60 protein-coding genes and 1 pseudogene (2 of these 61 cut by a window edge) are annotated in these 52,440 nt (G+C 71.4%); 38 read left to right on the top strand and 23 right to left on the bottom strand.

The features are described 5' to 3' along the window. Together ACE3Q8_RS04715 and ACE3Q8_RS04710 are read right to left on the bottom strand one after the other, a co-directional pair. Positions 1-1,049, bottom strand: partial view of an MFS transporter gene (locus ACE3Q8_RS04715; protein WP_374469082.1) — the 5' portion only. The gene continues 319 nt to the left of window position 1, outside the view; 1,049 of the gene's 1,368 nt are visible here — the first part of the coding sequence; its start codon is at positions 1,047-1,049; its stop codon lies off the left edge, out of view. A gap of 128 nt (positions 1,050-1,177) precedes the next feature. Then, positions 1,178-2,056 (bottom strand): transglutaminase N-terminal domain-containing protein, encoded by an 879-nt coding sequence (locus ACE3Q8_RS04710; protein ID WP_374469081.1) that lies wholly within the window; start codon positions 2,054-2,056, stop codon positions 1,178-1,180. A gap of 117 nt (positions 2,057-2,173) precedes the next feature. Between ACE3Q8_RS04710 and ACE3Q8_RS04705 the strand changes: the two genes are divergently transcribed. The 4 genes from ACE3Q8_RS04705 to ACE3Q8_RS04690 all read left to right on the top strand — a co-directional run bounded on the left by ACE3Q8_RS04705 (position 2,174) and on the right by ACE3Q8_RS04690 (position 5,391). Beyond that, positions 2,174-2,353 carry a hypothetical protein gene (locus ACE3Q8_RS04705; RefSeq protein WP_374469080.1) on the top strand — a complete coding sequence of 60 codons (180 nt, stop codon included), beginning with the start codon at positions 2,174-2,176 and terminating at the stop codon, positions 2,351-2,353. A gap of 76 nt (positions 2,354-2,429) precedes the next feature. After that, positions 2,430-3,656, top strand: coding sequence for a putative DNA modification/repair radical SAM protein (locus ACE3Q8_RS04700; RefSeq protein WP_374469079.1), 1,227 nt, complete (start codon positions 2,430-2,432; stop codon positions 3,654-3,656). After that, entirely contained in the window at positions 3,656-5,089 is a 1,434-nt protein-coding gene (locus ACE3Q8_RS04695) for a UdgX family uracil-DNA binding protein (RefSeq protein ID WP_374469078.1), read from the top strand. Before ACE3Q8_RS04700 ends, ACE3Q8_RS04695 begins: the two co-directional genes overlap by 1 nt. Positions 5,090-5,124: 35 nt before the next feature. Further along, on the top strand, positions 5,125-5,391 hold the full coding sequence (locus ACE3Q8_RS04690; RefSeq protein WP_374469077.1) for a hypothetical protein: 267 nt from the start codon (positions 5,125-5,127) through the stop codon (positions 5,389-5,391). Here the strand turns inward: ACE3Q8_RS04690 and ACE3Q8_RS04685 are convergent. The 5 genes from ACE3Q8_RS04685 to ACE3Q8_RS04665 all read right to left on the bottom strand — a co-directional run bounded on the left by ACE3Q8_RS04685 (position 5,388) and on the right by ACE3Q8_RS04665 (position 9,848). Next, positions 5,388-5,702, bottom strand: coding sequence for a cupin (locus ACE3Q8_RS04685; protein ID WP_374469076.1), 315 nt, complete (start codon positions 5,700-5,702; stop codon positions 5,388-5,390). The two genes, ACE3Q8_RS04690 and ACE3Q8_RS04685, sit on opposite strands and share 4 nt — an antisense overlap. 15 nt (positions 5,703-5,717) lie before the next feature. Beyond that, positions 5,718-6,875 (bottom strand): MFS transporter, encoded by a 1,158-nt coding sequence (locus ACE3Q8_RS04680; protein WP_374469075.1) that lies wholly within the window; start codon positions 6,873-6,875, stop codon positions 5,718-5,720. After that, complete coding sequence (locus ACE3Q8_RS04675; protein ID WP_374469074.1) at positions 6,876-7,535, bottom strand: TetR/AcrR family transcriptional regulator; 660 nt, start codon at positions 7,533-7,535, stop codon at positions 6,876-6,878. It abuts the gene before it with no gap. Positions 7,536-7,599: 64 nt separating this feature from the next. Next, positions 7,600-8,775, bottom strand: a complete 1,176-nt coding sequence (locus ACE3Q8_RS04670) for a VWA domain-containing protein (RefSeq protein ID WP_374469073.1) — start codon at positions 8,773-8,775, stop codon at positions 7,600-7,602. Between the two features lie 83 nt (positions 8,776-8,858). Further along, entirely contained in the window at positions 8,859-9,848 is a 990-nt protein-coding gene (locus ACE3Q8_RS04665) for an aldo/keto reductase (protein WP_374469072.1), read from the bottom strand. Positions 9,849-9,941: 93 nt separating this feature from the next. Between ACE3Q8_RS04665 and ACE3Q8_RS04660 the strand changes: the two genes are divergently transcribed. Next, on the top strand, positions 9,942-10,844 hold the full coding sequence (locus ACE3Q8_RS04660) for a LysR substrate-binding domain-containing protein (protein ID WP_374469071.1): 903 nt from the start codon (positions 9,942-9,944) through the stop codon (positions 10,842-10,844). On the opposite strand, the gene ACE3Q8_RS04655 is transcribed toward ACE3Q8_RS04660, so the two are convergent. From ACE3Q8_RS04655 to ACE3Q8_RS04645, 3 genes are all read right to left on the bottom strand, one after another. After that, entirely contained in the window at positions 10,841-11,269 is a 429-nt protein-coding gene (locus ACE3Q8_RS04655) for a hypothetical protein (RefSeq protein ID WP_374469070.1), read from the bottom strand. The two genes, ACE3Q8_RS04660 and ACE3Q8_RS04655, sit on opposite strands and share 4 nt — an antisense overlap. 47 nt (positions 11,270-11,316) lie before the next feature. Beyond that, complete coding sequence (locus ACE3Q8_RS04650) at positions 11,317-11,811, bottom strand: recombinase family protein (RefSeq protein ID WP_374469069.1); 495 nt, start codon at positions 11,809-11,811, stop codon at positions 11,317-11,319. 113 nt (positions 11,812-11,924) lie between these two features. Continuing rightward, complete coding sequence (locus ACE3Q8_RS04645; RefSeq protein ID WP_374469068.1) at positions 11,925-12,497, bottom strand: N-acetyltransferase family protein; 573 nt, start codon at positions 12,495-12,497, stop codon at positions 11,925-11,927. A gap of 32 nt (positions 12,498-12,529) precedes the next feature. On the opposite strand from ACE3Q8_RS04645, the gene ACE3Q8_RS04640 reads away from it, so the two are divergent. Genes ACE3Q8_RS04640 through ACE3Q8_RS04625 form a run of 4 tightly spaced genes read left to right on the top strand, consistent with a single transcriptional unit; the run spans position 12,530 to position 16,103 of the window. Beyond that, complete coding sequence (locus ACE3Q8_RS04640) at positions 12,530-13,456, top strand: histone deacetylase family protein (protein WP_374469067.1); 927 nt, start codon at positions 12,530-12,532, stop codon at positions 13,454-13,456. 45 nt (positions 13,457-13,501) lie between these two features. Then, positions 13,502-14,125: a histidine phosphatase family protein gene (locus tag ACE3Q8_RS04635; RefSeq protein WP_374469066.1), complete on the top strand. Its 624-nt coding sequence runs from the start codon at positions 13,502-13,504 to the stop codon at positions 14,123-14,125. Between the two features lie 3 nt (positions 14,126-14,128). Further along, positions 14,129-15,388 (top strand): hypothetical protein, encoded by a 1,260-nt coding sequence (locus ACE3Q8_RS04630; protein ID WP_374469065.1) that lies wholly within the window; start codon positions 14,129-14,131, stop codon positions 15,386-15,388. Positions 15,389-15,407: 19 nt separating this feature from the next. Then, complete coding sequence (locus ACE3Q8_RS04625) at positions 15,408-16,103, top strand: hypothetical protein (protein ID WP_374469064.1); 696 nt, start codon at positions 15,408-15,410, stop codon at positions 16,101-16,103. Here the strand turns inward: ACE3Q8_RS04625 and ACE3Q8_RS04620 are convergent. After that, entirely contained in the window at positions 16,100-17,512 is a 1,413-nt protein-coding gene (locus ACE3Q8_RS04620) for an alkaline phosphatase PhoX (protein ID WP_374469063.1), read from the bottom strand. The two genes, ACE3Q8_RS04625 and ACE3Q8_RS04620, sit on opposite strands and share 4 nt — an antisense overlap. Before the next feature lie 156 nt (positions 17,513-17,668). Here ACE3Q8_RS04620 and ACE3Q8_RS04615 point away from each other — a divergent pair, with 156 nt between their 5' ends. From ACE3Q8_RS04615 to dxs, 3 genes are read left to right on the top strand one after another with little or no spacing between them, the layout of a single operon-like run. After that, positions 17,669-17,923 (top strand): exodeoxyribonuclease VII small subunit, encoded by a 255-nt coding sequence (locus tag ACE3Q8_RS04615; RefSeq protein ID WP_374469062.1) that lies wholly within the window; start codon positions 17,669-17,671, stop codon positions 17,921-17,923. After that, positions 17,923-18,804, top strand: a complete 882-nt coding sequence (locus tag ACE3Q8_RS04610) for a polyprenyl synthetase family protein (protein WP_374469061.1) — start codon at positions 17,923-17,925, stop codon at positions 18,802-18,804. The genes ACE3Q8_RS04615 and ACE3Q8_RS04610 overlap by 1 nt, the downstream gene beginning before the upstream one ends. 22 nt (positions 18,805-18,826) lie before the next feature. Further along, positions 18,827-20,743, top strand: a complete 1,917-nt coding sequence (dxs, locus tag ACE3Q8_RS04605) for a 1-deoxy-D-xylulose-5-phosphate synthase (protein WP_374469060.1) — start codon at positions 18,827-18,829, stop codon at positions 20,741-20,743. Positions 20,744-20,777: 34 nt separating this feature from the next. On the opposite strand, the gene ACE3Q8_RS04600 is transcribed toward dxs, so the two are convergent. The 5 genes from ACE3Q8_RS04600 to flgF form a co-directional block, all read right to left on the bottom strand. After that, positions 20,778-21,239, bottom strand: coding sequence for a hypothetical protein (locus ACE3Q8_RS04600; protein WP_374469059.1), 462 nt, complete (start codon positions 21,237-21,239; stop codon positions 20,778-20,780). A gap of 86 nt (positions 21,240-21,325) precedes the next feature. Further along, complete coding sequence (flgH, locus tag ACE3Q8_RS04595; protein ID WP_374469058.1) at positions 21,326-22,060, bottom strand: flagellar basal body L-ring protein FlgH; 735 nt, start codon at positions 22,058-22,060, stop codon at positions 21,326-21,328. Positions 22,061-22,074: 14 nt separating this feature from the next. After that, a complete protein-coding gene (gene flgA / locus ACE3Q8_RS04590; RefSeq protein WP_374469057.1) occupies positions 22,075-22,833 on the bottom strand; it encodes a flagellar basal body P-ring formation chaperone FlgA in 759 nt (252 codons plus the stop codon). A 4-nt stretch (positions 22,834-22,837) separates the two neighbouring features. Further along, positions 22,838-23,626 carry a flagellar basal-body rod protein FlgG gene (flgG, locus tag ACE3Q8_RS04585; protein ID WP_374469056.1) on the bottom strand — a complete coding sequence of 263 codons (789 nt, stop codon included), beginning with the start codon at positions 23,624-23,626 and terminating at the stop codon, positions 22,838-22,840. A gap of 14 nt (positions 23,627-23,640) precedes the next feature. After that, positions 23,641-24,378, bottom strand: coding sequence for a flagellar basal-body rod protein FlgF (flgF, locus tag ACE3Q8_RS04580; protein ID WP_374469055.1), 738 nt, complete (start codon positions 24,376-24,378; stop codon positions 23,641-23,643). Positions 24,379-24,595: 217 nt separating this feature from the next. Here flgF and ACE3Q8_RS04575 point away from each other — a divergent pair, with 217 nt between their 5' ends. From ACE3Q8_RS04575 to ACE3Q8_RS04555, 5 genes are read left to right on the top strand one after another with little or no spacing between them, the layout of a single operon-like run. Continuing rightward, on the top strand, positions 24,596-25,183 hold the full coding sequence (locus tag ACE3Q8_RS04575) for a flagellar basal body-associated FliL family protein (RefSeq protein ID WP_374469054.1): 588 nt from the start codon (positions 24,596-24,598) through the stop codon (positions 25,181-25,183). A 33-nt stretch (positions 25,184-25,216) separates the two neighbouring features. Next, positions 25,217-26,269: a flagellar motor switch protein FliM gene (gene fliM, locus ACE3Q8_RS04570; RefSeq protein WP_374469053.1), complete on the top strand. Its 1,053-nt coding sequence runs from the start codon at positions 25,217-25,219 to the stop codon at positions 26,267-26,269. Further along, a complete protein-coding gene (locus tag ACE3Q8_RS04565; RefSeq protein ID WP_374469052.1) occupies positions 26,266-26,775 on the top strand; it encodes a DUF6468 domain-containing protein in 510 nt (169 codons plus the stop codon). Before fliM ends, ACE3Q8_RS04565 begins: the two co-directional genes overlap by 4 nt. Then, a complete protein-coding gene (locus ACE3Q8_RS04560) occupies positions 26,772-27,599 on the top strand; it encodes a MotE family protein (RefSeq protein ID WP_374469051.1) in 828 nt (275 codons plus the stop codon). Before ACE3Q8_RS04565 ends, ACE3Q8_RS04560 begins: the two co-directional genes overlap by 4 nt. 4 nt (positions 27,600-27,603) lie before the next feature. Further along, positions 27,604-30,537, top strand: coding sequence for an endoglucanase (locus tag ACE3Q8_RS04555; protein ID WP_374469050.1), 2,934 nt, complete (start codon positions 27,604-27,606; stop codon positions 30,535-30,537). 6 nt (positions 30,538-30,543) lie between these two features. On the opposite strand, the gene fliP is transcribed toward ACE3Q8_RS04555, so the two are convergent. Then, positions 30,544-31,341, bottom strand: a complete 798-nt coding sequence (fliP, locus tag ACE3Q8_RS04550; RefSeq protein WP_374469049.1) for a flagellar type III secretion system pore protein FliP — start codon at positions 31,339-31,341, stop codon at positions 30,544-30,546. Then, entirely contained in the window at positions 31,341-31,619 is a 279-nt protein-coding gene (locus ACE3Q8_RS04545; RefSeq protein ID WP_374469048.1) for a flagellar biosynthetic protein FliO, read from the bottom strand. Before ACE3Q8_RS04545 ends, fliP begins: the two co-directional genes overlap by 1 nt. A 90-nt stretch (positions 31,620-31,709) precedes the next feature. Here ACE3Q8_RS04545 and flgB point away from each other — a divergent pair, with 90 nt between their 5' ends. The 3 genes from flgB to fliE all read left to right on the top strand — a co-directional run bounded on the left by flgB (position 31,710) and on the right by fliE (position 32,903). After that, the gene (gene flgB / locus ACE3Q8_RS04540; RefSeq protein WP_374469047.1) at positions 31,710-32,138 is read left to right on the top strand and encodes a flagellar basal body rod protein FlgB; all 429 of its coding nucleotides are present in this window, start codon (positions 31,710-31,712) and stop codon (positions 32,136-32,138) included. Positions 32,139-32,164: 26 nt separating this feature from the next. Then, the gene (gene flgC / locus ACE3Q8_RS04535) at positions 32,165-32,581 is read left to right on the top strand and encodes a flagellar basal body rod protein FlgC (RefSeq protein WP_374469046.1); all 417 of its coding nucleotides are present in this window, start codon (positions 32,165-32,167) and stop codon (positions 32,579-32,581) included. A 61-nt stretch (positions 32,582-32,642) separates the two neighbouring features. Then, positions 32,643-32,903 carry a flagellar hook-basal body complex protein FliE gene (gene fliE / locus ACE3Q8_RS04530; RefSeq protein WP_374469107.1) on the top strand — a complete coding sequence of 87 codons (261 nt, stop codon included), beginning with the start codon at positions 32,643-32,645 and terminating at the stop codon, positions 32,901-32,903. A gap of 38 nt (positions 32,904-32,941) precedes the next feature. On the opposite strand, the gene ACE3Q8_RS04525 is transcribed toward fliE, so the two are convergent. Next, positions 32,942-33,466 carry a superoxide dismutase family protein gene (locus ACE3Q8_RS04525; protein ID WP_374469106.1) on the bottom strand — a complete coding sequence of 175 codons (525 nt, stop codon included), beginning with the start codon at positions 33,464-33,466 and terminating at the stop codon, positions 32,942-32,944. A gap of 74 nt (positions 33,467-33,540) precedes the next feature. Here ACE3Q8_RS04525 and ACE3Q8_RS04520 point away from each other — a divergent pair, with 74 nt between their 5' ends. The 15 genes and pseudogenes from ACE3Q8_RS04520 (at position 33,541) to ACE3Q8_RS04450 (ending at position 43,711) form a co-directional block, all read left to right on the top strand. Beyond that, a complete protein-coding gene (locus ACE3Q8_RS04520) occupies positions 33,541-34,308 on the top strand; it encodes an ATP-binding cassette domain-containing protein (RefSeq protein ID WP_374469105.1) in 768 nt (255 codons plus the stop codon). Further along, positions 34,305-35,879: a glycine betaine ABC transporter substrate-binding protein gene (locus ACE3Q8_RS04515; RefSeq protein ID WP_374469045.1), complete on the top strand. Its 1,575-nt coding sequence runs from the start codon at positions 34,305-34,307 to the stop codon at positions 35,877-35,879. Before ACE3Q8_RS04520 ends, ACE3Q8_RS04515 begins: the two co-directional genes overlap by 4 nt. Before the next feature lie 86 nt (positions 35,880-35,965). Beyond that, positions 35,966-36,229 carry a flagellar biosynthesis protein FliQ gene (gene fliQ, locus ACE3Q8_RS04510; protein ID WP_374469044.1) on the top strand — a complete coding sequence of 88 codons (264 nt, stop codon included), beginning with the start codon at positions 35,966-35,968 and terminating at the stop codon, positions 36,227-36,229. Positions 36,230-36,248: 19 nt separating this feature from the next. Beyond that, positions 36,249-37,004, top strand: a complete 756-nt coding sequence (fliR, locus tag ACE3Q8_RS04505; protein WP_374469043.1) for a flagellar biosynthetic protein FliR — start codon at positions 36,249-36,251, stop codon at positions 37,002-37,004. A gap of 3 nt (positions 37,005-37,007) precedes the next feature. Continuing rightward, positions 37,008-38,096, top strand: coding sequence for a flagellar biosynthesis protein FlhB (gene flhB / locus ACE3Q8_RS04500; RefSeq protein WP_374469042.1), 1,089 nt, complete (start codon positions 37,008-37,010; stop codon positions 38,094-38,096). Between the two features lie 94 nt (positions 38,097-38,190). Then, positions 38,191-40,254, top strand: coding sequence for a cell cycle histidine kinase CckA (gene cckA, locus ACE3Q8_RS04495; protein ID WP_374469104.1), 2,064 nt, complete (start codon positions 38,191-38,193; stop codon positions 40,252-40,254). A 57-nt stretch (positions 40,255-40,311) separates the two neighbouring features. Beyond that, positions 40,312-41,382 carry a tetratricopeptide repeat protein gene (locus ACE3Q8_RS04490; RefSeq protein WP_374469041.1) on the top strand — a complete coding sequence of 357 codons (1,071 nt, stop codon included), beginning with the start codon at positions 40,312-40,314 and terminating at the stop codon, positions 41,380-41,382. A 21-nt stretch (positions 41,383-41,403) separates the two neighbouring features. Then, entirely contained in the window at positions 41,404-41,631 is a 228-nt protein-coding gene (locus ACE3Q8_RS04485) for a hypothetical protein (RefSeq protein ID WP_374469040.1), read from the top strand. A gap of 241 nt (positions 41,632-41,872) precedes the next feature. Further along, entirely contained in the window at positions 41,873-42,082 is a 210-nt protein-coding gene (locus tag ACE3Q8_RS04480; protein WP_374469039.1) for a cold-shock protein, read from the top strand. Between the two features lie 57 nt (positions 42,083-42,139). Next, positions 42,140-42,319 (top strand): hypothetical protein, encoded by a 180-nt coding sequence (locus tag ACE3Q8_RS04475; protein ID WP_374469038.1) that lies wholly within the window; start codon positions 42,140-42,142, stop codon positions 42,317-42,319. Next, positions 42,319-42,531, top strand: coding sequence for a hypothetical protein (locus tag ACE3Q8_RS04470; protein ID WP_374469037.1), 213 nt, complete (start codon positions 42,319-42,321; stop codon positions 42,529-42,531). Before ACE3Q8_RS04475 ends, ACE3Q8_RS04470 begins: the two co-directional genes overlap by 1 nt. A gap of 39 nt (positions 42,532-42,570) precedes the next feature. Beyond that, complete coding sequence (locus ACE3Q8_RS04465) at positions 42,571-42,789, top strand: hypothetical protein (RefSeq protein ID WP_374469036.1); 219 nt, start codon at positions 42,571-42,573, stop codon at positions 42,787-42,789. A gap of 8 nt (positions 42,790-42,797) precedes the next feature. Beyond that, entirely contained in the window at positions 42,798-43,157 is a 360-nt protein-coding gene (locus ACE3Q8_RS04460) for a DUF6481 family protein (RefSeq protein WP_374469035.1), read from the top strand. Between the two features lie 39 nt (positions 43,158-43,196). Further along, positions 43,197-43,412 (top strand): annotated as a pseudogene (gene infA / locus ACE3Q8_RS04455) (translation initiation factor IF-1); the annotation flags it as partial. A gap of 74 nt (positions 43,413-43,486) precedes the next feature. After that, positions 43,487-43,711 carry a hypothetical protein gene (locus tag ACE3Q8_RS04450; RefSeq protein ID WP_374469034.1) on the top strand — a complete coding sequence of 75 codons (225 nt, stop codon included), beginning with the start codon at positions 43,487-43,489 and terminating at the stop codon, positions 43,709-43,711. Between the two features lie 6 nt (positions 43,712-43,717). Here the strand turns inward: ACE3Q8_RS04450 and ACE3Q8_RS04445 are convergent, their stop codons facing one another. Beyond that, the gene (locus ACE3Q8_RS04445) at positions 43,718-44,554 is read right to left on the bottom strand and encodes a phytanoyl-CoA dioxygenase family protein (RefSeq protein ID WP_374469033.1); all 837 of its coding nucleotides are present in this window, start codon (positions 44,552-44,554) and stop codon (positions 43,718-43,720) included. Between the two features lie 137 nt (positions 44,555-44,691). On the opposite strand from ACE3Q8_RS04445, the gene ACE3Q8_RS04440 reads away from it, so the two are divergent. Further along, positions 44,692-45,573, top strand: a complete 882-nt coding sequence (locus ACE3Q8_RS04440; RefSeq protein ID WP_374469032.1) for a TauD/TfdA dioxygenase family protein — start codon at positions 44,692-44,694, stop codon at positions 45,571-45,573. 5 nt (positions 45,574-45,578) lie between these two features. On the opposite strand, the gene ACE3Q8_RS04435 is transcribed toward ACE3Q8_RS04440, so the two are convergent. From ACE3Q8_RS04435 to ACE3Q8_RS04425, 3 genes are all read right to left on the bottom strand, one after another. Continuing rightward, positions 45,579-46,169: a M10 family metallopeptidase C-terminal domain-containing protein gene (locus ACE3Q8_RS04435; RefSeq protein ID WP_374469031.1), complete on the bottom strand. Its 591-nt coding sequence runs from the start codon at positions 46,167-46,169 to the stop codon at positions 45,579-45,581. Between the two features lie 111 nt (positions 46,170-46,280). After that, positions 46,281-47,465, bottom strand: coding sequence for an NAD(P)/FAD-dependent oxidoreductase (locus ACE3Q8_RS04430; RefSeq protein WP_374469030.1), 1,185 nt, complete (start codon positions 47,463-47,465; stop codon positions 46,281-46,283). Next, entirely contained in the window at positions 47,462-48,757 is a 1,296-nt protein-coding gene (locus tag ACE3Q8_RS04425) for a M20/M25/M40 family metallo-hydrolase (RefSeq protein ID WP_374469029.1), read from the bottom strand. Before ACE3Q8_RS04425 ends, ACE3Q8_RS04430 begins: the two co-directional genes overlap by 4 nt. A 185-nt stretch (positions 48,758-48,942) precedes the next feature. On the opposite strand from ACE3Q8_RS04425, the gene ACE3Q8_RS04420 reads away from it, so the two are divergent. Together ACE3Q8_RS04420 and ACE3Q8_RS04415 are read left to right on the top strand one after the other, a co-directional pair. Beyond that, the gene (locus ACE3Q8_RS04420) at positions 48,943-50,796 is read left to right on the top strand and encodes a DUF885 family protein (RefSeq protein WP_374469028.1); all 1,854 of its coding nucleotides are present in this window, start codon (positions 48,943-48,945) and stop codon (positions 50,794-50,796) included. 36 nt (positions 50,797-50,832) lie between these two features. Beyond that, positions 50,833-52,440 carry the 5' portion of a DUF885 family protein gene (locus ACE3Q8_RS04415; protein WP_374469027.1) on the top strand. The gene runs 201 nt beyond the window's last position, so the window shows 1,608 of its 1,809 coding nt (coding positions 1-1,608); it begins with the start codon at positions 50,833-50,835; its stop codon lies off the right edge, out of view.

Here is a 52,440-nt window from a genome sequence, read left to right as displayed (position 1 = left end):
AGCACCGTGGCCCCGATCCAGCCGAGCAGCGAGACCAGCAGGACGAGCCGGAAGCCGGTCTTGTCGCCGAGGTAGCCCCAGACGAGGTTCGAGACCGTGTCCGCGCCGAGGTAGGCCAGCGACAGCAGGCCCAGCGTCTTGCCGTCGAGGCCGATCTTCGAGCCCACGAAGATGATGTAGAACGGCGTGGCGATCCGGGCGGAGGTGGCCAGCATCTGGGTCAGCACGAAGGCGCCGTAGCTCTTGTCCTGCCGGATGAGGCGCGGGAAGTCGTGGATCCGGTCGCGGAACCGGCCCTGCTCGCGGGTGGTCGGCGGCTCGGGCTCCTTCAGCAGGAACTGCAGCGCCCAGAGCCCGGCGCTGGTCAGGAAGAAGGCGAAGACGAAGGTCGTCGAATAGCCGTTGCCGAACAGGTTGGCGTCGATGAACCAGCGGCCCGCGAAGTAGGCGAGCGCGGCGGCGATCAGGCCGCCGGTGGCGTTGCGCCAGGCCTGCAGCCGGCCGCGCCGGCTGATCGGGATCACCTTGGCCATCAGCAGGGAGAAGACCACCCGCTGGGCCCCCATGAAGATGCCGAACATCAGCATGAAGCCGAGGATGGCGGCCACGCGCGGCCGGGCGATCCAGTCGCCGAGCACGCCCAGGCTGAAGCGGATCGGGTCGTTGGGCAGGAACCAGCCGGCGAGCGCGATGCCAAGGATGGCCATCCGGGCCAGGCCGCCCATCCAGATCGCCGCCGGCATGACCTTCTTGCGGTGCTCGATCTTGGTGGCGCCGAAGATCGGCGAGATCACCCCGCCCACCTGCTGCAGCGCGAGACCGAGGCCCACGATGGCGTTGGAGCCGGAGATGGCGAACAGGTAGGCCGGCAGGAAGGTGGGGGCGTTGACCAGCCGGAAGCCGGTCATGCCCAGCATCCCGTGCAGGTAGTTGCCGAGGTAGTTGCGCCTCAGGTTGTCCCAGACGAACTTCTCGTAGGCCGCCTCCCGGGCGGCGAGGTCGTCGTCGCCCGCAGGCGCGACGTCCGGCGCGTCAACCTTGGCGTCCAAACCCAAAACCGCCGCGCGCCGGGAAGAAAGCCCGCTCCGCGGCTCCCCTTTTACGAATACGTCAAAATCAATAGGACGGGTCTAACAGAGTCCGCGGGGGTGCGGGAAGCTTCGAAAACCAGGTTTGGCTAAGCGGCGGCCGGCAGCGGCTGGGCCGGCAGCACGTCCACGCGCACGGTGAGATTGGACTGGCCGCCGTCGCCGTAGATGGCGCCGGAGATGGGCGCGGCGTCGGCCGGCGTGCGGGCGACCGCCACGGGGATCAGGTCGGCGCTCTCGGCGAGCGCGTTGGTGGGGTCGAACTCGGTCCAGCCGATGTCCGGCAGGAAGACCTCGCACCAGGCATGGGTCGCGCCCGCGCCGCGGACATCCGTGTGGCCCGGCGAGTAGAGGTAGCCGGTGACGAACCGGGCGGCGTAGCCCAGCCGCCGCAGGGCCTCCACCATCAGCCAGGCGAAGTCGCGGCAGGTGCCCGAGCCCACCTGCACGGTGTGGCCCGGCTCCTGCGCCTGGCCGAGGTCCCGGGCCTGGTACTCGAACTCGGCCTGGATGGACCGGTTGAGCCGCAGCAGGAAGTCGATGGCGGGCTCGTAGACGCCGCCGGCGCGGTCGCGGACCCAGCGCAGCAGGTGCCCGTCGGCGTCTTCCGTCACCGGCTCGATGAAGGGGGCCAGGACCGCCCGGTCGGCGGGCGAATAGACGATGGGGTTCGCCGTCTGCGGGTCGGCCACGGCCAGCTCGCCGATCGGGGCGGGATAGCGCTCGATGACCAGCTCGCTGACGATGGACAGCGAGGCGCTCTCGCCCGCCGGCGTGAACCAGCACACCGAGTTGCCCAGCGCATCGTAGGCCCAGCGCATCTCTCCCGGCGGGGAGACGGTCAGGAGGGCGTCGACGACGCGGATGGCATGGCTGTCGCGCGGCCGCACCAGCAGCCGGTGCGGCGCGAAGCTGACCGGGCGCTCATAGGTGTAGAGCGTCTCGTGGCGGATCGAGAGGCGGGGCATGCCTGCCGGAACCGTCTCGCGGAAAGAGAGTTCCCGCGCGTCCGCTGGACTCACCCATGACGCACATCTAACGTTGCTTACAACCACCGGACGAGGTGGGTTGAATGGAGGAACGCGATGATCGCTGCGCTGATGTCCGTGCTGATGTTCCTGTCCGCGATGACCGGGGGCGCCCTGTCTGTCGAGCGCGCTTCGGCGACGCCGGGAGCGGGGGCCTATCTCACCGACGACACCGGCCCCGAGCCGCACCAGGACTGCGACATGCCCAACGACTTCAACTACTTCTGCGTGCCCTAGCCACCGGGCGGGGGCGCGCCGATCTGGCGCGCCCTTTCCGCTTGAAGGAACAAAGAGGGAACCGTAGAACCGCCGCATGGCGGTCCTCGATCTCAAGCGGAAGCTGGCGATCCTCTCCGACGCGGCGAAGTACGACGCCTCCTGCGCCTCGTCCGGCAGCAGCAAGCGCAATTCCCTGGACGGCAAGGGCGTGGGCTCCACCGAGGGCATGGGCATCTGCCACGCCTACGCCCCGGACGGACGCTGCATCAGCCTGCTGAAGATCCTGCTGACCAACTTCTGCGTCTACGACTGCGCCTACTGCGTGAACCGGGTGAGCTCGAACACGCCCCGGGCGCGGTTCGCGGTGGACGAGGTCGTCGACCTGACGCTGGGCTTCTACAAGCGCAACTACATCGAGGGCCTGTTCCTCTCGTCCGGCATCATCCGCAGCCCGGACTACACGATGGAGCAGCTCGTGCTCGTGGCGAAGACGCTGCGCGAGGTCCACGACTTCCGCGGCTACATCCACCTGAAGGTGATCCCGGAAGCCTCGCCGGCGCTGGTGAACGAGGCCGGCCTCTACGCCGACCGGGTGTCGATCAACATCGAGCTGCCGAAGGACGAGAGCCTGGAGCGGTTCGCGCCGGAGAAGGACGCCACCGGCATCAAGAAGGCCATGGGCGCGGTGCGGCTCGGCGTCGAGGCCGCCAAGGACAAGGCCATCAAGGCCAGGCCGCCGAAGTTCGCGCCGGCGGGCCAATCCACCCAGATGATCGTCGGCGCCGACGCGGCCACCGACGGCGAGATCCTGAAGCGCAGCGAGACGCTCTACGGCGCCTACCGGCTGCGGAGGGTCTACTACTCGGCCTTCTCGCCGATCCCGGACTCCACGGCGAAGCTGCCGGTCATGCGCCCGCCGCTGGTGCGCGAGCACCGGCTCTACCAGGCCGACTGGCTGATGCGCTTCTACGGCTTCGAGCGGGCCGAGATCATCGGGGAAGGGGAGGATCTCGACCTCGCCATCGACCCGAAGCTCGCCTGGGCGCTGAAGAACCGGGGCGAGTTCCCGGTGGACGTCAACGTCGCCGACCGCGAGCGGCTGCTGCGGGTCCCGGGCCTGGGGGTGAAGGCGGTGGACCGGCTGATCGACGTGCGGCGGTTCAAGCAGCTCACCCTCGAGGACGTGCGCCGCCTGTCCCGCGGGCTGGAGAAGCTGAAACCGTTCATCGTCACCGCCGACTGGCGGCCGGGCGCGCTCACCGACCGGGCGGACCTGCGCGAACGGATCGCCCCGCCGCCCGAGCAATTGAGCCTCTTCTGATGCAGGTCGTCCGCCTCGCCTCCGAGACCGACTTCACCGGCTGGCGGGAGGCCGCGCGCAGCCTGCGGGCGCATGGGGTGAAGCCGGAGGACGCCTTCTGGACCGTGGACGGCGCCGGCGACCTGTTCGGCGAGGCGGCGCCTGCGCCGCAGCCGGACGCGGCGCCGTTCACCGTCCCGCGCGAGTTCATGGAACTGGCCGACACGGTGATCCTGCACCGCTCGGACGAGCGGTTCGCGCTGCTCTACCGGCTGCTCTGGCGGCTGCAGCGGGAGCCCAACCTGCTGCGCATCGCCTCCGACGCCGACGTGGCCCTGGCCCGCTCCTTCGCCAAGCAGGTCAGCCAGGCGGCGCACAAGATGAAGGCCTTCGTCCGCTTCCGGCAGGTGCACGATGAGGACGGCGAGATCTACGTGGCCTGGTTCGAGCCGGCGCACCGGGTCACCGAGATGACGGCGCCGTTCTTCGCCCGGCGGTTCGCCAACATGCGCTTCTCGATCCTGACGCCGGACCTCTGCGCGCATTGGGACACCAAGCAGTTGGCCTTCACGCCCGGCGCCGACCCGGCCGATGCGCCGAGGGAGGACGCGCTCGAGGACTACTGGAAGACCTACTACGCCTCGATCTTCAACCCGGCCCGGCTGAAGACCGCCCAGATGCAGAAGGAGATGCCCAAGCGCTACTGGCGGAACCTGCCGGAAGCACGGCTCATTCCCGAGCTGATCGCCCGCGCCGAGGCGCAGACGGAAGCCATGGTTACCCAAGCGCCCTCCGAACCCAGCCGCCGCATCGTCCGCGCCGCCCAGCGCGCCAGCCGGGACGCGCCCTATGACGGCGCCGCCCCCACCACGCTCGAGGAGGTCTGGGCCGGGGTCCAGGCCTGCCGCCGCTGCGACCTCTGGCGGTGCGGCACCCAGGGCGTGGCGGGCGAGGGCCCGGCCAAGGCGCGGCTGATGTTCGTCGGCGAGCAGCCGGGGGACCAGGAGGATCTGGCCGGCAAGCCGTTCGTAGGCCCGGCGGGTCAGGTCCTGGACAAGGCGCTGGCCGAGGCCGGCGTCCCGCGCGGCGAGACCTTCGTCACCAACGCGGTGAAGCACTTCAAGCACGAGCTGCGCGGCAAGCGGCGGATCCACAAGAATCCGGACGCCGGCGAGATCTCGGCCTGCCGGTGGTGGCTGGACAACGAGCGGCGGATCGTCCGGCCGCGGGTGATCGTGGCGCTGGGCGGCTCGGCCAGCCTCTCGGTCTTCGGCAAGACCATGGCGGTGTCCAAGTTCCGCCAGCAGGCCATCCAGTTGCCGGACCAGGCCCAGGGCGTGGTCACCTACCATCCGTCCTACCTGCTGCGGGTGCCGGACGCCGAGGCCAAGGCCAAGGGCTACGCCATGTTCGTCGAGGACCTGAGGTTCGCCTGGGGACTGGCGTCCGGCTAGGCGGAACCAGGACCCGGTGCGCGAGTTCGACCCGCATGGACCAGCCCCATCCCAGCCACCTGGACCAGACCGATCCGGCCAAGGCCGACGTCCGCGACATCCGCGAGGAAGCCGACCGGGAGATCGACGCCTACGGGCGCGACCTGCACGACCTCGTGCTGCTGATGCCGGAGGACCGCTGGGACGAGTTCCTGCGCCTCGCCCAGGGCGAGACCAGCGAGGAGGAGGGTGGCGTCCGCTACCGCGGCGTGCTGTTCCGCCGGGCGCCGGTGACGGCGGTGGTCGCTCAGGAAGGCTTCTAGACCGAGCCCTTGCGCTCCACGACGAGGACGCGCGCCTCGCCCAGCGGATGGGCCACGTGCGCATCGCCGACGTCGGCCACGAAGATGTCCGCCGGCCCGAGCCGCACGGACTTCTCCTCGCCGGCCTCCCGGTAGCGCATCTCCACCTGCCCCTCGAGCACGACGAAGACCTCGGCGCCGTCGTTGACGTGCCACTGGTAGGGCTGGTCGGTCCAGTGCAGGCGCACCGTGGCGCCCTCCACCTCGGCGAGGTCGCGGGCGCCCCAGGCGCGGTCGGCGCGGAAGGTCCGCGCGTCGGTGACGATGTTCATGGCGGCGCTTCTAGCTCAGCGCTCGCCGCGCGCCCAGGCGACGCCGCCGAACCCTGCGCCGACCAGGATCATCATCCCGCCCGCGGCCAGAAAGGCCGCCTGGTAGGAGGCCGCGCCGGCCAGGACCCCGAAGGCCAGCATGAACAGGCTCGTCCCGGCCTGCATGACGAAACCCTTCATCGAGGCCACGGTGGCGCGGGTCTCGGGCCGCAGCCGGTGCTGGAAGCGGGCGTCGGCATTGACGTCGACCAGCCAGTACAGGCCGACGAAGGCCAGCAGCAGGCTGACCGACCAGGGCCGGAAGCTGGCAGCCGCCAGGATCAGGCAGGCGCCCGCGGCGATCAGGATCAGGTAGAGCGCCGCTCCGGGCAGGTGGCGGATGCGATGCGCGAGGATCGCCGAGACCGCGCCCGCCGCGCCCAGGGCGGCCATCAGCAGGGCGATCTGCGGCTTCGAGAGACCGACCTCGCGGCCGAACAAGGACCAGTAGTCCGCCGTGGCCAGCACCACCGCCTGGGCCGCCGCCAGGAACAGCAGCCGGTGCGGCACGCCGGGCAGGCTGGCCGCCTCCACCGCGCCCTGCCTCAGATGGCCGACATAGCTCCAGCGGGCGGTGGAGACGGCGCGCTCGGCTCGCGGCAGGCTCATGGCCGCGGCCACCGCCAGGCCGCTGGCGGCGCAGCTCGCCAGGATCAGCAGGGTGTAGCCGTGGTCCGCCACCGGCGCGGCGATCAGCGAGGCGCCCAGCATGCCGGCGGCCCGGCCGGCCTGGGTGCGGCCCATCACCCGGGCGTACTCGACCTCGCGGCCCATCGCCTTCAGCTCGTCGTAGACCACGGCCTCGAAGCAGCCGTTGAAGGTGGCGCTCTTGAAGCCCCACAGCATCAGACCGACCAGGAAGCCCCAGAAGCCGGGGAACGCCAGCCAGACCAGGAACCCCAGCGCGCGCACCAACTGGGCCGCCGCCAGCAGGCCGCGGCGCGAGGTGCGGTCGGCGAGCACGCCGCAGGGCGCCTCCAGCACCAGGCCCACCACCGACCAGGAGGCCAGCACGACCCCGATCTGCGGCGGCGTCAGCCCCTTCTCGGCGAACATCACCGTGTAGAAGGGGACGATCAGCAGGAAGGTGTCGAAGAAGCGGAGGGCGCTCGCGCTGAGGACGAGCCGCCGCACCTAGCGCAGGAAGCCGGCTTCGGCGAAGTCCAGCATCCGGCGCAGCAGGGCGCTGACATCGCCCTCGCGGGTCAGGCCGCCGGACAGGTGGTGCAGCCGGTCGAACTCCACGAACCGGTTGTTGTGGACCATGCCCAGGCAGAAGTGCAGCCGCCAGTAGACCTCCTCGCGCGGCAGGTCCGGCCGGGCGGCGAGCAGGGCGCCCGCGAACCGCTCCAGGTGGCTGACGTCGTTGCGGATCGCCTCGCGCATCTCCTCCGTGCCCTCGGAGCGGGCGCGGATGATGAACTGAACGGAGATCCGCCGGTCGTTGTCCGGCGCGCCCCAGCGCAGCGGCGGGGCGAAATAGGCCTCGAGGATTTCGCGCACCGGCGGCTTGCCCTGGTGCCGGTCGTTCGCCTCGTGAAGCATCCGGGCGCGCTCGCGGTTCAGCTCGCTCGTGCGGCGGCGGAAGATCTCGAACAGCAGCGCGTCCTTGGATCCGAAGTGGTAGTTCACGCTGGCCAGGTTGACGCCCGCCTCGGCGGTGATGTCGCGCACCGAGACGTTCTGGAAGCCGTGCAGGGCGAACAGCCGCTCGGCCGCGTTGAACACGGCCTGCTTGGTCGCAGCCTGAGCTTCGTCGCTCTCGGACGGGTCGTGGAGGAGGGGATCGGTCATGCGAATCCCTTAAGTCTTTCCACGAGTTTAGGCGCTTTGGGAACGGTCACAAATCGCCGCAACCTCAGCGCGCGAGCTCCTTCATGGCCTTCTCCAGGCCCTGCAGGGTCAGCGGGAACATCCGATCGTTCATCAGTTGCTTGATGACGCCGATGGACGGCGTGTAGTCCCAGTGCCGCTCGGCGGTCGGGTTGAGCCAGATGGCGTGCTCGTAGATCTGGGTCACGCGGTCGAGCCAGATGGCGCCCGCCTCCTCGTTCCAGTGCTCCACCGAGCCGCCCGGATAGGTGATCTCGTAGGGGCTCATGGTGGCGTCGCCCACGAAGATCACCTTGTAGTCGTGCGGGAACTTGTGGAGCACGTCCCACGTGGGGATCTTCTCGGCGTGACGGCGGCGGTTGTCCTTCCACACGGCCTCGTAGAGGCAGTTGTGGAAGTAATAGAACTCCATGTTCTTGAACTCGGCGCGCGCGGCGCTGAACAGCTCCTCACACACCTTGATGTGCGAATCCATCGAGCCGCCGATGTCGAAGAAGATCAGGACGCTGATCTTATTGCGGCGCTCGGGCCGCATGTGGATGTCCAGGTAGCCCTTCTCCGCGGTGCCGCGGATGGTGCCGTCCATATCCAGCTCTTCGGCGGCGCCGTCGCGCACCCACTTGCGCAGCCGGCGCAGCGCCACCTTGATGTTGCGGGTGCCGAGCTCGACCTGGTCGTCGAGGTTCTTGTACTCGCGCTTGTCCCAGACCTTGATGGCCTTGCCGTGCCGGCCCTTGTCCTGGCCGATCCGGATGCCCTCCGGATTGTAGCCGTTGGCGCCGAACGGCGAGGTGCCGCCGGTGCCGATCATCTTGTTGCCGCCCTCGTGGCGCTCCTTCTGCTCCTTCAGGCGCTCGGCCAGCGCCTCCATGAGCTTGTCGAAGCCGCCCATGGCCTCGATCTGCGCCTTCTCCTCCTCCGTGAGGAACTTCTCGGAGATCTTCTTCAGCCACTCGGCCGGAATGTCGGCGGTGACGCCGTCCTCGACCCGGTCCAGGCCCTTGAAGACGTGGCCGAACACCTGGTCGAACTTGTCGAGGTTCTTCTCGTCCTTCACCAGCGCCGAGCGCGACAGGTAATAGAAGTCCTCGACCGAGCGCTCGATGACGCCCTTGTCGAGGCCCTCCATGAGCATCAGGTACTCCTTGAGGGTCACCGGCACGCGGGCCTGCCGAAGCTCGGTGAAGAAGCGCATGAACATGCCGGGTCTCGCGCGTCGAACGTCTGTTTGAACGCGGCAGGATGGGGCCGCGCCGCCGGGATGTCCAGCGGCGCGGCTCCCGGTCAGCGCTCGCTGTCGAGCATGGCCATCTGAGGGGCGGGGTAGCGGTCGCCCGCCACCGCCTCGGCAGGCGCCGCCTGCTCGAGGGCGGCGAGGTCCTCCGGCGTCAGCGGGGCGTCGAGCGCGCCCAGGGCCTCGGCCAGCCGCTCGCGGCGGCGGGCCCCCACCAGCGGGACGATGTCCCGGCCCTGGGCGGCCACCCAGGCGATCGCCGCCTGGGCCGGGGTCAGGCCGCGGGCCGCGGCCACGGCCCGCAGCGCCTCGGTGATCGCCAGGTTCTTGGCCAGGTTCTCGCCCTGGAAGCGCGGGGCGTGGGCGCGGAAGTCGGTGGCCCCGCTCACGGCCCGCATGTGGCCCCCGAGCAGCCCGCGGGAGAGCACCCCGTAGGCGGTGATCGCGATGCCGAGCTCGCGGCAGGTGTCCAGGATCTCCCGCTCGATGCCCCTCGAGATCAGCGAGTATTCGATCTGCAGGTCGACGATCGGGTGGACGGCGGCGGCCCGGCGGATCGTTTCCGCCCCGACTTCCGACAGCCCGATGTGGCGGACGTAACCCGCCTTCACCAGCTCTGCGATCGCGCCGATGGTGTCCTCGATGGGCACGGCCGGGTCGAGTCGGGACGGGCGGTAGATGTCGATGTGGTCGGTGCGCAGGCGCCGGAGGCTGTAGGCCGCCGCCGTCTTCACCGCCTGCGGGCGAGCGTCGTAGCCTAGCCAGCCGCCGTCCGGGCCGCGCAGGGCGCCGAACTTGACGCTGAGCCGGTAGCGATTGCGCGACACGCCCTCCAGCGCCTCGCCGATCAGCATCTCGTTGTGGCCCATGCCGTAGAAGTCGCCGGTGTCGAGCAGGTCGACGCCCGCTTCGAGCGCGGCGTGGATGGTCGCCTGGCTCTCCGCCCGGTCCGCGGGGCCATACATGTCGCTCATGCCCATGCAGCCGAGGCCGATGGCCGAGACCGTGGGGCCGGTGTTTCCGAGTTTGCGCTGGTCCATGACCCGTCTCCTTGTCTGGTGAGGCAAGGTAGGCCGTGGGCTTTCGCGCGATAATCCGTATAGTCCAGCACGAGCTGTGCGGAAAAATGAACAATGGCCCGACTGCCCCTCGACGCCCTGGACGCCTTCGCCGCGGTGGCGCGGCGCCGAAGTTTCCGCGCCGCGGCGGTGGAGCGGGGCGTCTCGGCCTCCACGCTGAGCCAGGCGGTGCGCGACCTTGAGGCGGCGGCCGGCGTGCGCCTGCTGAACCGCACCACGCGCAGCGTCGCGCCCACCGCCGCCGGCGAGCGGCTGCTGGCGCGGCTGTCCCCGGCGTTGCAGGAGATCGGCGGCGCCCTGGACGCGGTGCGGGCCGAGCAGGCGCGGCCCTCGGGCGCGCTGCGCATCAATGCGCCGGAGCCGGCGGTGGAACTGGTGCTGGCCCCGCTCGTGGCCGAATTCCTGGCCGCCTACCCGGACGTGCGGCTGGAGATCACGTCGGAGAGCAACCTCGTGGACATCGTCGCCGGCGGCTTCGACGCCGGCGTCCGCTGGGGCGAGCACCTGGCGCAGGACATGGTGGCAACGCCACTCGGCCCGCCCCAGCGCTATGTGCTGGCCGCCGCGCCGGAGGTGATCGCCCGCTACGGGCGGCCGGAGCACCCCCGCGACCTGCTGCAGGCGCCGTGCCTCAGGGTGCGCTTCCTGAGCGGCGCGGAACCGCCCTGGGAGTTCGAGCGGCGGGGGGAGGTGATCCGCATCTCGCCGCAGGGGCCTCTGATCGCCAACAGCGCCGCGCTGCTGCTCCGCGCGGCGCTCGACGGCGCCGGGTTCCTCCAGACCTTCGACGGCTACGCCGAGCCGCACCTGCAGTCAGGACGGCTCGTCAGTGTGCTCGAGGACTGGTGCGAGAGCTTCCCCGGCCCCTTCCTCTACTACCCGAGCCGCCGGCAGCCGCCCTCGGCGCTGCGGGCCTTCATCGACTTCGTGCAGGCGAGGCGCAGGCGCGCGGCCTAGCGGCGGCAGGCGATCACGAAGGCAGCCACCGTCTTGGCGTCCGGCGCGGGGTAGGGCCCGAGCCGGCGGCGGCCCTGGCTGAGGGTGATCTCACCGCCCCCCATCATCGCCGCCGGCAGCCGGTCGGGCAGGGGGGCCACCGCCGACAGGCCCTGGGGTTCGGCCGCGGGGGCCAGGGTGAAGGGCTCGGCGCCCACCTGCAGCCGCACCGGCCCTTCGCCGTGGAGTCGGCCGGTGGAGACCCACAGGTCGGGCGGATCGCGTCGGCAGGCGATGCGCAGCGCTTCCCCGCCGCTGTCCGACCGGACGATCGCCGAGCCGGCCGTGGCCGAGGCCTGCAGCGCCCAGGTCCCCGGCGGAGGGGCCTCGGGCGCGCTGGCGCAGCCCGCCAGGGCGAGGATCAGGAGGAGGAGCGGCCACCGCATGACGTCCATGCGTGGCCGTAGACTCCGGCGGAATTCGGGCGGCGGCCTCAGGCCTCCACGGCGCGCAGCTTGCGCCAGACGGTCATGCGTGAGACGCCGAGGCGACGCGCGATCTCCACCGGACCGATCCCGGCCCGCTGCAGGTCGCGGATCTCCTGCGCGGCCGCCGGGCGGCGGCGGCGGCCAAGCGAGGGCGGCTCCAGCGCGGCCACCGCCTCCAGCGCAGCCCTCAGCGCCCGCCCGCCGGAGCCTTCGGTGCTGAGCTCCGGATCGACCACGAAAAGGGTGGCGGCGCGCTGCTCCAGGCGCTCCAGCACCTCGATCACCGCCCGGGCGCCGCGGCCCAGGTGATCGAGCCGGGTGACCACGAGCTGGTCGCCGGGACCCACGAAGTCGAGGATAGAATCGAGGACGGCGAACTCGTCGCCGCCGGCGGCGGAGGGCTCCTCCGCCCGCACCACGTGGCAGCCCTTGGCCTTCAGGGTGGCCGTCTCGCCGGCGGACCCGGCGTCCGTCAGCCGCACATAGCCGATCCTGAGCATTCGACACCCCCAGCAGCATTGCCGATTGCCGCCAAGGTTTCCAAAAGCGCGGGCGTCCGCCAAGAGCGCTGTTCGTTAAATCGCGGCAATATTGGTCGGGCGCCCCGGCTCAGTCAGGCAAGATCGTGTGCGCGCGCCTCTCCGGCACCCGCTGGAGTAGCAAAATCCACCCCGCGCTTCCGCAGGATGAACTCGCGGTCGATGGTCTTGCCGACTTCGAAGCCGTACTCACCGACCTTCTCGAAGCCTTCGCGGCCGTAGAACCGCTGCGCGCCGTAGTTCTCCGACCAGACGCCGATCCAGACATCCCGTGGCCCCTCGGCCTGCAGCCAGCCGATCACCTCCGTGAAAAGGCGCCGGCCCAGCCCGCCGTTCTGCCAGTCCTTGAGCAGGTAGAAGCGCTTCAGCTCCCCGCAGGCGGCGGTGACCTCGGGGTGGGGCAGGGCGCAGGGTCCCGCTTCAGCGTAGCCAACCACCTGGCCGTCGGCCTCCACCAGCCAGGCCGCCTTGGCCGTGTCGGTGAGGTTGCGCCGGGTCTGGTCCAGGCCGTAGGCCTCGGCCAGGAAGGTTTCCAGGTCCTCGGGCGGATAAAGGTGGGCGAAGGTGTCGCTGAACGTCCGGGCGCCGATCGCGGCGAGGGCCTGGGCGTCCTCGGGGCGGGCGCGGCGGATGATCGGGTCGGGCATCGCGGGGCGGAGTCTTGGGTTAGGATGAGGCTATGACCATCGCCCTCTACACCCACACCGACATGTTGGACCACCGTCCTGGCGACTGGCACCCGGAACGGCCGGAGCGCCTGCGCGCGGTGACGGACGCCCTGCAGGACGCTACGGACCTGGAACTGGACCCGCGGGAGGCGCCGCTGGTCGAGGAGGCCGACCTCGCCCTCGTCCATCCCCAAACCTACATCGACCGGATCCTCGGGCTACAGCCGGGCGCGGGCGTGCTGGAACTGGACGAGGACACGCTGGTCTCGGCCGGGAGCCTGGTGGCCGCCCGCCGCGCGGCGGGGGCGGTGGTGACCGCGGTGCGCGACGTGGCCGCGGGCCGGGCGGAGCGGGCGTTTTGCGCCGTGCGGCCGCCCGGACATCACGCCGAGCCCTCAACGCCCATGGGCTTCTGCATCTTCTCCAACGTCGCCGTGGCGGCGAAGGCGGCGCAGGCTGCGGGCTTGAAGCGGGTGGCGGTCGTCGACTTCGACATCCACCACGGCAACGGCACCCAGGCGGCGTTCGCCGGCCGCGAGGGCCTGTTCCTGGCTTCCATCCAGCAGTGGCCCATGTGGCCCGGCACCGGCCATCCGTCCGAGGCCACGCCGCCGAACATCGCCAACGCCGTGGCCCCGCCGGGGGCGCCGGTGGAGGTGTGGCGCAAGGCCTTCGAATCGCTGATGCCCAAGGTAGACGCCTTCGCCCCGGACCTGATCATCGTCTCGGCCGGCTTCGACGCGCATCGCCGCGACCCGGTCGGCGAGTCGGGCCAGAACCTGGAGGAGGCCGATTTCGCCTGGGCGACGCGGGCCATCGTCTCGGTGGCCAATCGCCACGCCAAGGGCCGGGTTGTGTCCTCGCTCGAGGGCGGCTACGACCTTGAGGCTCTGGGCCAGTCGTCGCTTGCGCACGTCCGGGCCCTGTCAGAGGGGTGAGGGAACGCGGCGCGTGGGTGTGAATTCCGGCGCCGACCGGAGCGAATGGCCAGCGTCTTGACCGCCGAGGTTCCCGCCGTGACCGCGAGCGCCCGACCGGGCGCCATCATCCTGGCCCGCCATGGCGAGCCGGCGCTGTCGCGCAAGGTCAGGCTCAACGCCGACGAGTACCGCACTTTCTGGGCCAGCTACGAGGTCCTGGGCCTGCTGCCGGGCCAGACCCCGCCGCAAAGCCTGCTGCGCTTCGTCGAAACCTGCGGGACACTCGTCGCCTCCACCCGGCTGCGCTCCATTGAGAGCGCCCAGGCCCTGGCCGGCGAGCGCGAGTTCAGCCGCCACGACATGCTGATCGAGGCGCCGCTGCCGCCGCCCAACTGGCCGAAGTGGTTCCGGATGTCGCCGAAGATGTGGGGCTTCTGGGCGCGGGTGTGGTGGTGGTTCTTCGACCATCACGAGGGCCAGGAGACCCGGCGCGAGGCCGAGCAGCGCGCGGACCAGGCCGCCGCCATGCTGGTGGAGCTGGCGCAGGGCGGCGAGGACGTGGTCGTGCTGGCCCACGGCTTCTTCAACTTCATGATCGGCCGGGCGCTGAAGCGCCGGGGTTGGCGCCTCGCCTGGAGCGAGGGCTACAAGTACTGGTCGATGCGCCGGTTCGAACGGGCCGGCTGAGCGGTGAACGGCGCCGCCCAGGCCGCGATCCAGGAGGCGGCGCGGCTGCGCGCCCGCGGACAGAAGCGCGAGGCGGCCGAGCTGCTGATCGCCCGCGGGGCCGCGCTCTCGCGGGAGCAGCGCTACGAGGAGGCGCTGGCGGTCTATCGCGCCGCGGCCGTCGATCCCGGCATCCGCTACGACGCCCTCGCGCTGATGGGCACGGCCTGCGCGCAGCTCGGACGTCACGAGGAGGCCATCGCGCTCATCGACCAGGCCGTGGCGCTGCGCCCGGCGCTGGCCCGAGCGCCCTACCAGCGGGCGTTCAGCCGCCTGGCGCTCTGCGACTTCGCCGGCGGCTGGGAGGACTACGAGCGGCGGCTGGAGATCCAGGAGTTCCTGGCCGGCGCGGGCGTGCTGACGCCAGGCATCGCCGCGCGCCTCACGCCTCGCCCGACCCGCGAGGCGGTGCGCGGACGGCGGGTGTTGCTGGTGGGCGAGCAGGGGGTCGGCGACGTGGTCATGTTCGCTAGCTGTCTGCCCGACCTGCTGGCCGAGGCCGCGGCGGTGACGCTCGTCTGCGAGCACAAGCTGGTGGCCCTGCTCGCCGGCTCCTTCCCCGGCCTGACGGTCATGGGTTCGCCCGGGGCGCAGGTCTCGGGCTCCGCCTACGACGTGATCCTGGCCATGGGCAGCCTCGGCCGGCTCTACCGCAATGCTCCGGCCGACTTCCCGGGCGGCGCCTACCTCTGCGCCGCTCCGGAGGCGACGGCGCGCTGGGCCGGGCGGCTCGGCCCGCGGACCGGGGCCCTGCGCGTGGGGCTCTCCTGGCGCGGCGGTACGGCCAAGACCAACGCCCTTGGCCGTTCGCTCGACCTGGCGCAGCTCGCGCCGGTCCTGGCGACGCCCGGCTGCGAGTTCGTCAGCCTGCAGTACGGCCAGGTGGCGCCGGAGCTGGCGGCGGCCGCGGGCGCGCTGCCGGCCCCGATCCGCGCCTTCGCGCCGGCCGAGATCGACGACTTCGCCGAGCTGGCCGGGCTGGTCGCGAACCTGGACGTGGTGGTGTCCGTCCAGACGGCGATCGTGCACCTGACCGGGGCGCTCGGCCGCACCGGCTTCATCCTGGCGCCCCACGTCACCGAATGGCGCTATACCGCGCGCCAGGAGACCATTCCCTGGTACCCGTCGATTCGACTGTTCCGGCAGCCCGAGCCGGGCGACTGGGGCACGGTGATCGACCGCGCCGCCGAGGCGCTGCGGCGCGCTGCGCCTGTCGGCGCATGAACCCGCTACGGAGCCTGCCTTGTCCCCCGTCCTCGACGTCTACATCGGCTACGACCGGCAGGAGATCCTCGCCTATCACGTGCTCTGCCAGAGCATCCTCGACCGCTGCTCGCGGCCGGTGCGGTTCACCGCGCTGAACCTCGACTCGCTGAAGCCGGCCTTCGACCGGCCGATGCTGCCGGAGCAGTCGACGGAATTTTCCTTCTCGCGGTTCATGACGCCCTGGCTGTCGGGCTATCAGGGCTGGTCGCTGTTCATGGACTGCGACATGCTCGCCCGGGCCGACTTCGCCGAGCTCTTCGCGCTCGCCGACGACCGCTACGCAGTAATGGTCTGCCAGCACGACTACACGCCCCGCGATCAGGTGAAGTTCCTGAACCACACGCAGTCGCGCTACGCGAAGAAGAACTGGTCCAGCGTCATGCTGCTCAACAACGCCCGCTGTCGCGCGCTGACGCCGGAGTACGTCTCCACCGCGTCGGGGGCGGACCTCCACCAGTTCCGCTGGCTCGAACGCGAGGATGAGATCGGCGCCCTCCCGCTGGAGTGGAACTGGCTCGTGGGCGAGTACGACCACAACCCCGACGCCAAGATCGCCCACTACACCCGTGGCGGCCCGTACTTCTCCGGCTACGAGGACTGCGACTACGCCGACGAGTGGCGCGAGGCCCTGGCCCGCGTCCGCCACGTGGAAGGCGGGGCCTCGGGCCTCTAGGCCTTCAGCGACGCCCAGGGGCCGGTGATCGCGAGGGTCGTGCCCGGGTAGTAGATGTTCACGAAGCAGGTGGAGCCGTCCGGCGAGAAGCAGACGCCGGCGAGCTCCGTGTTGGGGGCGGCCGGGATCGCCGGCGCCGTGGCGTTGCGGCCGACCGTGTAGACCTGGCCCTTCGGCGTCACAGCCTTCAGCATGTTGTGGCCGCGGTACTTGTCCTCGCAGACGAACAGATGGCCGTTCGGCGCGATGGCGATGTTGTCCGGCATGGACATCAGCTCGCCGTCGTCCGGCTCGAGGAACAGCTCGATCTCGCCTGGGTGGTCCTTCTCGCCGGGCTTGCCCTCCTGCGGACTCGGCCGGTAGCGCATCACCTGGCCGTCCTTCTGCGCCCCGCCGGTGGTGCAGGTGAAGTAGAGCTCGCCGTCGCCGAAGAAGATGCCCTCGCCGCGCGCGAAGTAGGCCGCCCCCTTGCCATGGCCGCGGTGGCGCAGGTCGTTGTGCGGGTTGTCCACGCCGTCCAGGTCGATCCACACCACCTTGCGGCGGTCGCCCACCTTCCAGAAGCGGCTGTCCCAGTTTCGCGGGTCGGCCTCCTTGCCCTCGCGGAAGCCCAGGGCCTGCAGCCGGCCGCCGGCATGCAGCTTGGCCGGGTCGACGGGTAGGTAGCGGTAGAACAGGCAGAAGCCGTCGGCGAAGTCCTCGGTCAGGTAGACGATGCCGGTGCGCGGGTCGGTGGCGGTCGCCTCGTGCTTGAAGCGGCCCATGCCGGTGATCGGCGCCGGGTCGGCCAGGCCGCGCAGGTCGGCGGGCACCTCGAACACCCAGCCGTGGTCCTTGGAGCCGCCTTCGCCGGCCTTGATCTCGGTCTCTTCGCAGGAGAGCCACGACCGGCGCGGCGTGCGGCCGCCGGCGCAGTTCACCGTCGTGCCGGTGAGGCTGAGGTGGTGGGTCACCAGCCGCTGCTGCTTGAGGTCCCAGACCAGCGTCGTGGTTCCGCCGTCCATGGGCACGCCCTTGGGCGTCAGGTCGTAGGCCTTGGCGAGGTCGATCCGGGCCGCCAGCGCGCCGTCCTTGCCGAACGCCGAGCGGTCGGGCTCGGAGGGGCGCTGCTCATGGTTGCGCACCAGGATCACCCGGTCCGGGCTGGCCGGGTCGGGGAAGCAGGCCATGCCGTCGTGCTTGCCGGGCGTCAGCAGGCCGTCGTCCATCGGCTGGCCGGCGCGCGAGACGATCTTGTAAGAGAAGCCCTGCGGCAGGTCGAAGACGCCGGCGGGGTCCGGGACCAGCGGGCCGTAGCCGGTGATCTGGTTCCGGTAGCCGGCGATCGGCTGGGCCATCGCCCGCGAGAGGCCCCCGAAGGCGGCGGACGTGGCGGCGAGCGCCAGGAAACTGCGGCGGCTGACGGACATGGATAGGTACTCCCCGACGGCCGGACCTATCGCGCCTGCGGATCACAGTCCAATGACGGTTGTGCGGCCCATTGGCTGTTGTGCCCGGTTGCCGCCCGCCTTAACGGTGGTCGGACGCAGGCGCCGCCTTCGGGTGCGCGCGCCCGGGAAGGTGACATGTCCGAAGCCGCTGACATCCAGTCCTTGTCGTTCGAGCAGGCCCTGGCCGAGCTCGAGCAGATCGTCGCGCGCCTGGAATCGGGCCAGGCGCCGCTCGAGGATTCGATCCGGATGTACGAGCGCGGCGCGGCCCTGAAGGCCCACTGCGAGACCCGGCTCGAGGCCGCCCGCCTGCGGGTCGAGAAGATCGTCATGGGCGCCGGCGGCGCCGCGGGAGGCCCCCAGGGGGTCGAGCCGGCCGAGTTCACCTGATGACCGACCTCGCCAGGCGTGTCGCCGAGGCCGCGGACCTCGTCACGGTGGCGCTCGACGAGCTGCTGCCCCGGGCGGACGGCCCCGAATCCCGCCTGACGGAGGCCATGCGCTACGCCGCGCTCGGACCGGGCAAGCGGCTGCGCACCTACTTCGCGCTCGAGACGGGGCGGATGTTCGGCCTGCCGGAGCGCTCGGTCCTGCGCTCCGCCTGCGCGCTGGAGTGCATCCAGGCCTACAGCCTGATCCACGACGACCTGCCCTGCATGGACGACGACGACATGCGCCGCGGCCGGCCCACCGTGCACCGGGCCTACGACGAGGCCACGGCCGTGCTTGCGGGAGACGCCCTGCAGACCGCCGCCTTCGAGATCCTGGCGCACCCGGACACCCATCCCGATGGCGCCACCCGCGCCGAGCTGGTCTCGCGCTTGGCCCGCGCCTCGGGCGCCCAGGGCATGTGCGGCGGCCAGATGATCGACATCCTGGGCGTTCGGGACGACCTCGGCGGCGTCGCCCGCATGCAGCGGCTGAAGACCGGCGCCCTGATCGCCTGCGCCTTCGAACTGCCGCTGGTCATGGCCCGCGCCAAGGAGGCCGAGCGCCACGCCCTGCTGGCGTTCGCCCACGACCTCGGCCTCGCCTACCAGATCGTCGACGACCTGCTGGACGCCGAGGGCGACCCGGAGGCCATGGGCAAGGCGGCCGGCAAGGACGCCGCCAAGGGCAAGGCCAACTTCGTCACCCTGCTCGGGGTCGAGGCCGCGCGCGAGCGCCTGGGCCTCCTTCGAAAGCAGACGAAAGATCACCTGGATCCCTTCGGCGCCCAGGCCGAATTCCTGCGGGCGAGCGTCGATTTCGTGCTAGAGCGCCGGCACTAGTTCAGAGGCATCCCGCGTCCCCATGCCCCCCGTCACGCCCCTGCTCGACACCGTCTCCTCGCCCGCCGACACGCGGGCCATGAGCATCCCGCAACTGCGCCAGCTCGCCGACGAGCTGCGCGCGGAGACCATCGACGCCGTCTCCCAGACGGGCGGCCATCTGGGCGCGGGCCTGGGCGTGGTCGAGCTGACGGTGGCGCTGCACCACGTCTACGAGACTCCGGACGACATCCTGATCTGGGACGTGGGCCACCAGGCCTATCCTCACAAGATCATCACCGGCCGCCGGGATCGGATCCGCACCCTGCGCCAGGGCGGCGGCCTCTCGGGCTTCACCAAGCGCGCCGAGAGCCCGTACGACCCGTTCGGCGCGGCGCACGCGGCGACCTCCATCTCGGCGGCGCTTGGCTTCGCCGCCGCGCGCGACCGCGAGGGCCGCGACAACCGCGTAGTGGCGGTGATCGGCGACGGCTCGATGAGCGCCGGCATGGCCTACGAGGCCATGAACAACGCCGCCGAGACCACTCGGCAGCTCACCGTCATCCTCAACGACAACGACATGTCCATCGCCCCGCCGGTGGGCGGGATGAGCGCCTACATGGCCCGGCTGGTGTCCGGCGGCGGCTACCGCTCGCTGCGCAACCTCGGCAAGGCGGTCACCAAGGCCTTCCCGCGTCCGATGCGCGAGGCCGCCCGCAAGGCGGAAGAGTACGCCCGCGGCATGGTCACCGGCGGCACCTTCTTCGAGGAGCTCGGCTTCTACTACGTCGGGCCGATCGATGGGCACGACATGGACGCCCTGGTCCACGTCCTGCAGAACGCCCGCAACATCGTGGACAAGCCGGTGTTGGTCCACGTGGTCACGCAGAAGGGCAAGGGCTACGCCCCCGCCGAGAACGCCGCCGACAAGTACCACGGCGTGGTCAAGTTCGACGTCGTCACCGGCGCCCAGGCGAAGGCCCAGGCCGCGGCCCCGCAGTACACCAAGGTCTTCGCCCAGGAGCTGGTGAAGCACGCCGAGCACGACCCGAAGATCGTCGCCATCACCGCGGCCATGCCCTCCGGCACCGGCCTCGACCTGTTCGGCCAGCGCTTCCCGGAGCGGACCTACGACGTGGGGATCGCCGAGCAGCACGCCGTGACCTTCGCCGCCGGCCTCGCCGCCGACGGGATGAAGCCGTTCTGCGCGATCTATTCCACCTTCCTTCAGCGCGGCTACGACCAGGTGGTCCACGACGTGGCCATCCAGGGCCTGCCCGTGCGCTTCGCCATGGACCGCGCCGGCCTGGTGGGCGCCGACGGCCCGACCCATGCCGGCTCCTTCGACATCGGCTTCATGGGCGCGCTGCCCGGCATGGTGCTGATGGCGCCCTCGGACGAGGCCGAGCTGGCCCACGCCGTCGCCACCGCCGTGGCCATCGACGATGCGCCCAGCGCCTTCCGCTATCCGCGCGGCGAGGGCCTGGGCGTGCAGATCCCCGACCTCGCGGCCCCCTGGGAGCTCGGCAAGGGCCGCATCGTGCGCGAGGGGACGGCGGTCGCCATCCTGTCGTTCGGCACGCGCCTCTCCGAGAGCCTGAAGGCCGCCGACCTGCTGGCCGCCCGCGGGCTCTCCGCTACGGTCGCCGACGCCCGGTTCGCCAAGCCCCTCGACCTCGACATGCTGCTGCGGCTGGCCCGCGAGCACGAGGCCCTGATCACGGTGGAGGAAGGCGCCATGGGCGGCTTCGGCGCCTTTGTGCTGCAGGCGCTGGCCCAGCACGGCGCCCTCGACCGCGGCCTGAAGGTGCGCACGCTCGTGCTGCCCGACGTCTTCCAGGACCAGGACAAGCCCGAGGCCATGTACGCCCAGGCGGGCCTCGACGCCGAAGGCATCCTGCGCGGCGCGCTCTCCGCCCTCGGCATCGACAACACCGCCGCCAAGGGCCGCCGAGCCTAGCTTCGCCTCCCCCGCGCAGCGGCGGGAGGGGGCCTCAGCCCTGGCAGCTCGACAGGAACCGTCGCGCCTTGGCCTTGTCGCCGGGGACGGCGGTGCGGCGGCCGTTGACGGCCACGGCCAGCTCGCCGCTGTCGGCGAAGCGCTGCAGCACGGCGTCGGTGGCGGGCGCGCTGGCTTCCACGAGGGCGCCTTCGCCCATTCCCGGCGCGACCTCGGCGCGGTAGCGCGCGCTACGGCTGCCGGAGGCGAGCGTCAGTTCGGGGCGGGCGTCGGCCGCCGCGTTGGCCGAGACCAGCACCGTGCCGGAGCCGGGCGCGCAGCTCATCATCAGGACGACGTTGTCGCTGTAGGGCTGGCCGAACGCCAGCTTGGCGCCTTCGCCTTCCGCCTCGTGCAGCGACCAGGCCATGCCGGGCAGGGCGGACGGGGTCTGCTGGTGGGCGCAGGCGCTGAGAGCGCAGGCGGTTACGAAGCTGAGAACGGCGCGGCGGCGCATGAGACGACCCCTTCTGCAGGGGTTAACGCCACATCCGCCGCCGCGTTGCGGTGACCTGCGTCACCTGCGGGCAGAAAATGCCCCGGTCAGAAGGGCGAGAAGCGTTCCACCAGCGACTGGCCGGCCGGCGTCTTCTGGACCCGGCTGATGTCGCCGCGGCCGCCGTAGCTGATCCGCGCCTCGGCAATCTGGGTGTGGCGGATGGTGTTGGCGCTGGAGATGTCCTCCGGCCGCACGATCCCGGCGACGGTGAGCTGGCGGACCTCGAAATTGGTGCGCACCTCCTGGGTGCCCTGGATCACCAGGTTGCCGTTCGGCAGCACGGCGCTGACCACCGCGGCGATGGTCAGCGAGATCTTTTCCGCCCGGTTGACGGCGCCGTTGCCGGTGTTGGCGTTCTTCGACGCGGTCTCGATCAGCGACGAGGGATCCACGGCCGGGGTGCCGGGCGGCAGAAGGCGGCCGATCTTCGATTCCAGTCCCAGCAGGTGCGGCGCGCCCAGGGTGGCGCTGGAGTTGCGCGAGCTGGTCGTCGAATTGATCGTCTTGGCGCTGTCGTCGATGTCGATGTTGACGGTCAGGATGTCGCCAATCTTGTTGGCGCGCTGGTCGATGAAGAAGGCGCGCGCGCCGCTCCGCCAAAGGGAGTTGGCGCTGGCCGGCTGGGCCGGGACGCTAGGCAGCACGACCTGGTGCTGCGGCACCAGCGCAGCGGGATAGCCCACAGGCGCGAGCTCCGGCCCCTTCACGGTCTCGACGACGGTGGAGCAGGCGGCGAGCGGGGCCAGCGCGGCGGCGAGGACGAGGGTCTTGAGACGCATGACTGTGGCTTCCTCTAGCGGAGCGCGTAGCGGGTGGAGCGGGCGGCCTTGAACTGGTCGGCGGCCGGGCCCACGAGGGCCTGCCCCGGACCGGCGACGACGGCCTGCAGGGTCTTCTTGGAGACGGTGTTCTGGACCGCGATCGCCTCGCCGGCGGCGCCGCCGCCCAGGGCCTTGGCCTGGAGGGAGAGCGAGATGCCGCCGTCCTCGTAGGCGACGGTGATCAGGTCCCCGGCCTTCACCACCTGGGGCGCGGCCACGTCGCGGGCGCCCACGGCGGCGCCGGCCCGCAGCGGGCGGCGGGCGGCGAGACCGATGACCTGCTCGGCGTCGGCGGGCGCGTCGGCCGGCGCGGCGGCCATCTTGGCCCACACGAGGTCCTCGGCCTGCACCACCTCGCCGGCGGCCAGGCTGCGGGCGTAGGTCAGCACCTCGACGTTCCCGCGGGCGGCGACCGGCCCTGCGCCCGCGCCCGGACCGGCGCCGGCCGGGCCGCGGACCAGGATGCGCTTCACGCCCTCGGCGTTGGCCCACTCGAGCCCGGCGCGCCAGGCCATCGCCTGGACGATGCGGGCGTCGAGCGACACGGTCTGGCCCGGGCGGGCGGCGACGCGCACGGCGCCGGCTTGGCCCGCGCCGTCGAACAGATCGCCGAGCGTGACCATGCCGTCGGCGTCGACGGTGTCGGCCTTCAGAGTCACCGGCTGGGCCGCCAGCACGGGGCCGGCGGCGGCGGCGAGGAGGGTGACGAGGGCGAGGGCGGCGCGGGTCATGGCCTTACGACTTCACCTGGTTGGCCACGCCCAGCATGTTGTCGGCGGTGGAGATGACCTTGGAGTTCATCTCGTAGGCCCGCTGGGCGACGATCAGGGCGGTGATCTCGGACACCGCGTCCACGTTCGAGGCTTCGGTGTAGCCCTGCAGCAGTTCGCCGATGCCCTGGGTGCCCGGGGTGCCGGTCAGCGCGGGGCCCGAGGCGGCGGTCTCCATCAGCAGGTTGTCGCCCTTCTGGATCAGGCCGCCCTCGTTCATGAAGGTGGCGAGCTCCAGGGTGCCGACCACCGTCGGAGCCGCCTGGCCGGGCTGGGTCACCTGCACCTGGCCGGCCATGGAGATCGAGACCTCGGTGGCGTCGTTCGGGACCACGATGCCCGGCTGGATCTGGTAGCCCTGCTGGGTGACGAGCTGGCCCTGATCGTTGACCGACAGGTTGCCGGCGCGGGTGTAGGCCGTCTCGCCGGTGGGCAGCAGCACCTGGAAGTAGCCCCGGCCGTCGATGGCCAGGTCGAACCGGTTGTCGGTGCGGGTCATGGTGCCCTGGGTGGGGATGCGGTAGACCGCCCCGGCCTTCACGCCCGCGCCGATCTGCACGCCGGTGGGCACGATCGTGCCCTGGTCCGAGGACTGCGCACCGGCCTGCTCGAGGGTCTGGTAGAGCAGATCCTGGAACTCGGCGCGCTGACGCTTGAACGCCACCGTGTTCATGTTGGCGATGTTGTTCGAGATGACCTCGACGTTGAGCTGCTGGGCCGCCATGCCCGTCGCGGCCGTGCGAAGCGCCTGCATCGTCGTCTACTCCCTTAGCTGACCCGGCCCATGCGCTCGACGGTGCGGCGCGACAGGTCGGCGTTGGAATCCATCATCCGGGCCATGGACTCGTAGGCCCGCTGCACTTCGATCATCCGGGTGATCTCGAGGATCGGCTGGACGTTCGAGCCCTCCAGCATCCCCTGGCGCACCTTCACCTCGACGGCGGGCTGCGGGATCGCGTTGGAGGTGTTCTGGTAGAGGTTGTCCCCGCGCTTCTCGAGGACGGACAGGCTCTCGAAGTTCACCACCGCCAGCTTGCCGATCCGCTCGCCGCCCTGGGTGATGGTGCCGTCGACGCCGATGTTGATCGCGCCGAGGTCGGGGTCGACGGTGATCTCGCCGCCGCCCTCGTCGAGCACCGGCGAGCCGCCCTGGGTGGTCAGGCGCCCGATCTCGTCGGTCCGGAATCGGCCGTCGCGGGTGAAGCGCTCGCCCTCGGCCGTCTGGACGCGGAAGAAGCCCTGGCCCTCGATGGCCATGTCGAACGGCCCGTCGGTCTTGCGCAGCGCGCCCTGGGCGAAGTCCCGGGCGACGCCGTCGGCGACCACGAACTTGACCGGCTTGGGGCCCTGCAGGGTGAAGGCCGGCGCCTTGGGTTCGACCCGCTGCATCAGCGACTCGACCTTGAAGCCGGCGGTATCGGCGTTGGCGATGTTGTTGGCGATGATGTCCATCTCGCGCCGAAGCACGATCTGGCGGGAAAGCCCCACGTAGGATGCGTTTTCCATTAAGCTTCGCCTGAACCCGAAACGAACTGTCGCAGGGTTCTGCTGCAAGCTTCGGGCCAGACGAAAACCCTAAGAAATCCAGCAGTTAAGATGGTTAACAATGGGCGCCCGGCGATTTCTGCCGGGCGCGATTTGCCCCCGTTAATCTCCGTTAAAAACGGGTTCTTAACCAAACCTGGGCCATGCGTATGGGGCTAAGATTCTAAGGAACGCGCGCGTGGCCGAGGACAAGGTCAAGGAAGCCCCCGACGAGGAGGGCGCGGACGGCGAGGGGGGCGGCAAGAAGAAGCCGCCGCTCAAGCTGCTGCTCATCGCCGGGGCGGCCGCCATCCTCGTGCTGGGCGGCGGCGGCGGCGCGGCCTTCTTCCTGCTCAAGCCCAAGCCCGACGAGGCCCATGCCGAGAAGGGCAAGGAGAAGAAGAAGGAAAAGAAGGGCAAGGAGGAGAAGGGCGGCAAGGAAGGCGAGGGCGGCGGCGCCCAGGTCCGCGAGGGGCCCGACGGGGTGGTGTTCTACACCATGCCGGACGTCGTGGTGAACATGCAGACCGCCGAGGGCCGCTCCACCTTCCTGAAGCTCAAGCTCACCTTCGAGCTGCCGGACGAGGAGGCCGTCGAAGCGCTCGATCCGAACATGCCGAGGCTGCAGGACATGTTCCAGACCTTCCTGCGCGAGCTGCGCCCCGAGGACCTGCAGGGCAGCCAGGGTTCCTACCAGCTCCGGATGGAGATCCTGCGCCGCGTGAACCTGGTGATCGCGCCGACCAAGGCGAACGCCGTGCTCATCGAGGAGATGCTGATCAACTGACGCCCCTCCCGGGGCGTCGGTGCGTAGCTTGCCATGGCCGACGAGAACGATCCCAACGCCGCAGACTGGAACGCCGCCCAAGGCGGCGACAGCGGAAACGCGGCCGAGCGCATCCTGAACCAGGACGAGATCGACAGCCTGCTCGGCTTCGACCTCTCCGACGACGACGGCAGCGAGCGCACCGGCATCCGGGCGATCATCAACTCGGCGCTGGTCTCCTACGAGCGCCTGCCGATGCTCGAGATCGTCTTCGACCGCCTGGTGCGGTTGATGACCACCTCGCTCCGGAACTTCACCTCGGACAACGTCGAGGTCAGCCTCGACAACATCTCGTCGATCCGCTTCGGCGACTACCTGAACTCGATCCCGCTGCCGGCGATCCTCTCCGTGTTCCGGGCCGAGGAGTTGAACAACTACGGCCTGCTGACGGTCGATTCGAACCTGATCTACTCGATCGTCGACGTGCTGCTGGGCGGCCGGCGCGGGACCGCGGCCATGCGCATCGAGGGCCGCCCCTACACCACCATCGAGCGCGTGCTGGTGCAGCGGATGGTCGAGGTGGTGCTGGCCGACGCCCGCGAGGCCTTCGAGCCGCTGACGCCGGTGAGCTTCACCCTCGACCGGCTTGAGACAAATCCGCGCTTCGCCGCCATCGCCCGCCCGGCGAACGCGGCCATCCTGGTCAAGCTGCGCATCGACATGGAGGACCGCGGCGGCCGAATCGAGCTTCTGCTGCCCTACGCGACCCTCGAGCCCATCCGGAAGATGCTGCTCCAGCAGTTCATGGGCGAGAAGTTCGGCCGCGACAACATCTGGGAGAGCCACCTGGCGACCGAGCTCTGGACCACCACCACCGAGGTGCGGGCCGTGCTCGACGAGCAGGAGATCCCCCTCAAGCAGGTCCTGGACCTGAAGGTCGGCGACACGATCATGCTCAACGCGACGCCGGACAGCCTGATCGAACTGCGCGCCGGCCAGATCCCCCTGACCCGCGGCCGCATGGGCCGCCGCAACGCCCACATCGCCGTCCGCGTCGAGGCGCCCCTGACGCCCAGCGCGCGGCGCGCCGTGCAGAGGTTCACATGAGCATCATCGCGATCGGCCTGAACCTGATGCTCGCCGGCCTGCTGGCCGCGGCGCTGGCGATGGGCTGGCGGCTGAACAAGCGGCTGCAGGCGCTGCGCGATAGCCACGACGGCTTCGCCACCGCCGTGCGCGAGCTGAACGCCGCCGCCGAGCGGGCCGAGCAGGGGCTCGCCGACCTGCGCGCCGCCACCGACGAGGCCACCGACGCGCTCGGCGACCGCATCCAGAAGGGCCGCGAGCTCGCCCACAAGCTGGAGCGGCTGATCGAGCAGGCCCCGGCCACCCCGCGCCGCCGCGCCGCCGAGGCCGAGGCCGAGCGCGAGGAGGACGACCGGGCCCAGGAGCGCCGGCTGGGCGCCCTGCTGGCCGCCGCCCGCGAGGCCCGCAAGCGGCCCGAGCGCGCGCCCGCCCGCGAGCCCGCCGCCCGGCCGAAGCCAGCCTACGAGGACGACCTGTTCGACGACGAGCCGCTCACCCTCACCCAGGTCAGCGGGGGCCGTCGATGAAGAGCATGCCGCGCATCCTGCCGCTGGTGGGCGTCGCCATGGGCGGCGTCCTGGCCGTCAACGCGCTGGCCGGCGCCCGTGGCCTGCCGGAGCTGCTGTCGGGCGCCAAGGCCTTCGCCGAGGAGACCGCCAAGGGCGGCAAGGCCGAAGCCGCCAAGCCCGAGGCCAAGGCCGCCGCCGCCCAGGGCAAGGACGCCGCCGCGCAGGCCGCGGCCCGCGGCGCCGCCTGCGCGCCCACCGCCGCCGAACTCGCGCGCCAGGCCGGGCTCTCCCCGGCCGAGCTGCAGGTGCTGCAGAGCCTGGGCGCGCGCCGCGGCGAACTCGACCAGCGCGAGACCGCGCTCGACACCCAGATCGCGCTCCTCGCCGCCGCCGAGGCCAAGCTCGACGCCAAGATGCGCGCCCTGAACGGCCTCAAGGGCGAGGTCCAGGGCCTGCTCGTCCAGGCCGACAACAAGGAAGCCGCCGAGATCGACCGCCTGGTGAAGGTGTTCGAGGGCATGAAGGCCAAGGACGCCGCCCCGCGGATGGTGCTGCTGGACGACTCCGTCCGCATCCCGGTGGCGGCGAAGATGAAGGAGCGCGCGCTGTCGGCGATCCTCGCCGCCATGCCGCCGGCCGAGGCCAAGAAGCTCACCGAAGCGCTGGCGAAGCGGTTCACCGACGCCAAGGCCGCCGCCATGCGCGCCGCCGCGGCGGCTGCCGAGCCCCAGCCCGGGGCTGCGCCCGCCGCCCAGCAGGCCGCCGCCCCGCCCGCCCAGCCGGCGCGCAAGGCCGCCGCGCCCGCCGCACCGCCGGCGGCGCCGCAGGCGAAGGCCGGCTGATCCGATGAGCCTGCGCCGCGCCCTCCGGACCGGGGTGGCGGCCGCCTGCATCGCAGGCCTGGCCGCGCCGACCGGCGCCGCCGCGCCCGGCGGCAGCGAGCGGTTCGCCCCGCGCGGGCCGCTGGACGTGCGCATCGCCCAGGCGCCGGAGTTCTCACGCGTCGAGTTCCACTGGTCCGGAGGCGCCAGGGCGGTGACGCGCCGCGACGGCCGCAAGCTGATCCTGACCTTCAGCCGCGACGCCGATCCCGACATCGCGCGCCTGCGCACCTCGCCGCCCAGGTGGCTGGAGGGCGCGGAGAAGCGTCACGTCTCGGGGCGGCTCGAGCTCACCCTGCTGCTCGCCGAGAACGCCGAGGCGAAGGTCGGCTCCGCCGACGGCGCCACCTACGTCAACGTGTTCGAGCGCCCGGCCGCGCCGGCGGAAGCCGCCAAGGTCGCCGAGGCCGCCCCGCCGCCGGTGGAGCCCGAACCGCCGCGGCCCAACCCCGTCCCGCGCGGCGGCGTGGTGCCCATGCAGGCCAAGGTCGCCAACGGCCAGGTCCTGCTGACCTTCGAGTGGGCCAATCCGGCCGGCGCCGCGGTGTTCCGGCGCGGCGGCTCCATCTGGGTGGTGTTCGACGCCCCGGCCAGGCTCGACGTCTCCAAGGCGCCGCTCGGCGTGCCGCAGTACTCGGGCATGGAGGCCGTTCGCGGCTCGGACTACGCCGCCGTGCGCATCGACGCGGCCCGCGGCGTGCCGGTGGCGGCCACGGCCGAAGGGGCGGTCTGGACCATCGCGCTCGGCAACGGCGGCCAGGCGGCGCCCTCGGTCGTCCGGGTCTCGCGCGACGCGGTGGAGGGGCCGCCGATCCTCAAGGCGGCGGTGGCCGGCGCCACGCGCGTGATCCGGCTGCCCGACCCGGCGGCCGGCGACGAGCTGAAGGTGGTCACCGCGCTGGGGCCCGCCAAGGGCGTGCCGCTGCGCCGCGACTTCGTCCAGCTCGCCCTGCTGCCGTCCGTCCAGGGCCTCGCCGTCGAGTCCTACGTGGACGACCTGCAGGTCACCCGGGAGGGCGACCTGGTCAGCATCGCGAACGGCCGCGGCCTGACGCTATCGCCCGACTGGGCGGTGAAGGCCCGTCAGGCCGAGAGCCTGGGCGCGCCGCGTCGCGCCGCCATGCCGGGCCTGATCGACCCCACCTGGTCGCAGACCGGCGAGCACGGCTTCCTCGCCCGCTACAATGCGCTCTTCACGGCGGCCACCGAGGAGGCGGCGAGCCAGGACAAGGGCGCGCCGGTCGCCGCCCAGCTCGCGCTCGCCCGGTTCCTGGTCGGCTCCGAACTGTCGTTCGAGGCCATCGGCGTGCTGAACGCCGCCATGCGCCGCCACCCGGAGCTGGCCGACAACGCCGAGTTCCGCGGCCTGCGCGGCATCGCCCGGGTCATGGCCCGCCGCTACAAGGAAGCCGAGGCCGACTTCTCGGCCCCGGTGCTGGCGGAGGATCCGTCGGCCTCCATGTGGCGCAGCTACGTCGCCGCCCAGCAGGCCCACTGGCCCGAGGCCCGGGCCCAGTTCGCCAAGGGCATCGAGGCCTTCTCGCAGTTCTCGCCCGTCTGGAAGGCGCGGTTCGCCCGCGGCGACGCCCAGGCGGCGCTTGCCATGGGCGACCTGCCGGGGGCCGAGGCCCGGATCAAGCTCGCCCTGGCCGACAAGACCGATTCCCTCGAGGAGCTCGCCACCCGGCTGGTGCAGGCCCGGCTGTTCGAGATGCAGGGCGACCGTGAGCGGGCGCTGCGCGTCTACCAGGCGGTGAGCCGCGCGCCGCTGGAATCGCTCTCCGCGCCGGCCATCCTGCGCGCCACCCAGATCCAGCTCGACACCGGCCGCGTGACGCCCGTCCAGGCCGCCCAGACCTTCGATGGCCTGCGCTACCGCTGGCGCGGCGACGCCACCGAGCTCGAGACCATCCGCGCGCTCGGCCAGCTCTACCTGGGCCAGGGCCGCTACCGCGAGGCGCTGGAGGCGCTGCGCTCGGCCGGGATGCGGCTGCCGGACCTGCCCGAGGCGGTGCAGCTCCAGAACGACCTCGCCGGCGCCTTCCGCAGCCTGTTCCTCGACGGCCTGGCCGACGGGCTGGAGCCCATCCAGGCGCTGGCCCTGTTCTACGACTTCAAGGAGCTGACGCCGATCGGCGCCGACGGGGACATGATGGTCCGCAAGCTCGTCCGCCGGCTGGTGGACGTGGACCTGCTCACCCAGGCCGCCGACCTCCTGAAGTACCAGGCCGACAACCGCCTGGACGGCGTGGCCCGGGCGCAGGTGGCCACCGACCTGGCGCTGATCTACCTGATGGACCGCAAGCCGGAGCAGGCGCTGCGGGCGATCAACGCGTCGCGCACCACCATCCTGCCGTCGGCGCTCAACGCCGAGCGGCGGCTCATCGAGGCGCGCGCCTGGACCGGCGTCGGCCGCTACGACGGGGCGCTGGAGATCATCGAGCGCGACACCTCCCGCGAGGCCCAGGAGCTGCGGGCCGAGATCACCTGGAAGCAGAAGAACTGGGCCGCCGCCGGCCCGCTGTTCGAGAAGTCGCTGGGCGACCGCTGGCGCCGGCCCGAGGCCCTGTCCAGCGAGGAGGAGGGCCGCCTGCTGCGGGCGGGCGTCGCCTACAGCCTGGCGGGCGACGAGGCGTCGCTCGCGAGGCTGGAGAGCCAGTACCGCGGCTTCTACGACCAGGCGCATAATCCCGAGGCGCTGCGCGTGGCGCTGACCGGCGTGCCGTCCGGCCGGCTCAGCGCCGCCGACTTCGGCCGCGTGGCCGCCGACAACGAGGTGTTCGCCGGCTGGGTCGCCCGGATGAAGGACCGCTTCCGCACCCGCCCGAGCCCGTCCACGCCGGCGGCGACCGCCAAGCAGGCGCCGACCAACGTCCCCCGGGGCCAGGCCGCGGCCTAGCGGGCCCTAGCCCCCGCCGCCGGCTCGCTGGAAGCTCTCCACGAGGCTGCCGCAGACCAGCCGCCAGCCATCCACCAGCACGAAGAAGATCAGCTTGAAGGGCAGGCTGATGGTCACCGGCGGCAGCATCATCATGCCCATGCTCATGAGCACGCTGGCGACGACCAGGTCGATCACCAGGAAGGGCACGAACAGCAGGAAGCCGATCTCGAAGGCGCGCTTCAGCTCGCTGATCATGAAGGCCGGCGTGACGACCCGCAGCGGCGTCTCCTGCACCGTCGCCGGGCGCGGGATGTTCGACAGCCGCACGAACAGCGCCAGGTCGTCCCGGTCCACCTGCGAGAGCATGAACTGCTTCACCGGCCCGCCGGCGGCGTCGAACGCCTCGGGCAGCTCGATCTGCTGGTCGAGCAGCGGCTTGATGCCTTCCTGGTAGGAGCGCTCGATGGTCGGGCCCATCACGATGGCGGTGAGGAACAGCGCCAGCGAGATGATCACCGAGTTGGGCGGGCTCTGCTGCAGGCCGAGCGCCGTGCGCAGGAGGGAGAGCACCACCACGATCCGCACGAACGAGGTGGTCATGATGACGATGGAAGGGGCCAGCGACAGCACCGTCAGCAGGCCGATGAGCTGGACCACGCGCTCGGTCAGGCCCGCGCCCGTGCCGAGGTCGATGTTCACCGCCTGGGCGGCTGCGGCCGCGGGGAAGATCAGGAAGCCGAGGGTGGTGATCAGCGAGATGCCGAACGCGCGGCGCCAGTCGTCCGCCGGCAGGGCGCGGATGGCCTTGAGCAGGTTGCGCATCAGGCCGGATCCTTCGGCGCCGCGACGCCCTCGGCCAGCACGCGCCCCTCGCCCAGCAGCAGCAGCATCTCCTGGCCGTCGCAGGACACCAGCACCAGCCGGCGGGTCGGATCGAGCACCAGGTTCTCGACAATGGCGAGTCGCCGCTCGGCTTTCGGACGGCTGAGTCGGGCCAGGGCGTCCGGGCCGAAGCGCCGCAGCGCCACCGCCCCCAGGCCGATTAGGCCGAGGGTCAGGGCGAGGGCGAAGATCGCCCGGAGCAGGAGAGGAAAATCCATGCAGCTTCTGCCACTTAGAGGGTTCTGAGCGGCATTCGGGGGTGAATCCCTTAATCGCTGATTAACCCTGTTTATTCACCATGTTCGACCATGGATATCGGCGACATCCCGCTGTTCTCGATGCTGCGCAACCGGCTGGGTTACCTGTCGGAACGGCAGAAGCTGATCGCGCAGAACGTCGCCAACTCCGACACTCCGGGATTCGCGCCCAAGGACCTGAAGGCGTTCAGCTTCCAGGCCCCGGCCCGGGCGCCCGCGCCGGGCCTCAAGCCGGCCGGCGTCCAGGCGGTGACCCACCCCGGCCACCTGGTCTCGCCCTCGGCCTCCAGCGCCGCGGCGCGGGGGTTCAAGACCACGAAGAGCGAGGTCGTGGAGACCACCCTCGACGGGAACGCGGTGTCCCTCGAGGAGGAGATGCTGAAGATGAGCGAGGCGCGCATGAGCTACGACGCCGCGATCAGCTTCTACCAGAAGTCCATGAACCTGCTGCGGATGGCGGCCCGGCCCCCGGGTCGCTGAGCGCAGAGCTGAAGGAGTAGCCCCCCATGGCTCCCCGTTCGATCGCCGGCGTCGCCCAGGCCGTGGCCGCTTCGGCCATGCGCGCCCAGCAGGCCCGCATGCGGGTCATCGCCGAGAACCTGGCCAACGCCAACTCCACCTCGCGGGTGGCCGGCGGCGACCCCTATCGCCGGCAGGCGCCGGTGTTCGAGCCCACCAAGGTGGCGGGCGCCCAGGGTGTGCGGATGACGGGCGTGCAGCCGGACCAGAAGCCCTTCAAGACCGAGTACGATCCCGGCGCGCCGGGGGCCGACGCGAACGGCTACGTGAAGCTGCCCAACGTCGATTCGCTGGTCGAGGCGCTCGACATGAAGGAGGCCCAGCGGGCCTACGAAGCCAACCTGAACGTCATCGAGACGGCGCGCGCCATGGAGATGCGCACCCTCGACCTCCTGAAGAAGTAGGAGCTAGCCCGTGATCAGCCCGCTCGCCGCCGCCAAGGCCTACGCCGCCACCCAGAAGACGATGGGCGTCGATCCCGGCCTGGGCGCCGGCGACGTGGGCGGCGTGGGCGGCTTCGGCGACATCCTGAAGTCGGCGATGACCGACGCGGTGAAGGCCTCGAAGCACGCCGAGACCCAGATGGCCGCCCAGGTGGCCGGCCGCGCCGAGCTGGTGGACGTGGTCACGGCCATCTCGGCCGCCGAAGCGAGCCTGGAGACGGTGATGGCCGTCCGCGACCAGGTGATCAGCGCCTACCAGGAAATCATGCGCATGCCGATCTGAGCGCGCGCGCTCGGGTCGCCGCCCCGGCGGGCGCGGGGCTACTTCACAGCCGCGCAGGCCACCCGCGCGCCCGCGCCGCCGATGGGCTGGCTCAGCTGGTCGTCCGCGGCGGCGTGGATCAGCACCGCCGAGCCGTCGGCGTCCTTCAGCTTGTCGAGGGTGATCAGGCTCGAGAACACCTCGGCCGCGCCGCGGCCGTCGCTGCCCACGTGCAGGTTCGGCAGGTCGCCGGTCTCGTTGGCCTTGGGATTCAGCAGGCCGTGGACCCGGTCGCCGCCCGGGTGGGTGTGGCCGCCGGCCGAGGTGAAGTCGGACTTCGAGCAGTCGGCCTTCTCGTGGAAGTGCAGGCCGTGCCAGCCCGGCGTCAGGCCGCTGGCCTCCACCCGCATCAGCACCCCCTTGGGCGCGGGCGTCAGCGTCACCTTGCCGATCGTCGCGCCGGCGCCGTTCTTCAGCTCGGCGGTGGTGGCGGCGGGGGCCTGAGGTGCGGGCGTCTGAGGGGCAGGGGTCTGGGCGACGGCGGCGGACCCCACGACGAGGGCGGCGGCGGCGGCGCCGAACAGCTTCAGGGCGGTCATCGAAAACTCCGTACGCGTTGGGGGAGGGCGAACCCTACAGAGCATGCTACCCGTTGGCCATGGCAGGGGCGGTGATCGAGCTCTCGGGGGTCGGCAAGCGCTACGGCGCGCAGGCGGCGCTCGCCGAGGTGTCGCTGGCGGTGCAGCCAGGCGAGTTCGTCGCCCTGGTCGGCGGCTCGGGCTCGGGCAAGACCACCCTGCTCAAGACCATCAACCGTCTGGTTCGCCCCGACGTGGGCGCCGTGCGCGTCCAGGGCGAAGACGTGGCGGCCGCCGAGCCGCACCGGCTGCGCCGGCGGATCGGCTACGTCTTCCAGGAGGTGGGCCTGTTTCCGCACCTGACCGTGGCCGAGAACATCGGGGTCACGCCCCGCCTGCTCGGCTGGAACGGCCCGCGGATCGCCCGCCGCACCGCCGAGCTGCTCGACCTGGTGGCGCTGCCGCAGGCGATGGCCGAGCGGACCCCCGACGCGCTCTCGGGCGGCCAGAGGCAGCGGGTCGGCGTCGCCCGTGCGCTCGCCGCCGAGCCCGCCGTGCTGCTGATGGACGAGCCGTTCGGCGCGCTCGACCCGCTCACCCGCGACCAGCTCGGCGCCGACGTTCGCGCCCTGCACGAGCGGCTCGGACTGACTACGGTGATGGTCACCCACGACATCGCCGAGGCGGTGCTGCTCGCCGACCGCATCGTGGTGCTGAAGGCCGGCCGGGTGCTGGCCGACGGCGCGCCCGCCCGGCTGCTGGCCGAGGCCGCCGACCCGGACGTCCGGGCGCTGCTGCAGGCTCCGCGGCGCCAGGCCGAGCGGCTGCGCGAGAGGCTCGGCGGATGAACCCGCGGCTGGCCGAGGCCTTCGCCCTGCTGCCGGACTACCTCGGCTGGCACGTGCTGCTGTCGGCCAGCGCCCTCCTGCTGGGCGTGGCGATCAGCCTGCCCCTGGCGATCGGCGCGGCCCGCAGTCCGCGGCTGCGCTGGCCGGTGCTGGCGCTCGCCAGCCTCGTCCAGACCATCCCGAGCCTGGCGCTGCTGGCGCTGTTCTATCCCCTGCTGCTGGCGGTCTCGGCGTTCAGCGCCGCGCTCCTCGGGCGCGGGTTCTCGGCCCTGGGCTTCCTGCCGTCGCTCCTCGCGCTGACGCTCTACTCCATGCTGCCGGTCCTGCGGAATGGTGCGGCGGGCATCCTCGGCGTCGACCCTGCGGTGCGCGAGGCCGCCGACGGCGTCGGCATGACCTCCGGCCAGAAGCTGCTGCAGGTGGAGCTGCCGCTCGCCGCCCCGGTCATCATGGCGGGGGTGCGCACCGCCGCGGTCTGGACGATCGGGGCGGCGACCCTCTCCACCCCGGTCGGACAGACCAGCCTCGGCAACTACATCTTCGCCGGCCTGCAGACCGAGAACTGGGTGTTCGTGCTGTTCGGCTGCGCAGCCTCCGCCGCCCTCGCGCTGACCGCCGACCAGCTCCTGGGACTGGTGGAGTCCGGCGTGCGCCGCCGCAGCCGGGCGCGCGTGCTGACCGGCGGTCTGGGGCTGCTGCTGGGCGTCGTCCTGGCGGTTTCGCCGCTGGTCAGCCTCGGCCGCCCGGCCGCCTACGTCGTGGGCGCCAAGAATTTCTCCGAGCAGTACATCCTGGCCGAGCTGATCTCCGGGCGCATCCAGCGGACGGGCGCCGAGGTCGGCCGCCGCGAGAACCTCGGCTCCTCCATCGCCTATTCGGCCCTCGCGGCCGGCGAGCTCGACGTCTACGTGGACTACTCCGGCACGCTCTGGACGAACGTGCTCGGCCGCACCGACAACCCGGGCCGAGCGGGCGTCCTGCGCGAGCTCACCGCGGAGCTGAAGCGCCGCGACGGCGTCGTCGTCCTGGGCTCGCTCGGCTTCGAGAACGCCTACGCCTTCGCCATGCGGACGGACCGCGCCCGGGCGTTGGGGATCGCCTCCATCGCCGACCTCGCCGCCCGTGGGCCTGGGCTCACCCTCGGCTCCGACCTGGAATTCCTGTCGCGGCCCGAGTGGCGGGCCGTGGAGGCCGCCTACGGCCTGCGGTTCCGCGCCGCCCGGTCCTACCAGCCCACCTTCATGTACCGGGCGCTCGCGGGCGGCGAGGCCGACGTGATCAGCGCCTTCTCGTCCGACGGGCGCATCGCCGCCGACCGGCTCACCGTGCTGACCGACCCCAAGGGCGCGATCCCGCCGTACGACGCCGTGATCCTGGTCTCGCCCCGGCGCGCTGACGACGAGCGGCTGCTGGACGCGCTGCGCCCGCTGGTCGGCGCGATCTCCGTGGAGGCCATGCGCGCCGCCAACTACAGCGTCGACCGAGACACGGGGAAGGCCTCGCCCGCCGCGGCCGCGCGGGCGCTGGATGGGGCGCTCGCGGCGGGCGCAGGGGATCCGCCCCGCCGTTAACCATTTAGCCCTTCGTTAACCATGCGGGACGAGGCTGCGACCGACGGCGCCCCGCGCCGATTCCGTAAGCTTTCCGCGAGGTCCCCATGAACGGCGCCGAGGTTCTGGACGTCGGCCGCGACGCCATCTGGCTCACAATCCAGCTCTGCGCGCCGGTGCTCATCGTCGGGCTGGTCGTGGGCGTGGGCATCGGCCTGCTGCAGGCGCTGACCCAGATCCAGGAGCAGACGCTGGTGTTCGCCCCGAAGATCGTGGCGATCTTCGTCTCCCTGCTGGTGTTCCTGCCGCTCATGGGCGCGCTGATGAGCGGCTTCATGCGGCACATCGCGGCCCGCATCTCGGCGATGTAGGGCAGGCCGCGCGGCCGCCATGGAATCCTACGCCACAGCCCAGCAGGTCTACGCCGCCGGCCTGCTGTTCGCGCGGCTTGCCGCCATCGTCATGCTGATCCCCGGCATCGGCGAGGGCTTCATCCCCGCGCGCGTGCGCATGTCGCTCGCCTTCGTCCTGGCGCTGACCCTGTTTCCGGTGATCGGCCCCAGCGTGCCCGCCATCCCCATGGCGCTCAGCGGCGTGGCCGGCGCGGTGATCAAGGAGACCATGATCGGCCTGATCATCGGCGGCATCCTGCGGCTGTTCATGTCGTCCCTGGCGGCGGCCGGCGAGATCGTTTCCATCCAGACGACGCTGGCCTTCTCCCAGACCGCCAACCCGATGCAGGCCCAGCCCTCGACGACGCTCGGCACCTTCCTGGGGCTGATCGGCATCCTGCTCGTGATGACCACCGGCCTGCACCACCTGTTCATCAGCGCCATCGTGAAGTCCTATCAGCTGTTCCCCTTCACCAAGCCGGTGATGGTGGCCGACGCGACCCAGTTGGCCATCGAGACGGTGGGCAAGTCCTTCGCGCTCGGCCTGCAGCTCGCCGCGCCCGTGCTGGTGTTCTCGCTGATCTTCAATATCGCGGTCGGCGTGGTCGGCCGCGTGATGCCGCAGTTCCAGGTGTTCTTCGTCGCCACTCCGCTGATGGTGCTGGCCGGCCTCTCGGTCTTCGCCCTGTCGCTCGGCGTGGTCGGCGTCGTCTGGACCGATCGCTACCGCGACCTCTTGAGCCGCTTCGGGTGACGCATGGCTGAAGAGAACGACGGCGCATCGAAGACAGAAGAGCCTACTCCGCGAAAGCTCGAGCAGGCCCGGGCCAAGGGCGACGTCCCCAAGACCCAGGACCTGCCGCAGTTCCTGTCCTTCTTCGCGGTGGCCGGCGTGCTGGCGATCTCCGGCGGCTGGATGGCGCGCAACCTGGCGCTGGAGCTCCTGCCGTTCATCGCCGACGCCGACGGCTTCGACCTCTCCGGCCATTCCGGCGTCGGCGTCGCGCGGCGGGCGGCGATGGCGGCGGCGCCGATCATCCTGATCGTCCTGGCCGCGGCGGCCTTCGCGGGCGCGGCCGGCAACCTCGTTCAGACCGGGCTGATGTTCACGCCCGACAAGCTGAAGCCGGAGTGGAGCAAGCTCTCGCCCATGCAGGGGCTGAAGCGCCTGTTCGGCCTCGACGCGCTCATGCAGTTCGTGAAGGGCGTGGTGAAGATTATCATCGTCGGCGCGCTGGTCTGGTGGATCCTCAAGCCGCACCTCGGCGCCATGACCAAGCTGGCCAGCATGGAGGTGGCGATGATCCTGCCGATCACCTCCGACATCCTGCGCCGGCTGGTGTTCGCGGTCTGCGGCCTGCTCCTGGTGGTCTCCGGCGCCGACTGGTTCTGGCAGAAGCAGCGCTTCATGGTCCGGATGCGGATGACCAAGGAGGAGCTGAAGGAGGACTTCAAGCAGTCCGAAGGCGACCCGCACGTGAAGGCGCGCCAGAAGCAGATCCGCCACACGCGCGCCCGCCAGCGGATGATGCAGGCGGTGCCGAAGGCGACGGTGGTGGTGATGAACCCGACCCACTACGCCGTCGCGCTCAAGTACGTGCAGGGCGAGGACGAGGCGCCCCAGTGCGTCGCCAAGGGCCTCGACAGCCTCGCCCTGAAGATCCGCGCCATCGCCGAGGAGTCCGGCGTGCCGGTGGTGGAGGACCCGCCGCTGGCCCGCGCCCTCTACGCGGCTGTGGAGGTGGAGGAGATCATCCCGCCGGCGCACTACGAGGCGGTGGCCAAGATCATCGGCTTCATCCTGAACGGCGGCCGCAAGGCCGAACGCCGCGCGCGGCCCCTGTGAGGCGGGCCTGTGACAATGCGGCCGCTGTGAGAGAATGCGTATGAGTGATTCGATAGAGTTCGCCGTCCACCGTCCGGAGACGCCGTCGCGCGCCATGGCCGAGCGCCAGCCCAAGCGCCGCGGGTTCGACCCGCTCACCGCCGCCGCCGTGGTGTTCTTCCTGCTGGCCGTGGGCCTGGCGGCGACGCCGGCGCTGAACGCCGGGCCGACGACGCTCGCCGGCCTGCTGCTGCTGATCGGCCTGGCGGGCGTGGCCTGCCTCGGCCTGTTCGTGATGCGCGGCTCGGCCGACCCGGTGAGCGAGAGCGAGCCCGGCGCCGACAAGCTGATCGAGGCCCTGCCCGAACCCTCGGCCATCGCCGGCGCCGACGGGCGTGTCCATGCCGCCAACGCCGCCTGGAGGAAGACCCTGGGCGCCGCCACCCGCCTGCCGAAGGGCGGCGCGTCGGGCGCCAGCCTGTTCGCCGCGCTCGCCGCCGCCCGCCGGGGCGAGACCGGCCGGGCGGTGATCAAGACCAACGGCGCCGAGCACGAGGCCCTGGTCTCGCCGCTGGGCGCGCGCCGCTTCCTCGTGCGCGTCGCCGACCATCCCCCGACGCTGGCCCTGCCGGCCGCGGCGCTGGAGGTGATCCAGGCCGTCTCCACCGCCAAGAGCCCGCCGCCCAAGGTGCTCGACGCCTTCGCCGCCGCCTCGCCGTTCGGCGCGGCCCTGCTGGACGGAGAGGACCCGTTCGAGGCGAAGATCCTGGAGGCCAACCCGGCGCTGAAGGCGGTGGCCGGCGCCGGCGAGGTCGGCCAGGCGTTCGGCGAGCTGATCGATCCCGCCTCGCGCGCCGACGCCGCCCAGCGACTGGCGGCGGGGAACCAGGTGGGCGCACTCGAGGTGCGGCTGGCGCAGGATCCCGCGCGCATCGCACACCTCTATCTCTCGAAGTCGGACGGCCGCTGGGTCGCCTACCTGGTGGACGTCTCCGAGCAGAAGCAGATCGAGCTGCAGCTCGCCCAGTCGCAGAAGATGCAGGCCATCGGCCAGCTCGCCGGCGGCGTCGCCCACGACTTCAACAACCTGCTGACCGCGATCTTCATGCAGCTCGACGTGCTGGCCTCGCGCCACCCGGTGGGCGACCCCTCCTACGAGGGCCTGAACGAGATCCGCCAGACCTCCACCCGCGCCGCCGACCTGGTGCGCAAGCTGCTGGCCTTCTCGCGCAAGCAGACGGTCCAGCGCGAGGTGCTCGACCTGGGCGAGCTGATCAGCGAGTTCGAGGTCCTGCTGCGCCGCGTGCTCTACGAGGACGTGAAGCTGGTCACCGACTACGGCCGCAACCTGCCGCAGGTGAAGGCCGACCGTGGCCAGCTCGAGACGGCGGTGATGAACCTCGCCGTCAACGCCCGCGACGCCGTGCGCGCCCACGGCGGCGGCCAGGTGAAGATCCGCACCGCGCGCCTCACCCAGGAGCAGGCCCAGCAGATGGGCTATCCCGGCGCCCAGGGCGACCAGGCGCTCATCGAGGTCTCCGACGACGGTCCCGGCATAGCGCCCGAGATCATGGAGAAGATCTTCGAACCCTTCTTCACCACCAAGCCGGTGGGCGAGGGGACGGGCCTCGGCCTCGCCACCGTCTACGGCATCGTCAAGCAGTCGGACGGCTGGATCAGCATCGACTCCCGTCCGGGCGAGGGCGCGGCCTTCCGCATCTTCCTGCCGGTGCACGTGCCGTCGGCCGTGCAGCCGCCGATCCAGCCCGTCCAGCCGAAGCGGCCGGTGGCGCGGGACCTCTCGGGCGCCGGGCGCATCCTGTTCGTCGAGGACGAGGACGCGGTGCGCGGCGTGGCCGCCAAGCTGCTCCGCGCCCGCGGCTACGAGGTCATCGAGGCGGCCTCGGGCGAAGAGGCCCTGGAGCTCGCCGAGGAGCACGCCGGCCAGATCGACCTGATGATCTCGGACGTGGTCATGCCCGGGATGCAGGGCCCCGACCTGCTGAAGCAGGCCCGCGGCTACCTGGGCGCGGCGCCGGTGATGTTCATCTCCGGCTATGCCGAGAGCGAGTTCTCCGACCTGCTGGAGGGCGAGACCAACGTCTCCTTCCTGCCCAAGCCGATCGACATCAAGACGCTCGCCGAGCGGGTGAAGCAGGAGCTGCAGAAGGCGGCCTGAGCCTGCGGCGCCCGCGCCCTTGCCTCGGCGCGCCGGCGGCTCCAATGATCGCCCTCCATGTCCGACGAGCCCCGCGTGTCCGAGCCTGCTGCCAAGACCCTCAGCCTGTCCGACGCCTTCGGGCGCGCCGTCGCCGCCGTGCAGTCGGGCCGGCTGGGCGAGGCCGAGGCGCTCTACCGCGCCATCCTCAAGGCCGCGCCTGCGCCGGAGGCGTTCCGCAACCTGGGCCTGCTGCTGGAGAGCCAGGGCCGCACCACCGAGGCCGAGAGCGTCTATCGCGCGGCCCTGGAGGCGAAGCCGGACGACATGGTCGCCCAGCTCAATCTCGCCGTCCTGCTGCTGCGCGACGGCCGCTACGCCGAGGCCTGGCCGCTGTACGAGAGCCGCTTCGCCCGGCCCGACGCCTTCCCGAAGCCCAAGCTGTCGTTCCCCGAGTGGCAGGGCGAGCCCGTCCGCTCGCTGCTGATCTGGCACGAGCAGGGCCTGGGCGACCAGATCCAGTTCGCCCGCTACGCCCCCGCGCTGAAGGCGCAGGGCGTGGACGTGACCCTGGTCTGCAACCCCGCGCTCACGCGGCTCTTCGAGCCGCTCGGCGTCCATCTGATCCCGACGGAAGGCAAGGTCAGCCTGCCGCGTCACGACGCCTGGGTGATGTCGGCCTCGCTGCCGTACCGCCTCGGCACGACGCTGGAGACCATCCCACCGGCCCCCTACCTGCCGGCCCGGCTGCAGGGCGCGGGGATCGGCCTGGCCACCCAGGGCAACCCTCGCCATCCGAAGCACGCCCAGCGCGCGCTGTCTGCCGACGCCGTGGCGGCGCTGCACGCCCTGCCGGGCGCCGTCAGCCTGCATCCGGAGGACACCGGCGCCCGCGACATGGCCGACACCGCGCGGCTGATCGAGAGCCTGGAGCTGGTCATCAGCATCGACAGCAGCGTCGCGCACCTGGCCGGAGCCATGGGCAAGCCGTGCTGGCTGCTGCTGCCGCAGCCGGCCGACTGGCGCTGGCTGCGCGACCGCAGCGACAGCCCCTGGTACCCGTCCATGCGGCTGTTTCGGCAGGCTACGCCCGGCGACTGGACCGGAGTGATCGCCGACGTGCGCCGGGCGCTGGAGGCGCGGGGCTGAGCCCAAGCAATGGAGGATCCCATGAGCCATCGCCTGCCGGCCAGGGCCCGCCCAGCAGAGGCGCTGGGCGCGGGGACGGCGGGCGCGCTCGCCGTGGGCGCGCTGGCGCTCGGCGCCCTGGCCCTGGGGGCGCTGGCCATCGGCCGGCTGGCGGTCGGCCGGATGACGGTCCGCCGGCTCAGGATCGGCCGCCTGGAGGTGGACGAGCTCGTCGTCCGCAAGGTGAGCCCACCGAAGCGGGACCGATAGATCCCCGTTAGGCGCCGTGGAAAGCTCAATCTTTTCCGAGAGCCTAAAACATATTCAGAGAAAAACCTTGAATTGAGCGGGGATTGTCTCCATCTTCGCTCAATCAAATCTCGAACCGGCTCGCCTGCCGATCTGGCCGATCCTTAGCGGTCTTCGCCAGAAACGCCTTCCGACCCTACCCGAAAATTTGATCTCGCCGCCCGCGTTGGGTGCGAGAACTCGTGTCCGGAAAGGGACGACAATGCAAAACGGTACCGTGAAGTGGTTCAACCCCACCAAGGGCTTCGGCTTCATCCAGCCTGACGACGGCGGCAACGACGTGTTCGTGCACATCTCGGCCGTCGAACGCGCCGGCCTCGGCAGCCTGCACGAAGGCCAGAAGCTCGGCTTCGAGCTGGAGCGCGACCAGCGCAGCGGCAAGATGTCGGCCGGCAGCCTCCAGGCTGCTTAGCCTCACACGGGCGGGGCGCGGTCCAAGCGGACCGCGCTCCTCTCCGGAGCCCCGGCCATGAGCCACCAGTACGACGCCCGCCCGGATCGCTCCGGCTGGACCGTCTTCGACCGCTCGACGGGCGAGACGGTGGTGCTGGCCCGGGCGCTCCAGTCCGGCCTCGGCTGGATGGACGCCGCCGACCTCCTGGAACGGCTCAACCGGCGCCGCCTGGCCGGCGATCGGAGCATCCTGTAATGAGCCCGGACCAGCAGCACCGCTGCACCGTCCAGCAAGCCGCCGACGGCGCGCCGTTCCTGGCCTTCGAGCCTTCGACCGGCGCGGTGTCCTCCTACAGCTGCTCGCTGTTCACCCTCGACCTTCGGCCCGGCGTCAGCCTGGCGGAGGCGGAGCGCCTGGCTCGCGAGATCAATCAGGTGCTTTGGGGCGTTTCCACTACGATCTTCTAGGGCGATCCCGCCCGATCACGCCGCCGGACGGAGTCCAGGATGTCGATCCAGAAGTCGGAACAGCGCGCGGTCGAGTACCGCGTCCGCGCCGAAGCCGCCAACGCCGCGGCCGAGGCGTGCGAGCTGGCCCGTCCCCGCGAACAGCACGAGGCCGCTGCGGCGGTCTGGACGCAACTCGCCGTGGCCGAGGAACGCCGCGCCGCCGACCGGCTGATCTTCCTGGGCGCGGCGGACCGCGCCCCCGGCGACGAGGCCTGAAGGACCCCATGAAGAACGCTCTCAAGGACGGCTTCGCCGACCGGCTGCAGACCTCGCGGGACGCCCGCCAGGCCCTGCTCGCCAAGTTCCAGCCGAAGCCGACCGTCACCGACCCGCGGATCGCCGACCGCGTGGCCGAGCGCGCCGCCGCGCTGGCCCGTGTCCGGCAGGACCGCGTGGAGGCCCGCGCGGCCCGCAAGCAGGCGGCCGCCGACGCCATCGAAGCCGCCAACGCCGCCGTCCAGGCGGCCGAGGCCGCCGCCCTCGACCTCAAGCGCGGCGAGCGCAAGGAGCGCAAGGCGCTGACCAAGGCCGAGGCCAAGGCCAAGCGCGACGCCCGTTACGCCGCCCGCAAGGCCCGCCGCTAGCGGGACCCCCTTACCCCCTGAAGACAGAAAGGACCGCCCTTGGCGAAAGAAGACCTCGTTGAATTCGAAGGGCAGATCACAGAGCTGCTGCCCGAAGGCCGTTTCCGGGTGCGCCTGGAGAACGACCACGAGATCCTGGCCTACACGGCCGGGCGCATGAAGAAGAACCGCATCCGCTCCATGGTCGGCGACCGCGTCACCGTCGAGATGACGCCCTACGACATGGACCGCGGCCGCATCACCTTCCGGCACAAGCCCGAAGGCGCCCGCATCGGCTCCGGCGCCCCGCGTCCGCAGTACCGCCGGCGCTGAGCCTGAGAGGAGGGGCCATGAGCCTCACCGAAGCCGAAGTCCACGCGCTGCGGAACCTCGCCCGGAAGGGCGACGGGGTCGCGGCGCCCTTCGTCAACATCGCCGACGCGCGCCGGCTGACCGATCTTGGTTACGCCCGGCGCAGCCGGCAGGGCTGGGACATCACCGCCGCCGGGACTGCGCTCCTGGCGACGCTCGCGCCCGACGCGCCGCCGCCCGGCGGCGACGTGCTGCCCTTCTGATCGGCCTCAGCCCGCCGGCCGCTGCGCCACCACCGGCGGGATCCAGCCGGGCTCCAGCGCCTTCGCCGGGTGCGAGGCCGTCACCTGGCCCATGAACGGCGGCCACACCTCGTATCCGAGCAACTGCTTCAGCCGCGGCGACATCGCCGCTACCTGCTCGCGCGGGACCCCCAGGTAGAAGTTCTCCTGCGTCCGGGCCCACGGCTCGCAGTACTGGTTGGTGAAGGCCAGGCGCGGCGCGTCCGAGCGGTTGGCGCCGCCCCGGTGCAGCAGCGTGCCCGCGAACACCACCGCCGCCCCGGACGGGATCTCCATCGGCGTGAGCCGCCGCTCCACCTCGGCCCGGTCGTTCGGCCGGTCGGGCGCGCCATTGTCGCCCCAGAGGTGGCTGCCCGGCACGATCTCGGTGCCGCCGTTCTGCGCCGTGAAGGCGTCCACCGCCACGATGACCGTATAGCTGATCGCCGGCCGTGGCCGCGGGACTCGGTAGAAGCCGTCGTCCACGTGCAGGTCCTGCGCCGTCTCGCCCGGATAGATGCAGATCGCCTGGCTCGCCGTGAGCAGGAAGCCCGGCTGCAGGAACCGGGAGAGGAGCGCCATCAGCCGCGGCTCCTCGGTGAGCTCCTCGAACACCCTGCCGCGCGCCACCAGGGTGTAGACCCGCTCGGTGCGGAAGCCCTCGAAGTCGTTCCGGCCGTGATGGCGGCCGAGGTAGGGCGCGAGCCCATCCCGCACCGCCGCCACCGTGTCGGCGTCCAGGAAATCCTCGATGACCGTGTAGCCCTGCTCGCGGAGGCGCGCGGTGTGCGCGTCCACGTCGAAGCGGCGCGTGGCGACGTCCATGCCTGCGTCCTCCCTGGCCGGAAGCCTACACCCCTGACGCAACGGCGGTTAGCCGTTCTGGAAGCCGCTTCAGAGGCGCTCGCTTGCGCCGCCGCCGGCCGGGGCGGATGCTGCCCGGCGAAGATGGAGAGCTCCCAATGGCCCAGTCGCTCAGGATCCGCCGCGTGGCCGGCGCGCTCGGCGCCGAAATCTCCGGCGTCGACCTCGCGCAGGAGCTCCCCGACGAGATCATCGCCAGGATCCGCCACGCCCTCGTCGAGCACCAGGTGGTCTTCTTCCGCGACCAGGAGCTGACGCCCGCCGCCCAGGTGGCGTTCGGCCGCCGCTTCGGCCCGCTCAACATCCATCCCTTCGTCCAGGGCATGGCCGGCCAGCCCGAGGTGATGGAGATCGTCAAGGAGCCGCAGGACAAGGTGAACTTCGGCGGCGGCTGGCACTCCGACATGAGCTTCCTCGAGACCCCGGCGATCGGCTCGATCCTCTATGCCGTAGAGGTGCCCGAGTTCGGCGGCGACACCCTGTTCGCCAGCCAGGCGGCCGCCTACGACGCGCTGTCGCCGGGCCTGAAGACGACGCTCGAGACGCTGAGCGCCGTCCACTCCGCGAGCCGCGAGTATTCGGCCAAGGGTCACTCCGCCCAGAAGCGCGCCGGCATGCAGGTGGCCGAGGCCGACGGCTACGTGGGCGAGTACGTCCATCCGGTGGTGCTCACCCACCCCGAGACCGGCCGCAAGGCGCTCTACGTGAACCCGGCCTTCACGCTGCGCATCGACGGCTGGAAGACGAGCGAGAGCAAGGCCCTGCTCGACTACCTGTTCAACCATTGCCGCTACGAGGGCTTCACCTGCCGCTTCACCTGGGCCGAGGGCTCGGTGGCGTTCTGGGACAACCGCTCGGTCTGGCACTTTGCGCTGAACGACTATCCCGGCCAGCGCCGCCACATGCGGCGCGTGACCGTGGACCCCTGGCCGGCCATGGCCGAGCAGGCGCGGGAGGCGGAGCTCGCCGCCGCCCGCTGACCGCCTCAGAGGATGAAGTCGCTGGCGTACAGGCTGAGGCCGCCGTTGATCGCCAGGTAGAGGTCCGGCTGCCGGTCGCCGTCGACGTCGGCGTAGATGTCCGTCGTGTAGGCCACGCCGTTGATGACCAGGTTGCTGTAGCGCAGCTCGCCGGCCTGGCCGCTGAACTCCGAGCGCCCGATGAAGCGGAAGGCCTGGTCGCCGTCGCGGTTCCAGTTGGCGTCGATGCCCTGCAGGTCGATGCGGTCGCCGTGGTTGAAGTCCATCATGGTGTCGACGTAGCTGTTGCCCTGGGCGCGGATCGTGTTCCACTCGAACACGTCGAGACCGGCGCCCCCCCACAGCTCGTCGCCCCCGTAGCCGCCGAGGATCCGGTCGGCGCCGTCGCCGCCGTTCAGCGTGTCCCGGCCCGCGCCGCCGTCGAGGGTGTCGGAGCCTTCGTTGCCGTTCAGCCGGTCGTCGCCGTCGCCGCCGTTCATCACGTCGTTGCCGGCCCAGCCGGCCGCGACGTCGTCGCCGCCGCGCATGTAGAAGACGTCCGCACCGGCCGTGCCGTGCCGGTTGTCGTTGCCGGGGCCGCCGTCGATCCGAGCCATTTCCGTCCCTCACAATTCCAGGTGGTGGTGCTGCACCAACCGTCAGTGTGCCGAGCTGTTCCGGCCTCAAATGAGGTCATTTCGTGGACGCGCCGCCACACTTCGGCGGCGTCAGGCGCGCAGGTACGCCGCCACGCCCTCGCCGGCCGCCACGCCCGAGGCGAAGCAGGCCTGCAGCAGGTAGCCGCCCGTGGGCGCCTCCCAGTCCAGCATCTCGCCGGCCACGAAGACGCCCGGCCGGTCCTTCAGCATCAGGCGCTCGTCCAACGCGTCGAGCCGCAGCCCGCCCGCGGAGGAGATCGCCCGCTCCAGCCCCTGGACCCCCGCGACCTCCAGCGGCGCGGACTTGATCAGCCGGGCGAGGGGGCCGGGTTCGACGGGCAGATCCTTGCCGGCGGCCTCCCGCAGCAGATTCACCTCCACGGGTGACAGGTTCAGCGCCTTGCGCAGATGGTTGGCCAGGCTCTCGCCCTTGCGGGGCCGCGCCAGCCGGTCGGTGAGCCGGCCCACCGTCTGGTCCGGCCGGAGGTCGACGCGCACTGTGCAGGGCGCGGCGTCGCGCACGGTCGCCGAGAGCGCATAGACCGCGCCGCCCTCCAGGCCATAGCGGGTCACCACCGCATCCCCGCGGCTCGCATCCTCGCCGAGGCTCAGGGCGACGTTCTTCAGCGGCTGGCCCTCGAAGCGGTCGCGGAACATCGCGCTCCAGGCCACGTCGAAGCCGACGTTGGCCGGCCGGAACGGTTCCGCGGGCCCGAGCCGCTCGGCCCAGCGCCCGTCGGAGCCCAGCCGCGGCCAGGATGCGCCGCCCATCGCCAGCACGGTCGCGTCGGGCCGCACGCGCGTCTCGCCCTCGGGGGTGCGGAAGGCGAGGGCGCCGTCCGCATCCCAGCCCAGCCACTCATGCCGCGTGCGCACCTCCACCCCCAGGTCGGCGAGGCGCCGCAGCCAGGCGCGCAGTAGGGGCGAGGCCTTCAGCGCCTTTGGGAACACCCGGCCTGACGAGCCCACGAAGGTCGGCTGGCCCAGCGCTTCGGCCCAGGCCACCAGCGCCTTCGGGGGAAAGGCCTCGACCAGCGGCCGCAGCCGCCCGGCGGCCGGACCGTAGCGGCGCAGGAACGCTTCGAAGTCCTCCGAGTGCGTCAGGTTCAGCCCGCCGCGGCCCGCCATCAGGAACTTGCGCCCGACCGAGGGCATGCGCTCGTAGACCGTGACGGCGAGCCCCGCCTTGCCCAGGGTCTCGGCGGCCATCAGCCCCGCGGGGCCGCCGCCGACCACGGCGACCGTCTGCGTCACACCCCGGCCATGGCGAGCAGCGCCGCGAGGCCGACGGCCTGGCCGCGCACCGACTGGGTCTTCTCCAGGTCGATCCACTCGTCCGGGGCGTGCGCCCGGCCGCCCGTGCCGCCCGAACCGATGGTCACCGCCGGGATGCCCAGGCTGATCGGCATGTTGGAGTCGGTGGAGCTCGCGCCCAGCACCGGGGTGTAGCCGGCGGCCTGCACCGCGGCCTTGGTCACCCGCACGATCTCGGCGTCCTCCCGGGTCGAACCCGTCGGCCGGTCGCCGATCAGCTTCACGTCGGCGCTGACCTCGCCGAAGCGCGTGTTGCGGGCCTTGTTCTCCGCGGAGACGGCGCCCTTCACGATCTGCAGGAACTGGCCGTCCAGCTTGGCCAGTTCCTCGGCGCTCTCCGAGCGCATGTCGACCTCGAGCCAGATGGACTCCGGGATCGAGTTCACGCTGGTGCCGCCGCCGACCACGCTGGTCGCATAGGTGGTCTTCGGCTTGGCCGGCGTGGTCAGCTTGTTCATCTCCACCACCGTGGTCCCCATGGCGGCCATGGGGTTCACCACGCCGTAGGCGCCATAGCTGTGGCCGCCTGGGCCCTTGAAGGTGACGCGGTAGCGCCGCGAGCCCACCGCGCCATAGGTCACCCGCTCGGCGGCGGTGCCGTCCATGGAGAAGAAGGCGCGGATGCGGTCCTTGTACTTGCCCTTGGTGAACAGGTAGCGGACGCCCCGCAGGTCGCCCGGGCCTTCCTCGCCCACGTTGCCGACGAACAGGATGTCGCTCTTGGTCTTGATCTTGGCGGCGTCGAGCGCCCGGACATAGGCCAGCAGCACCGCCAGCGAATGGGTGTCGTCGCCCACGCCCGGGGCGTGCAGCTTGGTCCCCTCGCGGCGGACCTTCACGTTGGTGCCTTCCGGGAAGACGGTGTCCAGGTGGGCGGCGATGACCACCACCTTGCCGCCAGCCGGGCCCGTGCCGCGGCGCAGGCCCATGACGTTGCCCTCCGCGTCCATCTCGACCTCGGTGAGGCCGTGCGCCTTGAGCAACTCCATATAGGCGCGGGCGCGGGCCTCCTCCTTGAACGGCGGGGCGGGGATCTCGGTCAGCTTGATGGTGTCCTCGACCGTGCGGGCGTGGTCCTGGTCGAGCTTCGCCACCGCCGCCTTGAACGGCGCGCTGGCCACCAGCCGCTGGACGCCCTGTTCCGGCGTGGCGCCGCGGGTCTGGGCGAGCGCGCCCGTGCTCAGGGAGAGGGCCAGGGCGGCGGCGAGCGCGTAACGCGGCGCGGTGAACATCGGTCTGGAATCCTTGCTCGAATGCGGCCGCATATGAGCCGATCCCACTGCCCAGGACCAGCATCCGAGGGGCGGTCCTTGCGCATTACCGGAATTTAACGGGGCGAGCCTTGCCGGCGCCTTGCGGGCGTGCACGGGCGCCCCTTAAGCCTTTCGGTCACAAATGTAACACCGGGGGGACGCTCATGCTGAGCCGCCGCAATCTCCTGCTGTGCGCCGGCGCGGGCCTGACGCTTGCCGGCTGCGCCACTGCCGACGCCCCGCCGCCCCCGCCCCAGGCCGCCGCGGCCCCGCCGCCGCCGGCGCCGCCCAGCGCCGAGCAGCAGCTCACCGCCTTCCTCGACGACGTCTTCCAGGAGGCGCTCAAGGAGAGCCCCGAGCTCGTCACCTCGCTCGGCCTCGACAAGGGCGAGCGCGCCGCCGCCAAGTCTCAGCTCCACGACGGCTCGCTCGAGGCGCTCGACCGCCGCCGCCGGCGCAACGCCGAGATGCTGGCCCGCCTGAAGCGCATCGACCGCGCCCAGCTCTCCGGCATGTCGGCCGTGAACTACGACAGCATGCTCTACGGCATGGAGGTCCAGGCCGAGGCGGACGCCCGGTTCCAGTACGGCGGGGAGGGGGCCGGCGCGCCCTATGTCCTCTCCCAGATCACCGGCGCCTGGTCCGAGATTCCCGACTTCCTCTCGGCCCAGCACACCGTCGAGACCCGCGAGGACGCAGAGGCCTACGTCTCGCGCATGGAGGCCTTCGCCCGGCTGATGAGCCAGGAGGTGGAACGCGTGCGCCGCGACGCCGGCCTCGGCGTCATCCCGCCGGACTACGCCATCAAGGGCGCCATCGCCCAGATGAAGGTGCTGCGCGCGCCGGCCGCCCAGTCCAGCCTGATCCGCAACCTCACCGACCGCACCACGGCCAAGGGCATCGCGGGCGACTGGCGGGGCGAGGCGACCCGGGTCTACGAGGCCGCGGTGGTCCCGGCCATCGACCGACAGATCGCGCTGCTCGAGAGCCTGCTGCCCAGGTCGACCCACGACGCCGGCGTCTGGAAGCTCCCCGATGGCGAGGCCTATTACGCGCTCGCCCTGCGCGGTCAGACGACCTCCAACATGACGCCGCAGGAGGTCCACCAGCTCGGCCTCGAGGTCACCCGCGAGCTGCACGCCCGCGCCGACGTCCTGTTCAGGAAGATCGGCTACACCAAGGGCGGCGTCGGCCAGCGTTACGACCGCCTCTACAAGTCGAAGAAGGGCGTCTATCCGAACACCGACGCCGGCAAGGCCCAGCTCGTCGCCGAGCTGAACAAGCTGGTGAAGAAGATGGAGGCGCGCCTGCCCGAGCAGTTCGCCACGCTTCCCAAGGCGCCGCTGGAGATCCGCCGCATCCCCAAGGAGACCGAGCAGGGCGCCTCGACCCACTACAGCGAGGGCAGCCTCGACGGCTCGCGGCCGGGGATCTACTGGATCAACCTGCGGGACACGGCCGAGGCGCCCTACTGGTTCATGCCCACCACCACGATCCACGAGGGCGTGCCGGGCCACCACATGCAGATCTCCATCCAGCGCGAGGCCGACCTGCCGATGATCCGGCGGGTGATGACCTACGGCGCCTATGTGGAGGGCTGGGCGCTCTACACCGAGCAGGTGGCCCAGGAGATGGGCTTCTACGAGGGCGATACCCTGGGCGAGCTTGGCTACATCCACGACGCCCTGCTGCGCTCCGGCCGCCTCGTCACCGACACAGGCCTGCATCACCTGCGCTGGAGCCGGGAGAAGGCGATCACCACCCTCTCCGACATCGACGGCGACCCGCCGTCGCTCTCGGCCCAGGAGATCGAGCGCTACTCGGTCTGGCCGGGCCAGGCCTGCAGCTACATGGTCGGCAAGGTCACCATCCTGCGCCTGCGCGAGAAGGCCAAGGCGGCGCTCGGGCCCCGCTTCGACGTCCGCGCCTTCCACGACGCCGTGCTGCTGTCGGGCTCCATGCCGCTGACCGTCCTCGAAGCCCGCGTCGACCAGTTCATCGCCGCCTCCCGGGCCTAGGAAGAAACTCCGTCATCAGTGTCGAGTGAGGAATTGATGGGCCAGATCGACCGGCGGGGTTTCCTGCTCACTTCGGCGGCCGCGGCGCTGGCCGGGCCTGCGCTCGCCCAGGGCGGGGCCGAGGACCACAAGCTCCGCGCGCTGCTGGACGCCATGTACGAGGAGAACCTCGCCGCCTCGCCCGAGATGGCCACCCGGCTCGGCCTCGACAAAGGCGCCCGCGCCGCCGCCAAGTCGCAGCTCGACAGCGAGTCCCTGGCCGACCTCGCCGGTGACCGGGCCCGCAACGCCGGCCAGCTCCGGCGGCTGGAGCAGATCGACGGCGCCAAGCTCTCGCCGCGCTCGCGCTCCGACTGGGAGACGGTGCTGTTCACCGCCCGAACCAACGCCGAGGGCGCCAGGTTCGACTACGGCGACGCCTTCGGGTCGGGCCCCTACGTGCTGTCCCAGCTCAGCGGCGCCTACCAGGACAAGCCGGACTTCCTGGGGACCCAGCACCAGATCGAGACGGCGGCCGACGCCGACGCCTACCTCTCGCGGCTCGAAGCCTTCGCCACGGTGATGGACCAGGAGAGCGAGCGCGTCCGCCGTGACGTGGACCGCGGCGCGGTACCGCCGGACTTCATCATCGCCAAGGCGCTCACCCAGATGCGCGGCCTGAAGACGGCGCCGGCCGACTCGCCGCTCGTCCGCTCGGTCGCCGACCGGGCGAAGGCCAAGGGGCTCGCCGGCGACTGGGAGGCGCGCGCCGCCGCACTCTACAGCGGCAAGGTCGTCCCGGCGCTCGACCGGCAGATCGCGCTGATGGACGGGCTGCGGGCGAAGGCGACCCACGAGGCCGGCGTCTGGCGGCTGCCGGAGGGCGAGGCCTACTACCGCCATGCCCTTCGCAACATGACCACCACCACGCTCAGCGCCGACGAGATCCACGAGCTCGGCCTGGAGACGGCCCGGTCGCTCTCGGCCCGCGCCGACGTCCTCCTGAAGGGCCAGGGCTATACGAAGGGCACGGTGGGCGAGCGGATCGCGGCCCTCTTCAAGGAAGAGAAATACCACTACGCCAACACCGATGCGGCCAAGGAACGGCTGATCGCCGACCTCAACAAGTACGTCGAAGGCATCCGGCCGAAGCTGCCGGCCTACTTCGGCCAGCTTCCCCAGGCGCCGGTGGAGGTCCGCCGGGTGCCGAAGTTCATCGAGGCGGGCGCGCCCGGCGGCTACTACAACCGTCCCGCCCTCGATGGCTCGCGGCCCGGCATCTACTGGATCAATCTCCGCGACACCGCCGAGAACCCCACCTGGACGCTGAAGACCCTCACCTACCACGAGGCCATCCCCGGCCATCACCTGCAGCGCACCCTGCAGCAGGAGGGCGACGCCCCCATGCTGCGCCGGACCGCCGGCTTCCCGGCCTTCGCCGAGGGTTGGGCGCTCTACACCGAGCAGCTCGCCACCGAGATGGGCATGTACGAGGGCGATCCGCTGGGCGAGGTCGGCATGCTGCAGGCGGCCCTCTTCCGCGCCGCGCGCCTGGTGGTCGATACCGGCCTGCACGCCAAGCGCTGGAGCCGCGAGAAGGCCATCGGGACCATGGTCGCCATCGATGGCAGCCCGGTCTCCTCGGCCACCACCGAGATCGAGCGC

This window comes from Phenylobacterium sp., from assembly GCF_041913825.1.
Taxonomy (GTDB): domain Bacteria; phylum Pseudomonadota; class Alphaproteobacteria; order Caulobacterales; family Caulobacteraceae; genus Phenylobacterium.
This window is presented reverse-complemented; position numbering and strand designations above follow the sequence as displayed.

Bases quoted from the DNA above. Each gene is read 5' to 3' on its own strand.
- ACE3Q8_RS04710 (WP_374469081.1), bottom strand. From the start codon at position 2,056: ATGCCCCGCCTCTCGATCCGCCACGAGACGCTCTACACCTATGAGCGC.
- ACE3Q8_RS04705 (WP_374469080.1), top strand. From the start codon at position 2,174: ATGATCGCTGCGCTGATGTCCGTGCTGATGTTCCTGTCCGCGATGACC.
- ACE3Q8_RS04700 (WP_374469079.1), top strand. From the start codon at position 2,430: ATGGCGGTCCTCGATCTCAAGCGGAAGCTGGCGATCCTCTCCGACGCG.
- ACE3Q8_RS04695 (WP_374469078.1), top strand. From the start codon at position 3,656: ATGCAGGTCGTCCGCCTCGCCTCCGAGACCGACTTCACCGGCTGGCGG.
- ACE3Q8_RS04690 (WP_374469077.1), top strand. From the start codon at position 5,125: ATGGACCAGCCCCATCCCAGCCACCTGGACCAGACCGATCCGGCCAAG.
- ACE3Q8_RS04685 (WP_374469076.1), bottom strand. From the start codon at position 5,702: ATGAACATCGTCACCGACGCGCGGACCTTCCGCGCCGACCGCGCCTGG.
- ACE3Q8_RS04675 (WP_374469074.1), bottom strand. From the start codon at position 7,535: ATGACCGATCCCCTCCTCCACGACCCGTCCGAGAGCGACGAAGCTCAG.
- ACE3Q8_RS04670 (WP_374469073.1), bottom strand. From the start codon at position 8,775: ATGTTCATGCGCTTCTTCACCGAGCTTCGGCAGGCCCGCGTGCCGGTG.
- ACE3Q8_RS04665 (WP_374469072.1), bottom strand. From the start codon at position 9,848: ATGGACCAGCGCAAACTCGGAAACACCGGCCCCACGGTCTCGGCCATC.
- ACE3Q8_RS04660 (WP_374469071.1), top strand. From the start codon at position 9,942: ATGGCCCGACTGCCCCTCGACGCCCTGGACGCCTTCGCCGCGGTGGCG.
- ACE3Q8_RS04655 (WP_374469070.1), bottom strand. From the start codon at position 11,269: ATGCGGTGGCCGCTCCTCCTCCTGATCCTCGCCCTGGCGGGCTGCGCC.
- ACE3Q8_RS04650 (WP_374469069.1), bottom strand. From the start codon at position 11,811: ATGCTCAGGATCGGCTATGTGCGGCTGACGGACGCCGGGTCCGCCGGC.
- ACE3Q8_RS04645 (WP_374469068.1), bottom strand. From the start codon at position 12,497: ATGCCCGACCCGATCATCCGCCGCGCCCGCCCCGAGGACGCCCAGGCC.
- ACE3Q8_RS04640 (WP_374469067.1), top strand. From the start codon at position 12,530: ATGACCATCGCCCTCTACACCCACACCGACATGTTGGACCACCGTCCT.
- ACE3Q8_RS04635 (WP_374469066.1), top strand. From the start codon at position 13,502: ATGGCCAGCGTCTTGACCGCCGAGGTTCCCGCCGTGACCGCGAGCGCC.
- ACE3Q8_RS04620 (WP_374469063.1), bottom strand. From the start codon at position 17,512: ATGTCCGTCAGCCGCCGCAGTTTCCTGGCGCTCGCCGCCACGTCCGCC.
- ACE3Q8_RS04615 (WP_374469062.1), top strand. From the start codon at position 17,669: ATGTCCGAAGCCGCTGACATCCAGTCCTTGTCGTTCGAGCAGGCCCTG.
- ACE3Q8_RS04610 (WP_374469061.1), top strand. From the start codon at position 17,923: ATGACCGACCTCGCCAGGCGTGTCGCCGAGGCCGCGGACCTCGTCACG.
- dxs (WP_374469060.1), top strand. From the start codon at position 18,827: ATGCCCCCCGTCACGCCCCTGCTCGACACCGTCTCCTCGCCCGCCGAC.
- ACE3Q8_RS04600 (WP_374469059.1), bottom strand. From the start codon at position 21,239: ATGCGCCGCCGCGCCGTTCTCAGCTTCGTAACCGCCTGCGCTCTCAGC.
- flgH (WP_374469058.1), bottom strand. From the start codon at position 22,060: ATGCGTCTCAAGACCCTCGTCCTCGCCGCCGCGCTGGCCCCGCTCGCC.
- flgA (WP_374469057.1), bottom strand. From the start codon at position 22,833: ATGACCCGCGCCGCCCTCGCCCTCGTCACCCTCCTCGCCGCCGCCGCC.
- flgG (WP_374469056.1), bottom strand. From the start codon at position 23,626: ATGCAGGCGCTTCGCACGGCCGCGACGGGCATGGCGGCCCAGCAGCTC.
- flgF (WP_374469055.1), bottom strand. From the start codon at position 24,378: ATGGAAAACGCATCCTACGTGGGGCTTTCCCGCCAGATCGTGCTTCGG.
- fliM (WP_374469053.1), top strand. From the start codon at position 25,217: ATGGCCGACGAGAACGATCCCAACGCCGCAGACTGGAACGCCGCCCAA.
- ACE3Q8_RS04565 (WP_374469052.1), top strand. From the start codon at position 26,266: ATGAGCATCATCGCGATCGGCCTGAACCTGATGCTCGCCGGCCTGCTG.
- ACE3Q8_RS04560 (WP_374469051.1), top strand. From the start codon at position 26,772: ATGAAGAGCATGCCGCGCATCCTGCCGCTGGTGGGCGTCGCCATGGGC.
- ACE3Q8_RS04555 (WP_374469050.1), top strand. From the start codon at position 27,604: ATGAGCCTGCGCCGCGCCCTCCGGACCGGGGTGGCGGCCGCCTGCATC.
- fliP (WP_374469049.1), bottom strand. From the start codon at position 31,341: ATGCGCAACCTGCTCAAGGCCATCCGCGCCCTGCCGGCGGACGACTGG.
- ACE3Q8_RS04545 (WP_374469048.1), bottom strand. From the start codon at position 31,619: ATGGATTTTCCTCTCCTGCTCCGGGCGATCTTCGCCCTCGCCCTGACC.
- flgB (WP_374469047.1), top strand. From the start codon at position 31,710: ATGGATATCGGCGACATCCCGCTGTTCTCGATGCTGCGCAACCGGCTG.
- flgC (WP_374469046.1), top strand. From the start codon at position 32,165: ATGGCTCCCCGTTCGATCGCCGGCGTCGCCCAGGCCGTGGCCGCTTCG.
- fliE (WP_374469107.1), top strand. From the start codon at position 32,643: ATGGGCGTCGATCCCGGCCTGGGCGCCGGCGACGTGGGCGGCGTGGGC.
- ACE3Q8_RS04520 (WP_374469105.1), top strand. From the start codon at position 33,541: ATGGCAGGGGCGGTGATCGAGCTCTCGGGGGTCGGCAAGCGCTACGGC.
- ACE3Q8_RS04515 (WP_374469045.1), top strand. From the start codon at position 34,305: ATGAACCCGCGGCTGGCCGAGGCCTTCGCCCTGCTGCCGGACTACCTC.
- fliQ (WP_374469044.1), top strand. From the start codon at position 35,966: ATGAACGGCGCCGAGGTTCTGGACGTCGGCCGCGACGCCATCTGGCTC.
- fliR (WP_374469043.1), top strand. From the start codon at position 36,249: ATGGAATCCTACGCCACAGCCCAGCAGGTCTACGCCGCCGGCCTGCTG.
- flhB (WP_374469042.1), top strand. From the start codon at position 37,008: ATGGCTGAAGAGAACGACGGCGCATCGAAGACAGAAGAGCCTACTCCG.
- cckA (WP_374469104.1), top strand. From the start codon at position 38,191: ATGGCCGAGCGCCAGCCCAAGCGCCGCGGGTTCGACCCGCTCACCGCC.
- ACE3Q8_RS04490 (WP_374469041.1), top strand. From the start codon at position 40,312: ATGTCCGACGAGCCCCGCGTGTCCGAGCCTGCTGCCAAGACCCTCAGC.
- ACE3Q8_RS04485 (WP_374469040.1), top strand. From the start codon at position 41,404: ATGAGCCATCGCCTGCCGGCCAGGGCCCGCCCAGCAGAGGCGCTGGGC.
- ACE3Q8_RS04480 (WP_374469039.1), top strand. From the start codon at position 41,873: ATGCAAAACGGTACCGTGAAGTGGTTCAACCCCACCAAGGGCTTCGGC.
- ACE3Q8_RS04475 (WP_374469038.1), top strand. From the start codon at position 42,140: ATGAGCCACCAGTACGACGCCCGCCCGGATCGCTCCGGCTGGACCGTC.
- ACE3Q8_RS04470 (WP_374469037.1), top strand. From the start codon at position 42,319: ATGAGCCCGGACCAGCAGCACCGCTGCACCGTCCAGCAAGCCGCCGAC.
- ACE3Q8_RS04465 (WP_374469036.1), top strand. From the start codon at position 42,571: ATGTCGATCCAGAAGTCGGAACAGCGCGCGGTCGAGTACCGCGTCCGC.
- ACE3Q8_RS04460 (WP_374469035.1), top strand. From the start codon at position 42,798: ATGAAGAACGCTCTCAAGGACGGCTTCGCCGACCGGCTGCAGACCTCG.
- ACE3Q8_RS04450 (WP_374469034.1), top strand. From the start codon at position 43,487: ATGAGCCTCACCGAAGCCGAAGTCCACGCGCTGCGGAACCTCGCCCGG.
- ACE3Q8_RS04445 (WP_374469033.1), bottom strand. From the start codon at position 44,554: ATGGACGTCGCCACGCGCCGCTTCGACGTGGACGCGCACACCGCGCGC.
- ACE3Q8_RS04440 (WP_374469032.1), top strand. From the start codon at position 44,692: ATGGCCCAGTCGCTCAGGATCCGCCGCGTGGCCGGCGCGCTCGGCGCC.
- ACE3Q8_RS04435 (WP_374469031.1), bottom strand. From the start codon at position 46,169: ATGGCTCGGATCGACGGCGGCCCCGGCAACGACAACCGGCACGGCACG.
- ACE3Q8_RS04425 (WP_374469029.1), bottom strand. From the start codon at position 48,757: ATGTTCACCGCGCCGCGTTACGCGCTCGCCGCCGCCCTGGCCCTCTCC.
- ACE3Q8_RS04420 (WP_374469028.1), top strand. From the start codon at position 48,943: ATGCTGAGCCGCCGCAATCTCCTGCTGTGCGCCGGCGCGGGCCTGACG.